This is a genomic window from Streptomyces sp. NPDC036815 (assembly GCF_055609205.1).
The window spans coordinates 1-46757 of sequence record NZ_JBVJPW010000017.1; the positions used below are offsets into that span (position 1 = coordinate 1).

Annotated in this window: 36 protein-coding genes and 1 pseudogene; 22 read left to right on the top strand and 15 right to left on the bottom strand. The window is 71.0% G+C overall.

Features of this window, described 5'->3' with window-relative positions; all coding sequences use genetic code 11:
* Positions 1-539: 539 nt before the first annotated feature.
* The 6 genes from ngcE to ACZ69I_RS28280 all read left to right on the top strand — a co-directional run bounded on the left by ngcE (position 540) and on the right by ACZ69I_RS28280 (position 7342).
* On the top strand, positions 540-1973 hold the full coding sequence (ngcE, locus tag ACZ69I_RS28255; protein ID WP_470835413.1) for an N-acetylglucosamine/diacetylchitobiose ABC transporter substrate-binding protein: 1434 nt from the start codon (positions 540-542) through the stop codon (positions 1971-1973).
* A 193-nt stretch (positions 1974-2166) separates the two neighbouring features.
* Positions 2167-3132, top strand: a complete 966-nt coding sequence (locus tag ACZ69I_RS28260; protein ID WP_470835555.1) for a carbohydrate ABC transporter permease — start codon at positions 2167-2169, stop codon at positions 3130-3132.
* Between the two features lie 21 nt (positions 3133-3153).
* Entirely contained in the window at positions 3154-4050 is an 897-nt protein-coding gene (locus ACZ69I_RS28265) for a carbohydrate ABC transporter permease (protein ID WP_467680171.1), read from the top strand.
* A 149-nt stretch (positions 4051-4199) separates the two neighbouring features.
* The gene (locus ACZ69I_RS28270; RefSeq protein ID WP_470835414.1) at positions 4200-5462 is read left to right on the top strand and encodes an extracellular solute-binding protein; all 1263 of its coding nucleotides are present in this window, start codon (positions 4200-4202) and stop codon (positions 5460-5462) included.
* 51 nt (positions 5463-5513) lie between these two features.
* The gene (locus tag ACZ69I_RS28275; RefSeq protein ID WP_470835415.1) at positions 5514-6461 is read left to right on the top strand and encodes a carbohydrate ABC transporter permease; all 948 of its coding nucleotides are present in this window, start codon (positions 5514-5516) and stop codon (positions 6459-6461) included.
* On the top strand, positions 6461-7342 hold the full coding sequence (locus ACZ69I_RS28280) for a carbohydrate ABC transporter permease (RefSeq protein WP_467680177.1): 882 nt from the start codon (positions 6461-6463) through the stop codon (positions 7340-7342). The genes ACZ69I_RS28275 and ACZ69I_RS28280 overlap by 1 nt, the downstream gene beginning before the upstream one ends.
* A 72-nt stretch (positions 7343-7414) precedes the next feature.
* Here the strand turns inward: ACZ69I_RS28280 and ACZ69I_RS28285 are convergent, their stop codons facing one another.
* The 7 genes from ACZ69I_RS28285 to ACZ69I_RS28315 form a co-directional block, all read right to left on the bottom strand.
* On the bottom strand, positions 7415-7717 hold the full coding sequence (locus tag ACZ69I_RS28285; RefSeq protein ID WP_467680179.1) for a putative quinol monooxygenase: 303 nt from the start codon (positions 7715-7717) through the stop codon (positions 7415-7417).
* A gap of 72 nt (positions 7718-7789) precedes the next feature.
* Positions 7790-9088 (bottom strand): homoserine dehydrogenase, encoded by a 1299-nt coding sequence (locus ACZ69I_RS28290; protein WP_470835416.1) that lies wholly within the window; start codon positions 9086-9088, stop codon positions 7790-7792.
* Entirely contained in the window at positions 9085-9615 is a 531-nt protein-coding gene (locus tag ACZ69I_RS28295) for a flavin reductase family protein (protein WP_467680183.1), read from the bottom strand. Before ACZ69I_RS28295 ends, ACZ69I_RS28290 begins: the two co-directional genes overlap by 4 nt.
* Complete coding sequence (locus ACZ69I_RS28300; protein WP_470835419.1) at positions 9608-10408, bottom strand: transporter substrate-binding domain-containing protein; 801 nt, start codon at positions 10406-10408, stop codon at positions 9608-9610. The genes ACZ69I_RS28295 and ACZ69I_RS28300 overlap by 8 nt, the downstream gene beginning before the upstream one ends.
* Positions 10398-10943, bottom strand: coding sequence for a gamma carbonic anhydrase family protein (locus ACZ69I_RS28305; protein WP_467680189.1), 546 nt, complete (start codon positions 10941-10943; stop codon positions 10398-10400). Before ACZ69I_RS28305 ends, ACZ69I_RS28300 begins: the two co-directional genes overlap by 11 nt.
* Positions 10944-10946: 3 nt before the next feature.
* The gene (locus ACZ69I_RS28310) at positions 10947-12107 is read right to left on the bottom strand and encodes a MupA/Atu3671 family FMN-dependent luciferase-like monooxygenase (protein WP_470835420.1); all 1161 of its coding nucleotides are present in this window, start codon (positions 12105-12107) and stop codon (positions 10947-10949) included.
* Entirely contained in the window at positions 12100-15093 is a 2994-nt protein-coding gene (locus ACZ69I_RS28315; protein WP_470835421.1) for a beta-ketoacyl synthase N-terminal-like domain-containing protein, read from the bottom strand. Before ACZ69I_RS28315 ends, ACZ69I_RS28310 begins: the two co-directional genes overlap by 8 nt.
* On the opposite strand from ACZ69I_RS28315, the gene ACZ69I_RS28320 reads away from it, so the two are divergent.
* Complete coding sequence (locus tag ACZ69I_RS28320; protein ID WP_467680196.1) at positions 15065-15271, top strand: hypothetical protein; 207 nt, start codon at positions 15065-15067, stop codon at positions 15269-15271. The two genes, ACZ69I_RS28315 and ACZ69I_RS28320, sit on opposite strands and share 29 nt — an antisense overlap.
* Here ACZ69I_RS28320 and ACZ69I_RS28325 read toward each other — a convergent pair.
* Together ACZ69I_RS28325 and ACZ69I_RS28330 are read right to left on the bottom strand one after the other, a co-directional pair.
* A pseudogene (locus ACZ69I_RS28325) lies at positions 15270-17171 on the bottom strand (non-ribosomal peptide synthetase); the annotation flags it as partial. The gene ACZ69I_RS28320 and the pseudogene ACZ69I_RS28325 overlap by 2 nt on opposite strands.
* Positions 17172-17206: 35 nt before the next feature.
* The gene (locus tag ACZ69I_RS28330) at positions 17207-17338 is read right to left on the bottom strand and encodes a hypothetical protein (protein ID WP_470835422.1); all 132 of its coding nucleotides are present in this window, start codon (positions 17336-17338) and stop codon (positions 17207-17209) included.
* Between the two features lie 226 nt (positions 17339-17564).
* On the opposite strand from ACZ69I_RS28330, the gene ACZ69I_RS28335 reads away from it, so the two are divergent.
* From ACZ69I_RS28335 to ACZ69I_RS28375, 9 genes are all read left to right on the top strand, one after another.
* A complete protein-coding gene (locus tag ACZ69I_RS28335) occupies positions 17565-18290 on the top strand; it encodes an MmyB family transcriptional regulator (protein WP_470835424.1) in 726 nt (241 codons plus the stop codon).
* 46 nt (positions 18291-18336) lie between these two features.
* Positions 18337-19305, top strand: coding sequence for a DMT family transporter (locus tag ACZ69I_RS28340; protein WP_467680462.1), 969 nt, complete (start codon positions 18337-18339; stop codon positions 19303-19305).
* Positions 19306-19454: 149 nt separating this feature from the next.
* A complete protein-coding gene (locus tag ACZ69I_RS28345) occupies positions 19455-20654 on the top strand; it encodes an ROK family transcriptional regulator (protein ID WP_470835425.1) in 1200 nt (399 codons plus the stop codon).
* A 122-nt stretch (positions 20655-20776) separates the two neighbouring features.
* On the top strand, positions 20777-21874 hold the full coding sequence (locus ACZ69I_RS28350; protein WP_467680202.1) for a substrate-binding domain-containing protein: 1098 nt from the start codon (positions 20777-20779) through the stop codon (positions 21872-21874).
* Between the two features lie 238 nt (positions 21875-22112).
* A complete protein-coding gene (locus ACZ69I_RS28355; protein ID WP_467680464.1) occupies positions 22113-22913 on the top strand; it encodes an ATP-binding cassette domain-containing protein in 801 nt (266 codons plus the stop codon).
* A complete protein-coding gene (locus ACZ69I_RS28360; RefSeq protein ID WP_470835428.1) occupies positions 22910-24232 on the top strand; it encodes a sugar ABC transporter permease in 1323 nt (440 codons plus the stop codon). Before ACZ69I_RS28355 ends, ACZ69I_RS28360 begins: the two co-directional genes overlap by 4 nt.
* Before the next feature lie 226 nt (positions 24233-24458).
* The gene (gene dxs, locus ACZ69I_RS28365; RefSeq protein ID WP_467680207.1) at positions 24459-26390 is read left to right on the top strand and encodes a 1-deoxy-D-xylulose-5-phosphate synthase; all 1932 of its coding nucleotides are present in this window, start codon (positions 24459-24461) and stop codon (positions 26388-26390) included.
* Between the two features lie 114 nt (positions 26391-26504).
* Positions 26505-28031, top strand: a complete 1527-nt coding sequence (locus ACZ69I_RS28370; protein WP_470835430.1) for an amino acid permease — start codon at positions 26505-26507, stop codon at positions 28029-28031.
* 84 nt (positions 28032-28115) lie between these two features.
* Positions 28116-29651, top strand: coding sequence for a glycosyltransferase family 39 protein (locus ACZ69I_RS28375; protein ID WP_470835431.1), 1536 nt, complete (start codon positions 28116-28118; stop codon positions 29649-29651).
* On the opposite strand, the gene ACZ69I_RS28380 is transcribed toward ACZ69I_RS28375, so the two are convergent.
* Positions 29611-30624: a hypothetical protein gene (locus tag ACZ69I_RS28380; protein WP_470835433.1), complete on the bottom strand. Its 1014-nt coding sequence runs from the start codon at positions 30622-30624 to the stop codon at positions 29611-29613. The genes ACZ69I_RS28375 and ACZ69I_RS28380 overlap by 41 nt on opposite strands.
* 23 nt (positions 30625-30647) lie before the next feature.
* Between ACZ69I_RS28380 and ACZ69I_RS28385 the strand changes: the two genes are divergently transcribed.
* The 5 genes from ACZ69I_RS28385 to ACZ69I_RS28405 all read left to right on the top strand — a co-directional run bounded on the left by ACZ69I_RS28385 (position 30648) and on the right by ACZ69I_RS28405 (position 37547).
* Positions 30648-31853, top strand: a complete 1206-nt coding sequence (locus tag ACZ69I_RS28385) for a CapA family protein (protein WP_470835434.1) — start codon at positions 30648-30650, stop codon at positions 31851-31853.
* A gap of 264 nt (positions 31854-32117) precedes the next feature.
* Complete coding sequence (locus tag ACZ69I_RS28390; protein WP_467680216.1) at positions 32118-34355, top strand: cache domain-containing protein; 2238 nt, start codon at positions 32118-32120, stop codon at positions 34353-34355.
* 6 nt (positions 34356-34361) lie between these two features.
* Positions 34362-35981: a poly-gamma-glutamate synthase PgsB gene (gene pgsB / locus ACZ69I_RS28395; protein ID WP_470835437.1), complete on the top strand. Its 1620-nt coding sequence runs from the start codon at positions 34362-34364 to the stop codon at positions 35979-35981.
* Positions 35978-36460 (top strand): poly-gamma-glutamate biosynthesis protein PgsC/CapC, encoded by a 483-nt coding sequence (locus ACZ69I_RS28400; RefSeq protein WP_055564848.1) that lies wholly within the window; start codon positions 35978-35980, stop codon positions 36458-36460. The genes pgsB and ACZ69I_RS28400 overlap by 4 nt, the downstream gene beginning before the upstream one ends.
* 16 nt (positions 36461-36476) lie before the next feature.
* Positions 36477-37547 carry a C40 family peptidase gene (locus tag ACZ69I_RS28405; protein WP_467680221.1) on the top strand — a complete coding sequence of 357 codons (1071 nt, stop codon included), beginning with the start codon at positions 36477-36479 and terminating at the stop codon, positions 37545-37547.
* 191 nt (positions 37548-37738) lie between these two features.
* Here ACZ69I_RS28405 and ACZ69I_RS28410 read toward each other — a convergent pair whose 3' ends face one another.
* Entirely contained in the window at positions 37739-38110 is a 372-nt protein-coding gene (locus tag ACZ69I_RS28410) for an NTP pyrophosphohydrolase (RefSeq protein ID WP_467680223.1), read from the bottom strand.
* Positions 38111-38177: 67 nt separating this feature from the next.
* Between ACZ69I_RS28410 and ACZ69I_RS28415 the strand changes: the two genes are divergently transcribed.
* Positions 38178-39260, top strand: a complete 1083-nt coding sequence (locus ACZ69I_RS28415) for a hypothetical protein (protein WP_470835439.1) — start codon at positions 38178-38180, stop codon at positions 39258-39260.
* Positions 39261-39350: 90 nt separating this feature from the next.
* Here ACZ69I_RS28415 and ACZ69I_RS28420 read toward each other — a convergent pair whose 3' ends face one another.
* From ACZ69I_RS28420 to ACZ69I_RS28435, 4 genes are all read right to left on the bottom strand, one after another.
* Positions 39351-41483: a 3-hydroxyacyl-CoA dehydrogenase NAD-binding domain-containing protein gene (locus ACZ69I_RS28420; RefSeq protein ID WP_467680227.1), complete on the bottom strand. Its 2133-nt coding sequence runs from the start codon at positions 41481-41483 to the stop codon at positions 39351-39353.
* Positions 41480-42706, bottom strand: a complete 1227-nt coding sequence (locus ACZ69I_RS28425; protein WP_467680229.1) for a thiolase family protein — start codon at positions 42704-42706, stop codon at positions 41480-41482. The genes ACZ69I_RS28420 and ACZ69I_RS28425 overlap by 4 nt, the downstream gene beginning before the upstream one ends.
* Before the next feature lie 1671 nt (positions 42707-44377).
* A complete protein-coding gene (locus ACZ69I_RS28430; protein ID WP_467680231.1) occupies positions 44378-45655 on the bottom strand; it encodes an HRDC domain-containing protein in 1278 nt (425 codons plus the stop codon).
* A 78-nt stretch (positions 45656-45733) separates the two neighbouring features.
* Positions 45734-46396, bottom strand: a complete 663-nt coding sequence (locus ACZ69I_RS28435) for a response regulator transcription factor (RefSeq protein WP_030687574.1) — start codon at positions 46394-46396, stop codon at positions 45734-45736.
* Between the last annotated feature and the right edge of the window lie 361 nt (positions 46397-46757).

The window sequence follows — 46757 nt, forward strand, 5'->3', positions numbered from 1 at the left end:
GGAGCCGGTCCACTTCCCCCAACCTCACTCCGGGAAGCTGCCCACGAACAGCCGAGATCACTCAACGTAACGAAGCACTACTAGGGCCTTTCGTTTGGATCAGGCCGGGCCCGCGGTACGCCTGCGGCGCGGGACCTGCTCCCGGCGACCGAGACCCACCCCGGCCACTCGGGTGACCCGAGGGAAAGTCCATGGAAACCGGCGCGAAAGTCCACGGGTTCCGGCGGTGATGTGCGAGAGGTTCGGACGGGGATCATCACCGGTCCCGACCGGCGGTCGTCGCAGGTCTCAACTCGGAAAAGGTCGCAGACCAAAGTCGTATTCGATCTTGCCCACCCGGCCGCGAGTGGACTATACCTGTCCGCGTCTGCCCGGCCGTCCAACCCGGCCGCAGGCCCGGGGGTATGAGGGCGGGGCGTCGAACGTCAACTGCCCTTTCCCGTCCGAGAACCCGGCGCACGACCCCAGCTTCACACCGCCGCGGTGCCGGGGAGGGTCCGGTTCACCGCCTGAGTCCTGGAGAAGGCGAGGACTTGAGCATGGGATCCACCAGCGTCAACCGTCGTGACGTCATGAAGAGGGCGGCAGCCGCCGGTCTGCTCGCGGTGCCGGCCGTCGGGGCACTGAGCTCCTGCGCCAGTGGCGGCGGGGACGAGAACAAGGCCGAAAAGGGCGAGAAGACCAAGAAGAACCCGCTCGGCGTGAAGGAGGACGCCGGGCTCACCGTCTACATCTTCAACGGCGGGTACGGCGACAAGTACGCCCAGTTCGTCACGGACATGTACGCCAAGAAGTACCCCGAGGCCGATCCGGAACAGAAGCCGACGGAGAAGATCGCCACCCAGGTCCAGCCGAAGATCGTCCGTGGCAAGCCCACGGCGGACGTCGTCAACAACTCCGGCGCCGACCAGATCAACCCCGGCAAGCTGGTGCACAACAAGCAGGTCGCCGACCTCAGCGAGGTCCTCGACGCGCCCTCGTGGGACGACCCGAAGGTCACCGTCCGCGAGACCCTCGTGCCGATCGTCGAGCAGATGGGCCGCTTCGGCGGCAACGAGTGCTACCAGCTCAACATCGCGCTGACGGTGTACGGCAACTGGTACTCCAAGAAGCTCCTCCAGGAGGGCCTGGACGCCGAGTACCCCAAGACCTGGGACGAGATGCTCGCGGTCTGCAAGAAGGCCAAGGCCAAGGGCATCCACGGCTGGAGCTACCCGGGCGGCCACCCCCGCTACATGTTCTTCAGCATGTACGCCATGTTCGCCCAGCGCGGCGGGCGCGAGGTGACCACGGCCATGGACTACCTGGAGCCGGACGCCTGGAAGCACGACGCGGTCAAGGACGTCTTCGAGGCCTGGGAGGAACTGGTCGCCAAGAAGTACGTGCTGACCGGCTTCGACGGCACCGAGGCCCACACGGAGATGCAGACCGCGTGGACCAAGGAGGGCAAGTGCCTCTTCGTGCCCAACGGCTCCTGGGTGGAGAACGAGGCCAAGGACACCACGCCGAAGGACTTCGAGATGACCGTGGGGGCGACCCCCTCGCTCGACTCCGGCGACAAGATGCCGTTCGGCACGCTCTACGCCCCCGCCGGTGAGCCCTTCATCGTCCCCGCCAAGGCCAAGAACGTGCAGGGCGGCATGGAGTGGATGCGGATGATGTACAGCAAGGAGGCCGCGCTCAACCTGTTCAAGGAGATCGGCTCGATGCCCGTCGTCAAGGGCGCCATCGACGGTCTGAAGCTGCCCCCGGGCGCGGCGAGCGCCCAGGCGGCGATCAAGGCGGCCGGCGAGAACGTCGTCATCCCCCAGTTCATGGACTGGTACAACGAGCTGTTCCGCGAGGACTTCAACAACATGATCCACAAGTTCATGCAGGGCCAGATCGGCGCCCGGCAGGCGATGGACACCATGCAGAAGGCCTCGGACCGGATCAAGAACGACCCCGACATCACGAAGATCAAGAAGGCCTGACCCTCCGGGTCCCCTTGATCCTCCTGCGGGTCCGGGGCCTTCGCGGCCCCGGGCCCGGGCACGCGACCGAGCACGTAGGCATGTGAAAGAGCGGGCGGGGCTGAGCAGCGTGAAGACCGACACCCGGGTGGAGAAGACCCCACCTCCGAAGAAGCAGGCGGGCGCGAGGCCCGCACCGGCCGCACCGGGCCGGATGTTGTTCGTCCTGGCGGTGCTCCTGCCGCCCCGCTTCACCCCCGAACGGGTGCGCTACGACCGGCGCTACCGCACGCTCGACAAGTACCGCTTCATCGTGGGCTTCCTCGCCGTACCGCTCGCGTTCTACGCGCTGTTCGTCGTCTCGCCCTTCCTCCAGGCGATCTACTACTCGTTCACCGACTGGTCCGGCGGCCCGGTCGCGCACTTCGTCGGATTCGACAACTACCGCAAGATGTGGAACGACGAGCGCTTCTGGGACTCCGTCCAGGTGAGCGCCCTCCTGCTGCTCATCGCGCCCGTGCTCACCCTGGTCCTCGGCATGTTCTTCGCCTACATGATCACCTCGGGCGGCCGGCACCGCAGGGGACAGGCCATCGCGGGCGTCGCGGGCTCCTCGTTCTACAAGGTCGTCTACTTCTTCCCGCAGGTGCTCTCCGTCGCCATCATCGCCGTGGTGTGGGGCCGCGTCTTCAACACCAACAGCGGCCTGATCAACGGCGGCCTCGACAAGGTCGGCGTCGACGGGCCCGCCTGGCTCGGCGGCGACGAGACCCTCGGCATCGTCTCGCTGCTCACCGTGATCAGCTGGAGTTTCATCGGCTTCTACGTCGTGCTCTTCTCCGCCGCCATGGGCGCGATCCCCAAGGACATCTACGAGGCCGCCCTCCTCGACGGCGCGGGCCGCGCCCGCACCTTCTTCAACGTCACGCTCCCGCTGATCCGGGACACGGTGCGCACCGGCTGGATCTACATGGGCATCCAGGCCCTGGACACCTTCGCCATCTGCCTGGTCATGGTGCCGCCGCACGTCCTGAAGGTGACCCCGGTCTTCCTCTACGAACGGTTCCGGGACGGCCAGTACGGCTACGCCACCGCCATCGGCGTCGTCCTTCTCCTCCTCAGCATGGCGTTCTCCCTCATCGTCATGCGGGTCGGGAACCGCGACCGGATCGAATACTGAGACCGCGGGAGCCACTGCATCATGACCACGATCAAGACCTCCGCGCCCCGCTCCGAGACCACCTCCGCGGTCCGCCGCGAGAGGGAGGCGGGCGGCGCCACCCTCAACGTCTTCTCGCACGCCTTCCTCGTCCTGTGGGTCGTCCTCGCCGCCGGACCGCTGGTCTGGGTGGCGCTCACCGCGTTCCGCCCCTCGGCCGAGATCCTCAGCGACCCGATGGGCTGGCCGGCCTCCTTCCACTGGGAGAACTTCAGCAACGCCTGGAGCAAGGCGAGCATCGGCCGGTACACCCTCAACTCGCTGATCATCCTCGCGGGTTCGCTGACCGGCACCATGCTGCTCGGCTCGATGGCGGCCTACGTCATCGCCCGCTTCACCTTCCCCGGCAACCGCTTCGTCTTCATGCTGTTCGCGGGCGGCATGATGTTCCCGGTCATCCTCGCCCTGGTGCCGCTCTTCGCGGTCATGGAGAACTTCGGCCTCCTCGACACCCGGCCCGGCCTGATGATCGCGTACATCGCGTACTCCCTGCCCTTCACCACCTTCTTCCTGACCTCCTTCTTCCGCACGCTGCCGACCGGCGTGCAGGAGGCGGCCATGGTCGACGGGGCCTCGCACACCCGCACCTTCTTCCAGATCATGCTGCCGATGGCCAAGCCCGGCCTGGTCAGCATCGGCATCTTCAACTTCCTCGGCCAGTGGAACCAGTACCTGCTGCCCCTGCTGCTCAACAACGAGGACGAGAAGAGCTACGTGCTGCCGCAGGGCCTCGCCTCGCTGGCCGTCTCGCAGGGCTACCGGGGCGACTGGGGTGCGCTCTTCGCGGGCCTGACGATCGCCATGCTCCCCGTGCTCGTCGTCTACGCGGTCTTCCAGCGACAGGTACAGGCCGGACTGACCGCCGGTGCCATCAAGTGACCTGGTGGAGCGGGTGATTTCAGCTTGGCCACGAAAGTGGTCTAGGCCTGTCAAGGCCAATCGGGCCGTGAGTAGTCTCTGCGCCACGGCGCCGCGGGGGGCGACCGGACGCGCTCAAGTCGACACCGATGTCGAAGGGTTGAACCATCATGAGGAATCGAATAATCGCCACCGGTGCGGCAACGGTCGCCATGGCCCTTGGCCTCACCGCCTGCAGCGGTGACAGCGACAGCGGCGACAGCAAGACGATCAAGCTCGTCGCCGCCGACTACGGCGACAAGGCCTCCAACGCCTCCAAGGTGTACTGGGCCGAGGTCAAGAAGGAATTCGAGAAGGCCAACAAGGGCTACGAGGTCGACGTCCAGGTCATCAACTGGAACGAGATCGACAAGTCCGTCAAGAACATGATCCAGGCGGGCAACGAGCCCGACCTGCTGCAGACCGGCGGCTACGCCGACAAGGTCGCCGACGACCTGCTCTACAAGGCGGACGAGGTGATGTCCGCCAAGACGCGCGAGAACCTCATCCCCACGTTCGCCAAGGCGGGCGAGGTCGACGGCACCCAGTACGGCATTCCGTGGGTCTCATCGAGCCGCGTGATGTTCTACAACAAGTCCGTCTTCAAGAAGGCCGGCATCAAGTCGCCGCCCAAGACGTGGGACGAACTCGCCGCCGCGGCAAAGAAGATCAAGGCCAAGAAGGCCGCCGACACCCCCTACGCGCTGCCGCTCGGCCCCGAGGAGACCCAGGGCGAGTCGCTGATGTGGGAGCTCGGCAACGGCGGCGGCTACACCGACGCGGACGGCAAGTACACCCTCGACAGCGCGAAGAACGTCGAGACCTTCGACTGGCTCAAGACCAACCTGGTCAAGCCCGGTCTGACGTACGCCAACCCCGCCTCCACGGACCGCAAGACGGCCTTCGCGGACTTCGCGGCCGGCAAGGTCGGCATGCTCAACGGCCACCCGAGCCTCATCCAGATGGCCAAGGAGGGCAAGGTCGACTACGGCATCGCCCCCATCCCGGGCAAGGCGGGCCCGCTGCAGAGCACCCTCGGCGTGGCCGACTGGATGATGGCGTTCAAGGACGGCGGCGCCGAGAAGGAGGGCGTGAAGAAGTTCCTGGACTTCACGTACTCCAAGAAGGTGCTGGCGTTCGACGAGATGTACAACCTCATGCCGGTCACCCAGGACGCCCTCAAGACCATGCAGGGCAACGGCAAGCACAAGGACCTCGAACCGTTCTTCGCGGTGCTTCCGAACGCCAAGTTCTACCCGCTGGGCGACACCTCCTGGGACGTCGTCTCCGCCGAGATGAAGAAGACCGGCGGCAAGGCCGTCGCCGACGACCCGAAGCAGGTCCTCGGCGACCTGCAGAAGAAGGCGGAGTCGGCCGCCGCCGAGGCCAAGTAGCGGCCCCGCACGGCCCGTTCACCCGCTCCGCCCCGTCCGCAAGGAGTCCTCGTGTCCCTGAAGGCCCCTCCGTCCCCGGCCGCGTCCGGCCGGGGACGGGGCGGGCGCGCACCCAGGCCGGTGAGCCGCCGCAGCGGTCTGGCCCGGCTTGGCCCGCTGCCCTGGATAGCGCCCGTCATCCTGCTGATCCTCGCCGTGGTCGTCTGGCCCGTCGTCGAGCTGATCCGCACCTCGTTCCTCAACATCTCCATCGCCGGCAAGGTGCGCGGCAGCGCCGGGACCGACAAGTTCAAGAAGCTCTTCGAGGAGAGCGACTTCGGGGCCGTCCTGCTCTGGACGGCGGTGTGGACCGTCGTCGTCGTCACCGTGACGATGCTGCTCTCGCTGGCCCTCGCCCAGCTGTTCAACCAGAAGTTCCCCGGCCGCACCCTCACCCGCTGGGCGCTCATCGCCCCCTGGGCGGCCTCCGTCCTGATGACCGCCATCGGGTTCAAGTGGATGCTCAACCAGACCGCGGGCGTGCTCAACACGCTGATGCTCGACCTCGGCCTGATCGACGACTCCAAGGACTGGCTGGGCAAGCCGGAGACCGCCTGGCCGTGGATGATGGCCGTCGCCGTCTTCGTCTCCCTGCCCTTCACCACGTACACGCTCCTGGCCGGTCTGCAGACCATCCCGCAGGAGGTCTACGAGGCCTCACGGATCGACGGCGCCGGGACCTGGCAGACCTACCGCCACATCACGCTCCCGATGCTGCGGCCCGCCTTCCTCGTCGGCGTCGTCATCAACCTCATCAACGTCTTCAACTCCTTCCCGATCATCTGGGCCATGACCCAGGGCGGTCCGGGCTACGACACCTCCACGTCGATGGTGTTCATGTACAAGCTGAAGGAGACCGACATCGGTGAGTCCGCGGCCATGTCGGTCGTCAACTTCCTGATGGTCGTGGTGCTCGTGCTGATCTTCCTGAAGGTCAGCCGGTGGAACGAGGAGGACTGATGGCCACCGCGACGGCGACCCGCCCCGCGCCCCGGAAGGACGGCGGGCCGAAGAAGGCCCGGCGCGCGTTCCGGCCCCGCACCCTGGTCATCACGGCCTGCGCCTGGCTCCTCGCGGCCGTCTTCCTCGCGCCGTACCTGGAGATGGTCGTCACCGCGCTCCGCCCCAAGGAGGAGCTGCGGGACCGCACGTACCTGCCCACCGACCTGGAGTGGGCGAACTTCGTCGACGTCTGGAAGGAGTCGGAGCTCGGCCAGAACCTCCAGGTGACGCTGATGGTGGCGGGCGGCGCGACGCTGCTGGTCCTGCTGGTGTCGCTGCCCGCCGCGTACTACACGGCCCGCATGCGCTACCGCGGCCGCAAGCTCTTCCTGCTCCTCGTCCTGGTCACCCAGATGTTCCAGCCCACCGCCCTGCTGGTCGGTCTCTACCGCGAGTTCCACCAGCTGGACATGCTCAACTCGGTCTGGACCCTGATCCTCACCAACGCGGCGTTCAACCTCGCCTTCGCGGTGTGGATCCTGACGGCCTACATCAGCTCGATCCCGCCGGAGCTGGAGGAGGCCGCCATGGTGGACGGCACCAGCCGCTTCGGGGCCATGATCAAGGTGACGCTGCCGCTCGCCCTGCCGGGCGTCGTCACGGCCGTGATCTTCACCTTCATCACGTCCTGGAACGAGTTCGTGATGGGCCTGACCCTGACCACCGAACCGGAGAAGCAGCCGCTGACGGTGGGCATCAACAACTTCATCGGCAACTACACGGTGCAGTGGAACTACCTCTTCGCCGCGTCCGTGGTCGCGATCATCCCGGTGATCGTGCTGTTCGCGTTCATCGAGAGGCACGTGGTGTCGGGGCTCACGGCGGGCTCCGTCAAGTAGCGCCGACACGACGCGGAACGGCCATCCGGAGCGATCCGGATGGCCGTTCGGCCGTACGGGGCGGGGCGGCGGTCAGGCCAGGGGCTCGGCGTCCAGGCGGACGACCACGGCGGGGCCCGCGCGGAACGCGGGGCTCGCCGCGTCGGCCTCGACCATGTGCGGGGTGGCGTCGTGCGCGTCGAGCGCCTCCTGCGAGGCCCACCGCTCGATCAGGACGAAGCGGTCGGGGTCGCCGCTCACCTGGTGCAGGTCGTACTGGAGGCAGCCGTCCTCGGCGCGCACGAGCGGCGCGAGGCGCTCGAAGGCGGCGATCTGGTCCTTGCCGCGGCCCGGGAGCGTGGTGATCTGGATGACGAGCTTGATCTGCTGGGACATGGGTGGAACTCCGTTCGGTGTGGTGATCGGCGCGGTCGTGCGCCCGGTGCTGTTCCGCGGGGCGGGGAGCGGTCACTCGTGGATGCGCAACACCCGGCCCACACCGCGGACGCGGCTCAGCCCCCGCAGCTCGTCGAGGGCGCCGTCCAGCGCGTGTTCGGGCGCGGGGAAGGTGAGGAAGACGATGCGCGCCCGTGCCCGCGAACCGTGCTGGTCCACCGTGCGGATCGACACGCCGTGCCGGGCGAACACCCCCGTCACCTCGGACAGGACGCCCGGCGCCTCCTCGACGTCGGCGCGGACGTAGTACGAGTGCACCAGGTCCCGCGCCGGACGCAGCCGCGCCGGAGGGCCGACGGGGATGCGGCGGTGCGTGCCGCGCAGCAGCTGGTCGGCGGCGCCCGTGACGTCGCCGAGGATCGCGGACGCGGACGGGCGGGGGCCCGCCCCGTGCCCGTAGAACATGAGCTCACCGGCGGCGGAGGTGGTCAGGAACACCGCGTTGAAGCTGTCGCGGACGCTGGCCAGCGGATGGTCGCGGCCGATCAGGGCGGGGAAGACCTGGGCGCCGATCGCGTGGCCGTCGGGGAAGCGCTCGGCCACGGCGAGGAGCTTGATGTCGTATCCGAAGCGGGCCGCGAGTGCGAAGTCCTCGCGGTCGAGGCCGACGATGCCCTCCCGGCCGACGTCGTCCGCCACGACCGACCGGTTGAAGGCCAGCGAGGCGAGGATGGCGAGCTTGGCGGCCGCGTCGGCGCCGTCGACGTCGGCACTCGCGTCGGGCTCGGCGTACCCGAGCTCCCGGGCCTCGGCCAGCGCCTCGTCGAAGCCCAGGCCGTCGGCGGTCATCCGGGTCAGCACGAAGTTGCTGGTGCCGTTGACGATGCCGATCACCCGCGTGACGTCCTCGGCGAGCAGGGACTCCCGCAGGGGGCGCAGGACGGGCACGGCCGCCACCGCGGCGGCCTCGAAGAAGAGGTCGACCCCGGCGCGGTCGGCCGCCGCGAACAGCTCGGGGCCCGCCTTCGCGACGAGCTCCTTGTTGGCGGTCACGACCGGCTTGCCCGCTTCGAGCGCGGTCATGACGAGCTCACCGGCCGCCGCCGTGCCACCGATCAGCTCGACCACGAGATCGACGTCATCGGCCTTGACCACGTCGTACGCGTCGCCGGTGAACAACTCCGCGTCCAGTGCGGCCGGACGGGGCTTGCGCGGGTCGCGCACCGCTATCCGTACGAGCTCCAGGGAGATCCCCGTGACGTCCTCGACCGCGGCCCGCCGGTCGACGAGCAGGCGGGCGAAGCCGGCCCCGACGGTGCCGCACCCGAGCAGCCCGACCCTGATCCGGTCCGGCGCGCTCCCGGCCGTCACGCCGGGATTCCCGGTGCCGGACCGCGGTGCGGGCGGTGGGTGCCGAAGTTGCGCCGGTGGTAGACCAGCGGGGCCCTGGTCACCGCGGCCTCCGCGGCGTCGACGCGGCCGAGGACGATGACGTGGTCCCCGCCGTCCACGAAGTCGGCCGCGGTCGACGCCAGCCACGCGGCCGCCCGGGAGATGCGCGGGAGTCCCTGCTCGGTGGTCCAGGACGTGCCGTAGAACTTGTCGATCCCGCCCTTGGACGCGAACGACATCGCCAGGTCGTCCTGGTCCGCGCCGAGGACGTTGAGCCCGAAACGGCCGGTCTCGCGGATCACTTCGAGCGTGCGCGACCTCCTGTCCAGGCTGACCAGGACCATCGCGGGCGCGACCGAGAGGGAGGAGAAGGCGCTGACGGTCGCGCCGCACGGCGGGCCGTCGCCGGGCAGCGCCGTCACGATCGAGACGGGCGTGGCCACGCAGGCCATGACATCCTTGAAGGCGTCCTGCAGGGTGGGGGAGACGGTCTCGGTGCTATTCATCGAAGGTGCCTGTTCCGATCAGCAGGGCGGTCTCAGCTTCCATTCCCAGGCCGAACCCCAGCCCGGGGAGTTCGTCGGCGAACCACGACGTGAGGAGCGCGGGGAACGCGTCGGACGCGAGGACGACCGTCAGGGCGTCGTCGACGGCGCGGACGAACTCCGGGTCGTCCTTGCGCATCATGAATCCGTAGGACTCCGCGCCGAGCCGCACGTCGAGCAGCCCGACGCCGGCGGGCGCCCCGGGGCCGCGCAGCAGCGCCCGCAGGATCACCTCGTCCGCCACCATCGCGTCGACGCGGGGGTCGTCGGCGAAGGTGTGCAGGGCCGCCCCGATGGACGGCACCCCGACGAAGGTGTGGGCGAACCCCGGGCCGGTCCCGGCCGTCAGCGCCGCCTGGCTCGTCGAACCCTGGATGCCGACCACGCGCAGGGCGCCCCCGGCCGGGTCCGCGCCGGGTTTCACGGCGATGCGGTGCGAGGTCCGGAAGACGGGCCGGCTGAACGCGCAGCGCCGCAGCCGCGACGGGGTGATCGTCGTCGAGCCGCACTCGATGTCGATGCGCCCGTCGGCGAGCAGCTCCTCCCGCGTGGCGGACGTGACCTCGACCGCTTCGAGCGGCGGCGCCGCCCCCGTACCGGCGAAGACCCGGGCGAGGACGAGCCGGGCCAGGTCGACGGAGTAGCCGACGGGTTCGAAGGGCGCGGCCGGGGCGTAGGAGAACGGCGGGGTGTTCCGCTGGAAGCCGACGCGCAGGGGCGCGCCGCCGCGTGCGCCGGTGACGCTAGCCGACACGGGCGGCCACCTCCACGGCGGGGCCGAGACCCGTGCGGTACCGCGCGGCGAGCTCCCGGTATTCGGCGGCGGTCTCGTCGAGCACGGCCACGTCGCTGTCGCTCAGCGTCATCAGGACGGTGGCGGGGGTGCCCGCGATGAGGCTCCGGGGCGGGTAGACGGGGCCCGCGCTGAGCACCACGCCCGCCGAGATCCGCGAACTCGCCCCGACCGACACGCCGTTCAGCAGCACCGAGCCGATGCCGACGACCGATCCGGCGCCGACCGAGCAGCCGTGCAGCACCGCGCTGTGGGCGACCGTCACGTCGGGCCCGACGGTCAGGGGTTGGCCGGGGTCGGAGTGGAGCATCGCGTGGTCCTGCACGTTCGACCCGCGGCCGATCCGGACGCTCCCCTTGTCCCCGCGCACGGTCACGCCCGGCCACAGGCTGACGCCCTCCTCGATCTCGACGTCCCCGATCACGACGACGTTCTCGAACGCGTAGACGCTGGGGTGGATGCGGGGCGAGACCCCCTGGAAGCTGTACGTCTTCACAGCTCAGGCTCCCTTCCGGAGAAGCGGCGAGAGGCGGGCGAGGCTCGCGAGGACCTCGTCCCTGGAGAGTCCGAAGTCGACGAGGCAGGCGACCTCGTCCACACCCATCTCCCGGAAGCCCTCCAGGGTGGCGCGGGCCTGTTTCACGTCGCCGATGAGGGAGCTCGACGAGACGTAACGCTGGAACACCATCTCCAGGAAGTCGTCCCGGTCCTCGTCGAGGTTCCGCAGCGTCGCGGACTTGTCGCGCGACTCGCTCTGTCCCGACGTCGCGTGCTGCGTGACGAAGGAGCTCAGGTACGCGGTCATGGCGGGCCTGACCGTTCGCACGGCCTCGTCCATGTCGTCGCCCACGTAGGTGTGCAGCATCAGCGACACGACGCCGAGGTCCGGGTCGAGTCCCGCACCGGCCCGCGCCTCGCGGTAGATGTCGATGCGCTTCTTGAGCTCGGCGGGGCCGAAGTTGATGAGCGCGGACAGGACGTTGAAGCCGTTCTCGCCCGCGAACCGCCAGGCCCCCTCGCTCTTGGACGAGGTCAGCCAGACGGGGAGCTCCGGCTGCACGGGCCGCGGGAAGGTCAGGATGTCGTGGCTCTCGCCGAGGGCGTCGGTGCGCTCGACGGCGGTCCCGCGCCACAGGTCCTGCAACTGCTCCCGCGACCGGTTGAGCACCTGCGCCCTGTCCTCGAACGCGTCGGGTGCGAGGACGAAGTCCCGGGCGTGCCAGCCGGGCGCCACCGCGAGGTCGACCCGCCCGCCCGACAGGTTGTCCACGAGCGCCCACTCCTCGGCCACGCGCAGGACGTCGTGCAGGGGCAGGTTCACGCTCCCGGCCCGGATCCGCACGTTCTCGGTGATCATCGCGAGGGCGGCGCCGAGGACGGACGGGTTGGGGTAGGCGCCGCCCGCGTCGGTGAAGTGCCGCTCGGGGGTCCAGACGGCGCCGAAACCGGCGCCGTCGACGTAGCGGGCGACGTCGAGCAGGAGCTCGTAGGGATCGCTCTCGCCGCTCAGCCCCGAGAAGAAGATGACGCCCAGGTCGGGCACGGACGACGCGTCGTCCCCGCCCCGCCCGGCGGGTTCGGGGGCGCTCGTGGCCCCCGACTTGAGCTTCGCCTTCAGGCTCGCCAGCTGTCCGGCGGCGAGGAAAGGACTGTCAGACATGGGCGGGCTCCTCGACCAGCAGTGCCTTGATCACGTTCGTGGTCCGCGCGACCGAGCTGTTCTCGTAGAAGTCCTTGACCGAGAAGTCCAGTTCGAACGTCTCGCGCAACTTGTTGATCAGCTGGATCGCCATGAGCGAGTTGCCGCCGAGCTCGAAGAACTCGCGGTCGTGGTCGGTCGCGGGCGCACCGACGAAGCTCTCGAAGATCCGCGCGACGATGCCGCGGATCTCGGCGGTCGCCCCGTCGAGGGCGTCGTCCGCGGCCGGGTCCTCGGCGCGGACATCGTCGGCGGCGGTGGCGGCGGGGCTCGCCTCCGGGGCCGGAGCCGGGCGGTTCCCGCTCCCCCCAGCCGTCTCCTGGTCCGTACCGAATCCGAGCGCGGGCTCCACCCAGTGGACCTGGCGCTCGAACGCGTACGTGGGCAGTGAGACCATCCGGGCGGCGACCGCGTACTCCTCGATGGGCACCTCCGGGTCGGCGGCCCAGCCGAGGGCGACGGCGTCCGCGAACGACTCCTCCTCGCGCTCCAACTCGCCGAGCGTCTGGGCGAGGTCGGGGGCCGGGCCACCGTCGGACGCGAGGTTGGCCCGCACCAGGTTGCTCATCGACCCGCCCGCGCCGATCTCGACGAACCGGCTCACGCCCGACTCCCGCAGCGTCCGCAGGGACTCGGCGAAGCTGACCGTGCGCAGCAGGTGATCCGCCCAGTAGTGCGGGCTGCGGGCCTCGTACTCGGTGAGGACGCGGCCGGTGATGTTCGAGACCAGCGGAATGCGCGGCGCGTGGAAGGTGAACGACCGCAGGAACGCGCGGAACCCGTCCGCGGCCTCCCGCATGAGCGGCGAGTGGAAGGCGTGGGACGTCGCCAGACGCTGGTGACGCACGCCCGCGTCGGCGGCCCGTGCGGCCGCCGCATCGATCGCCTCGTGGGTCCCGGACAGCACGGACTGCGTGGGGGAGTTGATCGCCGCGACCACCAGCGACCCGCCCTCCAGCAGGTCCGCGAACGCGTCGAGGCCCTCCACCGCGAGCATCGCCCCTGGCGGGCACTCGCCCATGAGCTTCGCCCGGGTCGCGACGAGCGCGGCGGCCGACGGCAGGTCGAAGACGCCCGCGACGGTCGCGGCGACGACCTCCCCGAGGCTGTGCCCGAAGAGGTGGCTCGGCCGGACGCCGGAGTCGATGAGCGCCGTCGCCAGGGCGTACTCGACGGCGAACAGGAGCGGCTGCGCCACGGAGGTGTCGATGCCCTCCACGTCGGCGTCGGGCCCGAGGTGGCTGCGCAGGTCGAAGTCCGTGTGCCGGTTCACCGCATCGACCGCCTCGTCGAGCCTGCGGGCGAAGCGCTCGTTCTTCCCGGCGAGCAGGGACCCCATCGCCCGGCGCTGCGTGCCCTGGCCGGCGAAGACGAACGCGAGGTCGTCCGCGCCTGCCTCGGCGCCCCGGTGGTAGCGCCCGGCCCGCAGCCGGGCGATGGCCTCGGCCCGGTCGGCGGCGGCCAGCGACGCCCGGTAGGGGTGCCGCGTCCTGCCCTCGCGCAGCGTGTACGCGTACGCGGCGAGCGAGGCGTCCGGGTCCGCGGCGAGGCGCTCGGCCAGCGCGGCGGCCTGGCCCCGCAGGGCGTTCTCGGACCGCGCCGAGAAGGTGAGGACGCTGGGGCCCGCGTCGGGGGCGGGCGCGGGCTCGGCGGCGGGCCGCTCGAAGCTCCTGAGGATGACGTGACCGTTCGTGCCGCCCATGCCGAAGGCGCTCACACCGGCCCAGAGGTCGGTGTCGCGGTCGAGCGGCAGTCCCTCGGTGGTCACGAAGTACCGTGAACCGTCCAGGTCGAGCGCCGGGTTGAGCTCGCCCACGTTCACCGTCGGCGGCACGTACCTGTGCTTGAGCACCAGGGCCGCCTTGATCAGGCCGATGATGCCCGCCGCGATGTTGAGGTGCCCGAAGTTGCCCTTGAGCGAGCCGATGCCGCAGGGGCCGCCGTCGTGGCCGTACGCCTGCTTGATCGCCTCCATCTCGATGGGGTCGCCGAGCGCGGTCCCGGTGCCGTGCGCCTCGATGTACGCGATGTCGGCCGGTTTGGCGCCCGAGATCTGCAGGGCGTCGCTCAACACCGCGACCTGGCCGCCGACGCTCGGGGCGGTGAAACTCACCTTCTCCGCACCGTCGTTGTTCACCGCCGACGCGGCGATCACGGCGTGCACCTCGTCGCCGTCGGCCAGCGCGTCGCGCAGCCGCTTCAGCAGGACGAGCCCGAGTCCGTTGGTGAACACCGTGCCGTTGGCACCGGCGTCGAACGGCCGGCAGACCCCGTCCGGCGACAGCACGCCGCCGACCTGGTACCGGTAGCCGGACTGCTGCGGAAGTCGTACGTGCACCGCCCCGGCGACGGCCGCGTCGCACTCGTTCAGGAGCAGGCTCTGCACGGCGGAGTGGACCGCCACCAGACCGGTCGAGCACGCGGTCTGCACATTGACGCTGGGGCCGCGCAGGTTCAGCTTGTACGAGGTGCGCGTCGCGAGGAAGTCCTTGTCGTTGCCGTGCCGGACGACCATCTCGCCGAGCGACTCGACCAGGTCGGGACGGCGCAGGGCACCGAAGAGGTAGGTGCTCATGCCCGAACCGGCGAAGACGCCGATCCGCTGCTCGGTGCGGTGCGGGTCGATGTTGGCGCGTTCGAGGAGCGAGACGGACGACTCCAGCATGAGCCGCTGCTGGACGTCGAGGATGTCCGCCTCGCGGGGGGAGTATCCGAAGTACGCGGAGTCGAACTCGGCGACACCCTCCAGGACTCCGGCCCGCTTCACGTAGTCCGGGCGGGAGCGCTGCGCCGCGGGCACTCCGGCCGCCGCGACCTCCTCGTCCGTGAGGTCCCTGATGGCGCTCTCGCCGTCCACCAGCTTCTGCCAGAACTCGTCGACATCGCCGGCCTGCGGCAGCCGGCACTCCATCGCGACGATGGCGATCAGCTCGTCTTCACTTTCCATGGTCATCCTTGGTCGGTCCGGTGCGAAGTCCGGGACGGAGCGGGTTGCCGGCGCAGGCGGGCGCGCCTGGTCGACAGGACGTGGCCGCGCGTGGCGCGGCCGCGGCCCGTGGCGGCGCCGGGCACGGGGTCGTGCGCCTCCTCGGCCAGCGATTCCAGGTACCGCCGCTGGGCGTTGAACGAGGTGTGCTCGAAGAGGCGGACGAGCGGGAAGCGGACACCGAACGCGCGCTGCATCTCGGCGTGGAGCACGACGATGGTCAGCGAGGTGCCGCCGACGTCGAAGAAGTTCGACTCGCGGTCGGTCAGCGTCCCCGCGCCGCCGCCGGTCACGCCGAGCCAGACGCGCTCCAGCCGGTCGGCCACCGAGCCGCCCTTCGGAGCGGCCCCCGCGGCGTCCGCGGCGCGCCGGGCCCGCTCCTCGAGGTGGCCGCGGGCGACCTCGGCCAGCGCCTTGCGGTCGGCCTTCCCGTTGGGGAGCTTGGGCAGTTCGGGGAGGAAGACGAAGGCGGACGGGAGCATGGCGCTCATCAGCCGCTCGCCCAGGTGGTCGCGGAGCGGGCGTTCGGCGCTCGGGTCGCCCTCCACGACCGCGACGACGACCTTGGTGAAGCGGTCGTCCTGCGCGCAGACGAAGGCGTCGCGGACGCTCGGGTGCGACTGGATCGCGGAGCGGACCTCCTGCAGTTCGATCCGGACGCCCGCGATCTTGATCTGGTCGTCCGCCCGGCCGAGGACCTCCAGGACGCCGTCGGCGTTCCGGCGCCCGAGGTCGCCCGTCGGATAGGCGAGGACGGGCTCCCCGCCGATCCGGAGCTCGACGAACGGCGAGACCATCCGGCCCTCGACCAGGTAGCCGTGGGAGGGGTGGTCGGCCGCGATGTGGACCTCGCCGGTGGTGCCGTCGGGGCACGGCTGCCGGTTCTCGTCCAGGACATGGCTGCGCGAGTGGGGGAGGTTCGGGCCCACGGGCTGGATGCCGGGAGGCGCGTCCTTCGGGACACGGTGGAAGTGCTGGGCGAGCGTCGTCTCGGTGGGTCCGTAGAGGTTCACCACCTGGCAGTTCGGGAAGAGGCCCCGCCAGCTGTCGGCGAGCGCGCCGTCCAGCGGCTCGCCCGCGAAGAAGGAGAGGCGGACGGCGGGTGCGGGCTCGCTCCGTCCGGCGGCCGACAGCCACACCCGGCCGAGCGAGGGGACCAGGTGGAAGGCCGTGACCTCGTGGTCGCGCAGGAAGCGCAGGACACCCTCCGCGTCCAGGTGCCGGTCGTCCGGGACGCACAGGGTGGCGCCCGAGATCAGGGGGGTGAGGGCGTCGCGGAACCAGACGTCGAACGACAGGTTGGTGAGGTGGGCGAAGCGGTCGTGCGCTCCGACGCCGAATTCTTCGGACTGCCACTGGAGGAACAGGGACAGCCCGGTGTGGCTGCCGACGATCGCCTTGGGCTTCCCGGTGGATCCCGAGGTGAAGGCGATGTAGGCGTAGTCCTCGTTCTCCAGGGGCGCCGCCCGGACGTCGTCGCCGGTGGTGCCGGGCCCGGGGCGCACGGCGATCCGGTGGCCGTGCGCGCAGTCGATCGTCGCCCGGGCCGGGCCCGCGTTCAGCATCGTCTCGCGCCGCACGTCGGGCAGCGCCTCGTCGACGAGCATGACGATGGCCCCGGACAGCCAGACTCCGAAGACGGCCACGACGGCCGGTGCGCCGCGCCTGCCGAGAACGCCGACGACGTCGCCCCTGCCGATGCCCCGCTCCCGCAGGTCGTCCGCCACCTCCCGGGCGCGGGAGAGCAGTTCGGAGTAGGAAATCGAATCGGCAGAGGAGGTGATCGCGGGCGCGTCGGCGAATTTCTCGCACGCCCGCCTCAATAGGGTGTGGACCGCCTGCACGGATGACTCTCCATGGGTGGGGGTTTCGGACGCGGACCGTGAGGTCGACGGGCGCGGACGGCGCCTTCTCCTCAGCGGTCGCGGAAACGGGAACGAAAGCGGAGTTCGGCTGTTCCGTCGGTCCGCCGGGAGAAGTACAAGGTTCAACTCACCGGCGGTGGGCGCTTTTTCGGTCGCGGAGTTTCTCCGTGACATCTGGCGACGATGCTTCCAGTGCAAATCGATCACCGTCAAGCGGCAAATATCTGCCGCCCGGCGAATTGCGAGAAACGGCAACCGGCACAAATTTGCCGGTTGTTGGGTGCGCCGGGCGGCCACTTCAGCTCGACCGCGAAACCCCAGGCGGGGGTGCCGGAGATCACACTGCGTGCTCCTTGGGCGACGGTAGTATGCGGGCTGAGCCGTGATGATCTTGATCTGGCGGGGGCCGTTTTGCTTTACGCGCCCAGGTATGACGCAACTGAGAGGTAATTCCAGGTGGTGCACCACACCGCGAGGCTCCCGGACTTGTTGCGTGCGTGGCGGGCCACGGCCGGAAAGAAATTACAGCGCGGTAAACCGCTGCCCCAGAAGGAAGTCGCCCGGCGCATGGACGTGAGTGAGCGCTGGTACCGCAATCTGGAGAGCGATACGGGGGTGCCGCTCACCCCTGACGCGCTGATGCGGCTCTCCGACGCGCTGGCGCTCGGCCCCGACGAACGCCTGGCCCTGTACGGGAGCGTGCACGCCGACCCGGCCGCCCCGGGCCTCGAGCGCGATGCCGAGACCCTGGAGGCGCTCGTCCAACTGCTCGCCACCCAGGAGGAGTTCCCCGCCTACCTCGTCGACCAGGCGTGGAACATCCTCGACTACACGGGGACCATGGCGACCTGGTTCCCCTGGGTCAGGGAGCCCGGCGCCAATCTCCTGCGCTGGGTCCTCACCTGCGCCGAGGCGCGCGAACAGCTCACCGACTGGCCCGGCCACGCCGCCGTCTACCTCGCCCAGCTACGGTTCGCCCTGGTGACGGGCCGCGGCGGGAACCAACTCGGCGCGCTGCTCGACGAAGTGCTCGACGACCACGAGTGCCGCAGGCTGTGGAGCCAGGACCTCAACGTCATCGCCTACCGGCAGGGGCACCGCTTCACCCTGCGCCTCCCGCACCTGAACGCGGGGGAGACCACGGTCACGTCGCAGGTGCTGCTGCCCGCCTACCGGCAGGAGATCCGGTACGTACTGCTGCTGCCCGTGTCCGGCACGGGCATGACACCGTGCACGCCGGAGCAGCCGTCGGGCACCTCGGCCCGGCACCAGGCCCAGGCACGGGCCCAATGACTTCCAGGAGGACGCGATCGTGAGCCGGCAGGTGGCAACAACAGAGGTGGACGGCGAAGCCAGGGCCAAGAAGAGAGCCGAGGGCCTGGTGCTCGCCGCGGCCTCGGTCACGGTGGCGCTGTGGGCGTCGTCGTTCATCGCGATCCGCAGCTCCGGCGAGCACTTCGGACCGGGCGCGCTCGCCTTCGGCCGGCTCGCGGTGGCCTCCCTCGTGCTCGGCGCCATCCTCCTCGTGCGACGCGAGGGGTTCCCGCCGCGCGAGGCCTGGCTCGGCATCGCCGCATCGGGGCTCCTGTGGTTCGGCGCGTACATGGTCGCGTTGAACTGGGGCGAGCGGGAGGTGGACGCGGGCACGGCCTCCATGATCGTCAACATCGGACCGATCCTGATGGCGCTCCTCGGCGGCTGGCTGCTCAAGGAGGGCTTCCCGCCCAAGCTGATGGCGGGCATGGCGGTGTCGTTCGCCGGGGCCGTGGTGGTCGGGCTCGCCACCTCGGGCGGCGGCGGATCCTCGCTCCTCGGCGTGCTCCTGTGCCTGCTCGCCGCGGTGGTCTACGCGGTGGGCGTGGTGCTGCAGAAGCCGACGCTGAAGCACGCCACGCCCTTGCAGGTGACGACGTTCGGCGCGCTCGTCGGGGCGCTGGCGTGTCTGCCGTTCGTCGGCCAGTTCGTCTCGGAGGTGGGCCGGGCCCCGGCGTCGGCCACGCTTCAAGTGGTGTACCTGGGCGTCTTCCCGACCGCTCTCGCCTTCAGCACCTGGGCGTACGCGATCTCCCGGACGACCGCGGGAAAGATGGGCGCCACGACGTACGCGGTTCCGGTGCTCGTCATCCTCATGTCGTGGCTGTTCCTCGGTGAGGTACCCGCCCGGCTCGCGCTCCTCGGCGGCCTGCTCTGCCTGTCCGGCGTCGCGGTGTCGCGCATGCGCGGGAAGGCGCGGGAGCAGGTCCCGGCGGCCGCGCCGGAGGGGCCCGCCACCACGGAGTCCAGGGCCTCGACGGAGTCCGCCCGGTAGGCGTCCCGATTTCCGTCAACGACTTGACTACAGCATCTCCTTCAGCAGAGTTTGGAGTTCACAACTTGTACATGGCCCGGTAGCGGTTTCCGAGGCCGGTGTCACGGGGGCCCACGGGCCGCCCGAAAGAGGGCAAAGGGTGAGAGTCAATGGAGACTCCGGGGTCGCAGTCGTCTCTGCACCGGGCCAATCTCGAGCGGGTCGTACGCGCCGTGCGCCTCGCCGGATCGCTCACGCAGGCGGAGATCGCGAGGACGACGGGCCTGTCGGCCGCGACGGTCTCCAACATCGTCCGGGAGTTGAAGGACGGCGGCACGGTCGAGGTCACGCCCACCTCGGCGGGTGGCAGGCGGGCCCGCAGCGTCTCGCTCAGCGGTGACGCGGGCATCGTCATCGGCGTCGATTTCGGCCACACCCACCTGCGCGTGGCGATCGGCAACCTCGCTCACCAGGTGCTCGCGGAGGAGTCCGAGCCGCTCGACGTGGACGCGTCCGCCGCGCAGGGCTTCGACCGGGCCGAGCAGCTGGTCAGCCGGTTGATCGCGGCCACCGGAGTGGACCGTACGAAGATCGCCGGAGTGGGGCTCGGCGTGCCCGGCCCCATCGACGTGGAGTCCGGCACCCTCGGCTCGACGTCGATCCTGCCGGGCTGGACCGGCACCAAGCCCGCCGAGGAGCTGGGCGGCCGCCTCGGTGTCCCCGTGCACGTCGACAACGACGCCAACCTCGGCGCGCTCGGTGAGCTGGTCTGGGGCAGCGGCCGGGGCGTCAAGGACCTCGCGTACATCAAGGTCGCCAGCGGCGTCGGCGCGGGGCTCGTGATCAGCGGGCGGATCTACCGGGGCCCCGGCGGCACCGCGGGGGAGATCGGGCACATCACGCTCGACGAGTCGGGTCCGGTCTGCCGCTGCGGCAACCGCGGCTGCCTGGAGACCTTCGCCGCCGCCCGTTACGTCCTGCCGCTCCTGCAGTCCAGCCACGGCACCGACCTGACCATGGAGCGCGTGGTCGGCCTCGCGCGCGACGGCGACCCGGGCTGCCGACGGGTGATCGCCGACGTCGGACGGCACATCGGCAGCGGCGTCGCGAACCTCTGCAACCTCCTCAACCCCTCCCGTGTCGTCCTCGGCGGCGACCTCGCGGAGGCGGGCGAGCTGGTGCTTGGGCCCATCAGGGAGTCGGTCGGGCGGTATGCCATCCCGAGCGCCGCGCGCATGCTGTCCGTCCTGCCCGGCGCGCTCGGCGGACGGGCCGAGGTGCTCGGCGCGCTGGCCCTCGCGCTGAGCGAGATGGGCGATTCAACCCTTTTGGACGGAACGCTGCCTGCGAGCACACCTGCCTTCACTTAGATAACGCATGGCACCGTTGTCATCTCGTTAAGGATTTACTCCTTGACGCTGGTGTGGCGGCCGAGTTGACTTCGAGCCACCTCGGCCGCAACGACGCGGCCTCGTCAGGGAGGCACCCCACCATGAACGCAATGACGCGTCGCGTCGTCATAGGCACGGCCGCGGTTTCGATGGCACTGGCCATGACCGCGTGCGGCAAGGCCGGCGACGACGACGACAAGGGCAGCGGCGGCGACAACAAGACCATCGGTCTGCTGCTCCCCGAGAACAAGACCACGCGCTACGAGACCTTCGACCGCCCCATCATGGAGGCGAAGATCAAGGAACTCTGCTCGGACTGCAAGGTCAAGTACAACAACGCCGCACAGGACATCGAGACCCAGAAGAAGCAGTTCGACGCCCTCGTCACCCAGGGCATCAAGGTCATCATCCTGGACGCGGTCGACTACAAGTCGACCAAGTCGTGGGTGAAGCAGGCCGACAAGCAGGGCGTGAAGGTCGTCGCGTACGACCGCCTCGCCGAGGGCCCCCTCTCCGCGTACGTCAGCTACGACAACGAGAAGATCGGCCGCCTGCAGGGCGGAGCCATGGTCAAGGCCCTCGGCTCGAAGGCCAAGGACGCCAACGTCGTCATGATCAACGGCTCGCCGACCGACCCGAACGCGCCGTTCTTCAAGAAGGGCGCCCACTCGGTGCTCGACAAGAAGGTCAAGAAGATCGCGTACGAGCAGGACATCCCGGACTGGTCGCCGGACGAGGCGAGCCGCAAGATGTCCTCCGCGATCGACAAGCTCGGCAAGGACGGCATCCAGGGCGTCTACGCCGCCAACGACGGCATGGCGGGCGCCGCGATCAACGCCCTCAAGGGCCGCGGCATCAAGGTCCCGGTCGGCGGCCAGGACGCCGAACTCGCGGGCGTGCAGCGCCTGTTGACCGGCACCCAGGACTACACGATCTACAAGCAGATCCGGCCGGAGGCGGAGACCACCGCCGAGATCGCGGTGCGCCTGCTGCAGGGCAAGGACATCGACGCGATCACCGACCGCAAGGTCGACTCGCTCAGCGGCGACTTCAAGGGCATCCCCGCCAAGCTGTACGACGCGCAGGCGATCACCAAGGACGAGGTCGCCGACACGATCGTCAAGGACAAGGTCTACAAGGTCAGCGAGATCTGCACGGCCCAGTACAAGAAGGCCTGCGACGCCGCGGGTATCAAGTAACTCCCGTTTGCGGTAAGCCCGTTCGTACGAGATGAGCCCCGGGGGCGCGAGAGAGCGCTCCCGGGAGCCCGTACGGCACGGGCTCCGGTACCGGTCCGGTGCCCCGCCCCATCATCCGCCCCGCAAACGGGGGGCGGGCACCGGACTCGCTCGCGGAGCACCGCTCTCCCCGGTGAGCGTCGCTCGTGCGGCACTGTCCTTCTGCACCACCATCCCCGCCGGTCAGGCGGCGAAGGAGATGATTCACGTGTCCGCTACGCCCGTGCTGGCGTTGCGCGGGGTCTCCAAGCGGTTCGGCGCCGTCCAGGCGCTCACGGACGTAGACCTCGAAATCCACACCGGTGAGGTGGTCGCCCTCGTCGGCGACAACGGCGCCGGCAAGTCCACCCTCGTCAAGACGATCTCGGGCGTCCACCCGATCGACGACGGAACCATCGAGTGGGAGGGCAGGCCGGTCCGCATCGGACGCCCGCACGACGCCCAGAACCTCGGCGTCGCCACCGTCTACCAGGACCTCGCCCTCTGCGACAACCTCGACGTCGTCGCCAACCTGTTCCTCGGCAGCGAGCTGAAGACGGCGAGCGTCCTCGACGAGATCAAGATGGAGAAGCGGGCCAAGCAGCTCCTGGACACCCTCTCCATCCGCATCCCCAGCGTCCGCATCCCGGTCGCCGCCCTCTCCGGCGGTCAGCGCCAGGTCGTCGCCATCGCCCGCGCGCTGGTCGGCGACCCCAAGGTCGTCATCCTCGACGAGCCCACCGCGGCCCTCGGCGTCGAGCAGACCGCGCAGGTCCTCGACCTGGTGGAGCGGCTGCGCGAGCGCGGCCACGGCGTGATCCTCATCAGCCACAACATGGCCGACGTGAAGGCCGTCGCCGACCGCGTCGCGGTGCTGCGGCTCGGCCGCAACAACGGCACGTTCACCGTCGCGGACACCACCAACGAAGAGGTCATCGCCGCCATCACCGGCGCCACGGACAACGCCGTGACCCGCCGCAAGGCGCGCTCGGCCCCGGTCACGAAGGAGGACGCGAAGTGAGCGACCTCGCCAAGAACACCAAGCCCGCCGCCGACCCGGTCGACGCGCAGGGCACCGCGCCCGACCCGGCGGCCACGTCGGCCGCGCCGATCCCCGCCGTCGACCCGCGCCTGCTCGTCCGCGAGGAGGGCCTGGCCGGCTACTGGACCGAGTTCAAGCGCAAGATGCGCGGCGGTGAGCTCGGCTCGCTGCCCGTCGTCGTCGGCCTGATCCTCATCGCGATCATCTTCCAGCTGAAGAACGACCACTTCCTGGACGCGAGCAGCCTCGCGAACATCGCGGTCTTCACCTCCGGCCTCGGCATCATGGCCGTCGGCATCGTCTTCGTGCTGCTGCTCGGCGAGATCGACCTGTCGGTCGGCTCGGTGGCGGGCATGGGCGCGGCCGTCTGGGCCGTGCTGAGCGTTACCCACGAGATGAACGACTGGCTCTCGGTGCTCGTCGCCGTCCTGACCGGCCTGGTCATCGGCGCCCTGCACGGCTTCTTCTTCGCCAAGATCGGCGTGCCCGCCTTCGTGGTCACCCTGGCCGGGTTCCTCGGCTGGAGCGGTGTGCAGATCTGGCTGATGGGCGGCGAGGGCAGCATCAACACGCCCGAGGGCAGCGTCGTCGAGGACCTCACCGGGCACTTCTTCGCCGAGAAGGGCGCGGCCTACGGCCTCGCGGCCGTGGCGATCATCGCGTACGCGGCCTCCCTGCTGCTCGACAGCCGCCGCCGCAGGGGCGCGGGCCTGCCGTCCCGCCCGGTCAGCGAGATCGTGCTGCGCACGGTCGTCGTCGCCGTCCTCGCGGGCGGCGCCGCCTACGAGCTGAACGAGCCGGTCGGCGCCCGCGGCCTGCCGCTCGCCCTGGTGCTCTTCCTCGCCGTCCTGGTGATCGCGGACTTCGTGGCGCGCCGCACCACCTTCGGCCGCCAGGTCTTCGCGGTCGGCGGCAACGCGGAGGCCGCGCGGCGCGCGGGCATCAACGTGGACCGCGTCCGGATCATCGTCTTCGGCATCTCCGGCATGCTCGCCGCCTTCGGCGGCCTCTTCATCGCGAGCCTCTCGGGCGGCGCCACGAAGAGCCTGGGCGGCGGCAACACGCTGATGATGGTGATCGCCGCGGCGGTCATCGGCGGCACGAGCCTCTTCGGCGGGCGCGGCAAGGTGTGGTCCGCGCTGCTCGGCATGCTGGTCATCCAGTCGATCCAGCAGGGCCTCAACATGCTCGGCATGGCGAGTGAGATTCAGTTCATGATCACGGGGGCGGTGCTGCTCGCCGCGGTGGTCATCGACTCTGTTTCCCGGCGTACCCAGAAATCGGCCGGTCGCGCGTAGCGTTCCCCTGAACGGATCGTGGGGCGGTTCCCCGGTTCCTTCGTCCGCGGGAGGTCTCCGGCTGAGCGCGCAGTTCCCCGCGCCCCTTATCAGGGGCGCGGGGTTCCGCTGTTCGTGTGACCGGGAAAACGGCTCCCGGACGCGTGCGGCGGTAGCGGAACATTAGACTCGACAGACCCGGCAACGCTCGAACAGCACATCTCAGCTCTACTGCAAGGAGGCACGGGTGCCGCTGCTGACCCGCATCACGGGACCGCGCGATCTGGACCGTCTCAGCCCCGAGGAGCTGAACCAGCTGGCGGGAGAGATCCGAGGCTTCCTCGTCGAAGCAGTCTCCAAGACCGGCGGCCACCTCGGCCCCAACCTGGGCGTGGTAGAGCTCACCATCGCCCTGCACCGTGTCTTCGAGTCCCCCCAGGACAAGATCCTCTTCGACACCGGCCACCAGAGCTACGTGCACAAGCTGCTCACCGGCCGCCAGGACTTCGAGAAGCTGCGCACCAAGGGCGGCATCTCCGGCTACCCCTCGCGCGCCGAGTCCGACCACGACGTGATCGAGAACAGCCACGCGTCCACGGTCCTCGGCTGGGCCGACGGCCTCGCCAAGGCGAACGAGGTGCGCGCCAAGGACGACCACGTCGTGGCCGTCATCGGCGACGGCGCGCTGACCGGCGGCATGGCCTGGGAGGCGCTGAACAACATCGCCGCCGCCAAGGACCGCCCCCTGGTGATCGTCGTCAACGACAACGAGCGCTCCTACGCGCCCACGATCGGTGGCCTCGCCAACCATCTGGCGACCCTGCGCACCACCGACGGCTACGAGCGCTTCCTGGCCCGTGGGAAGGACTTCCTGGAGCGCACGCCGGTCGTCGGCAGGCCGCTCTACGAGACCCTGCACGGCGCCAAGAAGGGCCTGAAGGACTTCATCGCCCCGCAGGGCATGTTCGAGGACCTCGGCCTGAAGTACGTCGGCCCCATCGACGGCCACGACATCGAGGCCCTGGAGTCCGCCCTGCAGCGCGCCAAGCGCTTCGGCGGCCCGGTGATCGTGCACTGCCTCACCGAGAAGGGCCGCGGCTACAAGCCCGCCGAGGAGGACGAGGCCGACCACTTCCACGGCATCGGCCCGATCCACCCCGACACGGGCCTGCCCATCGCCGCGGGCGGCATGGACTGGACGTCCGTCTTCGGCGAGGAGATGGTCAAGCTCGGCCACGAGCGCGAGGACATCGTCGCCATCACGGCGGCCATGCTCCAGCCGGTCGGCCTGGAGAAGTTCTCCAAGGCGTTCCCCGACCGCGTCTACGACGTGGGCATCGCCGAGCAGCACGCGGCCGTCTCCGCGGCGGGCCTGGCCACCGGCGGCCTGCACCCGGTCTTCGCGGTCTACGCGACGTTCCTCAACCGCGCCTTCGACCAGCTCCTGATGGACGTGGCCCTGCACAAGTGCGGCGTCACCTTCGTCCTGGACCGCGCGGGCGTCACCGGCACGGACGGCGCCTCGCACAACGGCATGTGGGACATGTCGATCCTGCAGTGCGTGCCGACCCTGCGCATCGCCGCCCCGCGCGACGCCGACCAGGTCCGCCTCCAGCTGCGCGAGGCCGTCGCGGTCGACGACGCCCCGACCGTGGTGCGCTACTCCAAGGGCGCGGTCGGCCCGGCGGTCAAGGCCGTCGGCAAGGTCGGCGCCATGGACGTGCTGCGCAAGGCCGCCACCGGCAAGCCGGACGTGCTCCTCGTCTCCGTCGGCGCGCTCGCGCCGATGTGCCTGGAGATCGCCGACCTCCTGGACAAGCAGGGCATCACCACCACCGTCGTCGACCCGCGCTGGGTCAAGCCGGTCGACGAGGCGATGGCCCCGCTCGCCGAGAAGCACCGCGTCGTCGTCACCGTCGAGGACAACTCCCGTGCGGGCGGCGTCGGTTCGGCCATCGCCCAGGCCCTGCGCGACGCGGGCGTCGACGTCCCGCTGCGCGACTTCGGCATCCCGCCGCGCTTCCTCGACCACGCCTCCCGCAAGGAGATCCTGGCCGAGATCGGCCTGACGGCCCCGGACATCGCCCGGCAGGTCACGGGCCTGGTGGCCAAGCTGGACGGCAGGTTCGAGCGGACCGCCGCCGCGGCCGTGGACTCCGTGGAGCCCGCGCGGGACTGACGTCAACACGCACCGCCGACGGGCCGGTTTCAGCACCCTGTACGGGTGGTGGGACCGGCCCATTCGCGTGAATAGGCCCGCGCCGGAGCTTTCGGGGTACTCGCCCTCTCGATCATGTCGGGGACGACAAGCGTGGGAGGTACGCCCGTGAGCAGCAGTCTCTTCAGGACGAAGAGCGTCGAGCAGTCCATCCAGGACACCGAGGAACCGGAGCACGCGCTCAAGAAGTCGCTGTCCGCCCTCGACCTCACGGTCTTCGGCGTCGGTGTCATCATCGGCACCGGCATCTTCGTGCTGACCGGAAAGATCGCCAAGGAGACGGCGGGGCCCTCGGTGGCCCTCGCCTTCGTCGTCGCGGGACTCGTCTGCGCCCTCGCGGCGCTCTGCTACGCCGAGTTCGCCTCGACGGTGCCGGTCGCCGGGTCCGCGTACACCTTCTCGTACGCCTCACTCGGTGAGTTCCCGGCCTGGATCATCGGCTGGGACCTGATCCTGGAGCTCGCACTCGGCTGCGCGGTGGTCGCGGTCGGCTGGTCGGGCTACCTCCGCTCGCTCCTGGACACCGCGGGCATGCACCTGCCACAGGCGCTGAGCGGCACGCACGAGGGGAAGTTCGGCTTCGACCTGCTGGCCTGCCTGCTCGTGCTGGTCCTGACCGCCATCCTCGTCGCCGGGATGAAGCTGTCCTCGCGGGTCACCAACGTCATCGTCGCCGTCAAGGTCACCGTGGTCATCCTGGTCATCATCGTGGGCGCCTTCCTCATCACCGGCGCCAACTACGACCCGTTCGTCCCGCCGACCGAGCACCCGGACGGCGGGGGCGGCATCACCGCGCCGCTGGTCCAGCTGATCTTCGGCTTCACCCCGTCGAACTTCGGCGTGATGGGCATCTTCACCGCCGCGGCCGTCGTCTTCTTCGCGTTCATCGGCTTCGACATCGTCGCGACCGCCGCCGAGGAGACCCACAACCCGCAGCGCGACGTGCCCCGCGGCATCCTCGGCTCGCTCCTCATCTGCACGATCCTGTACGTCGCCGTCTCCGTGGTCGTCACCGGCATGCAGAAGTACACCGAGCTCTCCACGGACGCCCCGCTCGCGGACGCCTTCAAGGCCGTCGGGCACCCCTTCTGGGCGGGCGTGATCAGCTTCGGCGCGGCCGTCGGCCTCACCTCCGTCTGCATGATCCTGCTGCTCGGCCAGACCCGGGTGTTCTTCGCGATGAGCCGCGACGGGCTGCTGCCCCAGACCTTCTCCAAGGTCCACCCCACGTTCGGCACGCCGTACCGCTCGACCATCCTGCTCGGCGCGATCGTGGCGGTCGTCGCGGGCTTCACCTCCATCGACGAACTGGCCGAACTGGTCAACATCGGCACGCTGTTCGCCTTCGTCGTGGTCGCCCTCGGCGTCATCCTGCTCCGCAAACAGCGCCCCGACCTGCCGCGCGCCTTCCGCACCCCGCTGGTCCCGTTCGTGCCGGTCCTGTCGGTGCTCGCCTCGCTCTGGCTGATGCTGAACCTGCCGGCGGAGACCTGGCTGCGGTTCGGCGTCTGGATGGTGCTCGGCGTCGTCATCTACTTCGTGTACGGGCGTTCGCACAGCCGCCTGCACCTCCGCGCCGCGCGCACCGGCGACCCACAGTAGTCGCCCGCTGTTCGGCAGGCATTCCACTCCGGCCCCGTATGTCCCGATCCGTCGGGGGATGCGGGGCCGGATAGCGTGCACCGTATGCTCGCCCCGCCGTCCCCACCACTACGCTCCGTACCCGCCCCCCGGGTGCCGGGCCCGCGCGAGGAGCGCGCCTGCGAAGGGGGCGCCGGGGAGCCGTACTGGTCCCGCCTGCTCCCGCTGCTCGCCGCCCTGGCGTGCGTGACCCGGCTGCCCTCCTTCCGGGTACCGCTGTGGAGCCCGGACGAGGGCTATCTCGCCGTCCAGGCGCGGATGTTGACCCACGGCGGCGAGCTCTACGAGACGGTCGTCGACCGCAAACCGCCCCTCGTGCCCTGGCTGTACGCGGGCAGCTTCGCGCTGTTCGGCGACGACTCGCTGCTCCCGGTGAAGATCCTCGCGGTGGCCGCGCAGCTCCTGACGGCGGTGCTCCTGGTCTCGCTGGCCCGGCGCCGCTGGGGCGACGGCGCGGGCCGCCCGGCGGGCGTCCTGTACCTGCTGATCTCCATCGGCCTGAACCCGGAGGACGCCCAGGCGGCCGCCTTCGAGGTCTTCATGCTGCCGTGCACGGCGGCCGCCATGTGGTGTGCGGACCGCCGCCGGTGGGGCGCCGCGGGCGCCGCGGTGGCCTGCGCCTTCCTCGCCAAGCAGACCGGCGGCGCGGTGCTGCTCCCGGTCGCCTGGCTGCTGTGGCGGGCCGGCGCGCCCCGGCGGGACGCGTGGCGGCTGACGGCCGGCCTCGGCGCCCCCGTCCTGGCCGCCGCGCTCCTGACGACACCCTCGGGCTTCCTGTTCTGGACGGTGACGGGCTCGGGCGCGTACGCCTCCTTCACCGGCTCCGAACTCCACGTCCTCGTACGCGGGTTGGTGAACGCGGCGGTCCTCGCGACGGCCTGCGCGGGCCTCGTCCCGCCCGTCGTGCGCGTGCTGCGCATCGCCCGCACCGGGGCGGCCGACCTGTGGCTCTGGCTCGCCGCGTCGGCGGCCGCGGTCCTGCTCGGCTTCCACTTCTTCGGCCACTACTACCTGCAACTCACTCCGCCCCTGGCCCTGTTGGCGGCGGCGGCGCTGCAGATCCTGCCGCGCGAGCGGACGGTGCGGGCGGTCGTCGTCTCCGGCTGCGCGTGCACGGTCTTCCTGGCCTGGGGGCTCCTCGCGCCGCGCCCCGAACTCGCGCACGCCGCCCGCCTGGCCCAGACGGTCAGGGCGCACACCGGTCCGGGGGACCGGGTGCTGTTCTGGGGGATGCACCCGGAGGCGTACTGGCTGGCGGGCCGCGCCCCCGCGAGCCGCTACCTCACGGCCGGTTTCCTCACCAACTACAGCGGCGGCAGGAACGGCCCCCAGGTGGGCGAGAAGTACGCGGTCGAGGGCGCCTGGCCGGTCTTCCGCGAGGAGCTGGGACGCCACCCCCCGGCGCTCGTGGTCGACGACTCCCGGGGCAAGCCGTACGCCCCGGCCCGGGTGCCGTCGCTGCGACGGATCCTCGCGGTCGGGTACGAGGCGGTGGCGCGGGTGGAGGGGGCGGTGGTGTACGCGCGGCTGCCGGCCGGGATCACGAGCGGTCCCGGCCCTCCCGCTGCCAGCCGCGCGTGACCTTCGCCAGCTCCCCGACCACGGCCCGCGCGTGCGCGCCGTCCTCGCGGATCCTGGGCCCGAACTCGACGTGCAGGAACGGCACGTCGTGCGCCGAGGCGGCCCGCCCCTGCACGTTGGAGCGGCCCGCGAGGGGGCACGACCTGGTCCAGGCCCGGCAGACGTCCCAGCCCTGGTCCCGCAGGGCGTCGGCGAGGGCCCGGCCCTCGGTGCGGGCCTCCCTGCCCCGGCCCGTGGAGGCGACGACGTCGTGGTCCGGCGCCGTGTCCTCGGCCATGCCGTGCAGTTGGAGGCCGGGCAGCCCGCGCCGGACCAGTTCGTCGCAGACGGCGTGGAACACGGTGTCCCTGCGGTGGGCGACGTCCGCCGCGTCCCCGCGCCCGGCGTCGCGGTGCGCGCCCGCGAGGACCAGCACGCCGCCGGGGGAGCGGCGCATCAGCTCCGCGCCGAGCCGTTCGGTGTCGCGGTCCGCCACCGGGTGCGGGATCTGCACGGACCAGCGGGCGGGGGAGTCGAGGTCGACGTAGACACGGCCCCAGCCGCGTGGCGCCGCGCCGTCCTCGGAGCGGTCGGCGATCTCCGCGTACCGCCGCCCGGCGGCCTTGTCGGTGACCGTGCGCACCGCGAGGTCCACGTCGGCCAGGCGCCGTTCGGCCTGCGGGCGCCGGTGGTCGAGGAGCAGCGCGACGCCCGCGGCGACCGTGCGCCGGTCGGTGGGCGAAGGGCGGCGGTATCCGCTGTCCTCATTGAATCCGGCGGTGTACGCGGAGATCAGATCGGTCAGGGTCTCGCCGCTCCCGTCGGTCCGCCCGTCGGGCGCCGCGGTCGAGCGATCCCCGTCCGACCTGGGCTTTTCACCGTCCTGCGAGGAGCTCCCGCCGCACTGCGCGAGAGTGAGGACGGCTGCGGTGACGAGGCCGAGGACCCCGGCCTTCCTCGTGATCGGTGTCGACCGGGTGCGGGAGCGCTTCATGATTGTATAAAGATAGCCCTGTGATGACACGTCCCTTCCGCAGGCATCTCGTGACCTGTGCAGCCTCCTCGCTCCTGCTGCTGGCCGGCACCGCCTGCGGTCCTTTCGGCAGCGACGACAAGCCCGCCGCCGACGGCGGCCCCTCGTTCACCGTCGCCGCCGCGGGCGACATCCTCATCCACCCGCAGCTGACCGAGCAGGCGCGCAAGGACGGCAAGGTCACGGGCAAGGGGGTCAAGGGCCTGGACTTCGGGCCGATGATGGCGGGCGTCCGGCCGGTCATCAGCAAGGCCGATCTGGGCATCTGCCACTTCGAGCCGGTGGTCGGCAAGCCCGGCGGCCCCTTCCAGAGCTACCCCGACTTCCTGGTGCCGCCGCAGATCGCCACGGCGATCAAGGGCGTCGGCTACGACCAGTGCTCGTCCGCGTCCAACCACACGCTCGACCACGGCCCCGCCGGGGTCACCCGCACCCTGAACACCCTCGACAAGGCGGGGCTGCGGCACACCGGTTCGGCGCGCAGCGCGGCCGAGGCGGCCAAGCCGCTCATCACCGAGGTGAAGGGCGTGAAGGTCGCGCAGATCGCCTTCGCCTTCGGGTTCAACGGCCGCGAGGTCCCCAAGGACAAGCCGTGGATCGTGAACCAGAACGACTTCGGCGCGATCGCCGCCGCCGAGAAGAAGGCGCGCGCCGCGGGCGCCGAGGTCGTCATCCTCAGCATCCACTGGGGGCGTGAGAACCAGCCCAACGCCAGCGGTCCGCAGCTGAAGCTCGCCCGCAAGATCGCGCAGGAGACCGGGATCAACCTGGTCATCGGCCACCACGCGCACGTCGTGCAGCCGATGGAGAAGGTCGACGGCACCTGGATCGCGTACGGCCTCGGCAACCAGATCGCCCGGCACGACGTGCCCAGCGGACTGACCGAGGAGGGGGTCATCGGCTGGTTCGAGTTCGTCAAGCGGGGCGGGAAGTGGGACGTCGACGCCAAGTACGTGCCCACGTTCACGGAGATCCCGCCGGACCCGGACGAGACCGGCGCCCTGCCCAAGGGCGCGGTCAAGGACCACCGGCTCGTGGACGTCGCCGCCGCCCTGCGGGACGACAAGAACCTCAGCGAGCAGCAGCGTTCCCGCTACCGGCTCGCCTTCGAGCGCACCCAGGGCACGCTCCTGAACCGCGGGGCGAGCAAGGACGGACTCGAACCGCTGGAGGAGCTCCCCGGCGACTGACGCGGGGTGGGGCGGGACGGGACGGTCGGCGGGGACCGGCGTGAACACGCGGGCGTCGCCGACCGGAGTTCGGCTCAAACTCGCGTCCGACGCGATCTAGCTCACATTTTATTCGCTTCGTACATCCCTCTCCCGGGTACGCACGTCTGACCTCTCCGGAACGCATCACCGTGCGTTCCCGCACCCCGCGTCACTCCAGGAGAGGAGCCCCCCTTGGCCGCTTCGCGTTCGAAGCGGCGGCACAAGGTCCGCCGAAGGACCGACATGTCCCTGCTGGGAGGCATACGTCCCCCCATCGCCGTGCTGTCGGTCCTGCTCCTCGCCCTCGCGGGCATCACCGCCCTCACCCTCGGCAGGGCCGGCCAGGAGGCCGTCCCCAAAGCCGTCAAGTCGTCCCAGCAGCACTTCGCCGAGGACGGCGCCATCGCGCTGCGCGCCTCCATCGACGAGTCCGTCACCGACCTGACGCGGACCGCCGAGCTGTTCAGCGCGGGCGAGCCCGTGCCCGCCGACGCCGTCCTGGACAAGACGGGCAGCGTCTACCAGAAGTGGATGGGCACGGCGATCGTCGAGATCGCCTCGGGCAAGCTCCTCGCCGCCCGCGGCGAGAACCTCCCGCTGACCGCCATCGACCGCGGCGAGCTCGCCGGCAAGGACGGCCTGGCCCCGCGCATGGTGCGCCTGGAGAACGGCGAGACCCGCCTCCTCTCCTTCGCCCTGCTCACCTGGAAGGGGCAGCCCCAGCAACTGCTCGTCGCCTCCAGCAGCCTGCGCTTCCCCGGCATCAGCCTCGGCAAGTTCCGCTCCATCGCCGTCGTCGACCAGGACGGTCACCTCCTGAGCACCGACGGCATCCCCGAGCCCGAGCAGGTCCTCACCGACCTGCAGCGCGAAGAGGTCGCCCAGTCCAACAAGCAGCTCAAGTCGTTCGCGGCGAGCGCCGCGAAGAAGGCACGCACCCACCCGCTGATGTCCAAGGAGCCCGGCTCCGGCGGCTTCCTCGGCGTCAGCGGCCACCTCACCGGCGAGCGCTACCTCGGTGAGCGCGCCGTCGCCGGCTACGCGACCCTCGCCGCCCCCGAGGCAGGCGAGTCGACCGTGGCCACCCGGCTCGGCCTCACCGTCGTCGCGATGGTCCCGGTCGCCGAGGACCCGACGGCCAAGAGCGACTCGGCCTTCGGCCTGATCGCCGCGGGCGCCCTGCTGCTCATCGGCGGGCTCACCGTCTTCCTGCTCCTGCGGACCGTGCAGCGGCCGCTGATCCGGCTCTTCCTGGAGGGCCGCCGCCTCACCCGCGGCGACGTCGACCGGCCGGTCTCCGTGCCGCGCTACGGCGAGGCCGCCCGCATCGGCGCCGCCCTCGAAGCGCTGCGCCGCCAGCTCACCGGCGAACCCGCCACCCGCCAGGACAAGCCCGCCCGCCGCCGCAGGTTCGGCTCCCGCACCCTGATCGCCGTCTGCGCGGTGCTGCTGCTCGCCTGGTCCGCACCGCTCCTGCTGCTGCTCAACCGGGCCGGCGACACCGTCGTCGTACCGCAGCAGATGGTCAACGACCAGCGCGAGCGCACCGACACCCTCACCGACCGGGTCCGCCGCGCCCTCAACGAGGGCCACGCCGACCTCACCTCGGTCGCCACCCTCATGGGCGACCGCACCGAGTCGTCGGACATGGCCAAGGTGCTCCAGAGCACCATGAACCAGCACGGCCGCTACCAGTCCCTGTACGTCCTCGACGCGGGCGGGAAGGTGCTCGCCAAGGCGGGCGACGACCCCCGCAGCCCCTCCGGCAAGGGCCCCTCCGGGAAGCCCCTGCGGGTCGTCGACGAGGGCGGCAAGGAGCCGGTGATCATCGGCACGGCCGAGGTGCCGGGCCGCGGGGGAGCCGCCGTCGTCGGCGAGTTCCGCATCGACTTCCTCAACTCGCTGCTCAAGCGCCCCGGCCTCGGCAAGGTCCGCGTCGTCGACGACGAGCGCAAGGTGATCGGCGCCAACACCGGCTACTTCGAGTTCGAGGACCTGCCGGGCCGCCGCCTCAACGCACTCGCCGAGGGCACCGGTCAGAAGGTCGGCCTCAGCCCCCGCCCCAGCGGCGTCCTCTACCGCGACGGCGACGACATCCAGATCGCGGCCGCGGCCCCGTTCGTCGGCGGCGGCGCGGCCGGAACGCTCGGCTGGACCGTGGTCAGCTGGCAGCCCGCCTCCGGCCTCGCCATCCCCGAGTACAGCTACCAGAACCGCACGGTCCTTGCGGGCCTGCTCGGCATCACCGCGGCCGCGGCCTGCCTCGGCTGGCTGCACATCGTCGTCGTACGGCCGCTGCGCCACCTCGCGGACCAGGCGGAGGCCCTCGCCGACGGGGACCGCAGGACCGTCCTCTACCCGCGCCACCACGACGAGGTCGGCGCCGTCACCCGCAGCCTCGAACTCATCAGGCAACAGCTGCCGACGGGCACGCAGCGCAAGCGGGACGGCGTCACGGCCGGCCTCGCCGGAAGGAACTGAACCCCCGTGCTCTTCCTCTACACCGTTCTCGTGGTGTGCTGCGCCATCCTGCTCGCGGCCGGCGTCGTCGAACAGCGGCGGCACTTCGCCAGCCTGGAGCACATCCCCACCCGGGTCCTGGTCAACGGCATCCGCGGCAAGTCCTCCATCACCCGCCTGTGCGCGGGCGCGCTGCGCGGCGGCGGGCTGACCACGGTCGCCAAGACCACCGGCACCGCCGCCCGGTTCATCCACCCCGACGCCACCGAGGAGCCGGTCTACCGCAAGTTCGGCATCGCCAACGTCGTCGAGCAGATCGGCATCGTGCGGCGCGCCGCCGCCTACGACCCGGACGCCCTGGTCATCGAGTGCATGGCGGTCATGCCGGCCCTCCAGGAGATCAACCAGTCCAAGCTGATCCGCTCCACCATCGGCGTGCTCTGCAACGTCCGCGAGGACCACCTCGCCGAGATGGGCCCCACCCTCGACGACGTCGCCCGCTCGCTCTCCCGGTCCATGCCGGAGGGCGGCATCTGCGTCACCGCCGAGCAGGACCGCTTCGACATCCTCAAGGAGGAAGCCGACGCGCGGAACTGCGAGCTCATCTACGCCGACCCGGAGACGGTCACCGACGACGAGCTGCGCGGCTTCAGCTGGTTCACCTTCAAGGAGAACGTGGCGATCGCGCTCAAGGTCGCCGAGCTCGTCGGCGTCGGCCGCGAGGTCGCCCTCCAGGGCATGTACGACGCGCCGCCGGACCCCGGTGTCCTCTCCGTCGAGCGGTACGCCACCGAGGACGGCAAGAAGCTCCGCTTCGCCAACGTCTTCGCGGCCAACGACCCCGAGTCGACGCTGATGAACATCAACCAGCTCCTCGACCTCGGCGCCATCCACCGCCCGCTGCACGTCGTCATCAACTGCCGCCCCGACCGCGTCGAGCGCAACGGCCAGATGGGCGAGATCATCCCCGACCTCCGGCCGGAGAAGGTCTTCGTCATCGGCCACCCGGCCAAGTCCGCCATCGACGCGATCCCCGCCGACTGGCGCTCGCGCGCCGTCGACCTCGGCGGCGACCGGCGCGACCCCGAGGAGTTCATGCGCGAGATGCTCGCGCAGCTCGGCGCCGACTCCTCGCTCGTCGCGATCGGCAACATCCACGGCCAGGGCGAGCTGCTCCTGGAGCACCTCGCCGAACTGCCGGCCGACGAGAGCGAGGAGCAGGCCCCCGAGGAGCCCGCGCCGTTCTACGAGCCGCACGTGGACCCGTACCAGCACTACCCGGAGGCGTACGAGACGCGGTACGCGCCGGTCCACACCCAGCCGATCCCCGTCGTCCAGCAGCTTCCGCCGGGCGTCCACGTCCCCGTACAGCGCACTCCGGACCAGCCGTACGAGCCCTACGCGCCGCAAGAGCACCACCAGCAGCAGTACGAGCACCAGCAGTACGAGCAGCACCAGCACCAGCAACACCAGCAGTACCAGCAGTACGAGCAGCACCAGCAGTACGTGTCCCAGGAGGGCTACGCGCCCCCGGAACCGCGTCCCCAGCCCCCCGCGCCCCGCGGCCTGTTCGAGCCGCGCGTGCCGCCCGTACCGCCCGCCGCAGACGACAACCAGCAGTGGCACAGCCCAGGAGAGCCCCGTTGATTCCCTCCGTCCTCACCCCCGAGATCGCCGCGGTCGGCATCGCGCTCGGGCTGCTCTTCTCCCTGGTCTGCTACCTGACGACCAACCTCTCGCCCGGCGGCATGATCACGCCGGGCTGGCTCGCGCTGACCCTCGTCGAGGACCTGCAGCGCGCCGCCATGGTGGTGGGCGTCACCGTCCTCACCTACGTCTGCACGCTCCTCATGCAGCGCTTCGTGATCCTCTACGGCAAGCGCCTGTTCGCCGCGGTCGTGCTGACCGGCGTGGTGCTCCAGGCCACCGTGATGATCGTGCTCTCCCTCGAGTTCCCGCTCATGTACAGCAACCAGACCCTCGGCTTCATCGTGCCGGGTCTGATCGCCTACCAGCTGGTCCGCCAGCCCAAGGGCCCCACCCTGCTCGCCACGGGCTCGGTGACGCTCATGGCCTACGTCGTCCTCACCGCCGGGATCCTCCTCGGCTTCATGCCGTCCGCCTGATTCCCAGGAGTCATTCATGCCGCCCAAGAAGAAGCGTCCCGTCGTGCACGCGGCGACCGTGCTCGCCCTGCTGGCGGGCAGCGCCTACCTGACCGTGGAACTGCGCAAGGACGAAGAGGCCAAGGCGCCGAAGGTGCAGGCCGTCACCGACACCCCCGGGCTGCACAGCAGCACCGGCCAGGAGGGCGGGAAGCTGAAGTGGGAGCGGCTCAAGGGTCCCGAGCGCTCCGTCCTGCGCACCGAGAGCGGCAAGGTCCTCGCCACGTTCACGGACGGCGCCCGCACCGCGACGCTGACCGGGCCCAGCCGCACCTTCACCGAGCCCGCCAACACCAAGTCCCGCGTCGTGACCAACGACTGGGTGCGGCTGATGCCGGAGATCTGGCGCGAGGGCGCGGAGAAGGAGAAGTGGTTCAAGGACTGGTACAAGGAGTTCTCCGGCAGCGAGGAGGACGACATCTTCGCGATGGCCTTCCAGTACGTGGAGGGCGCCCCGGTCAAGAAGGACGACGAGGGCATCGCGTACGCGGGTGACGCCAACTTCGGCCCGCTGAACCCCGACGGCAGCTCGGGCAACGACCTGCGCCTGGAGCAGTCCGACTTCTTCGACTACCTCGGCATCCCGTACACCTTCCGCAACGGCACCACCGAGCAGCCGGAGAAGATGCGGGCCCGCTCCATGGACTGCTCCGGATTCGTCCGGACCGTCTTCGGCTACCGCGCCCGCTACCCCCTGATGGCCAACGACCAGGCCGGCGACGGCCTGCCCCGCACCGCCAACGGCATGGCGCGCGGCAAGGCCGGCACGGACGTCATCGAGCTCAAGGGAGTCTCCGCCGCCGACCGCCCCAAGTCCATCGACGTGGTGCAACCCGGCGACCTGGTCTTCTTCAAGCTCGACGCCCGCACCAAGCAGCGCCTCGACCACGTCGGCATCTTCCTCGGCCACGACGCGGACGGCCACAAGATCTTCATCTCCAGCCGCGAAGAGGTCAACGGCCCGACGATCGGCGACAAGGGCGGCACGTCACGCCTCGACGGCAACGGCTACTACGCCTCGACGCTGCGCAGCGCGAAGCGCCTGTGACGGTACGCGCCCCTCAGAGCCTGTCTTTGAACCCCCGCCTGTGCCCCGACGTCCGGCACGCACGCTCGGCGCACGGAGTCCAAGGACAGGTGGCTCCGCCACATGACCTCGGACTCCGCACACCGATCGCACGCACCGGACGCCGCTGCACCCGCGCTCCGCGCGGACGACGGGGGTTCAAAGACAGGCTCTCAACGGGCGCGTACCGCCCTCGGGCCCACGCACTCGGCCCCCACCTCGCCCACCCTGCGGCGCAGTTCGCGGTCGGCCGTGACCACCACGCACGGCCGGCCCGCCGCCCCGGCGGCCAGCTCCACGATGCGGTCGTCACCGACGGCGGGTGCGGAGTCGACCGCCACGCCGGGCACCGACTCGACGCCCCGCGCGGCCCCCTCCACGACGAGGACGAGCTCCACCGGCCCCGGCAGCCCGGGCAGACCTTCTTCGGCATACGGGACGAGCGCGTCCCGCAGCCGTTCCGCGGCCCCGCGGCGGTCCTTCCACCATCCGTCGGGCACGGATCCGACGACGTTCGCGGCATCGACGACGACCAGAGTTCTCATCCGGCAAACGTAAACTAATAGGCAAAACACTGTGCGTCCGTGATCGTGGAAGGGGTGGCGCCGGGTCATGCCGTCGAGGTCCACCAGCACCGGTGCCCCGGACACCGCACGCTGGCTGCTGCGCGGCCGGGACGGCCGGCTCACCGCATACGCCCGCGCCGAGGGAGGGCTCCTGCGCTGGACGGAGACCGCGCCCGGCGGGCCGGACTGGAGCGGCCCCGACTTCTTCGAGGCGCCCGGCCTGACCTACCTCACCCTCGCCCAGGGCGGCGACGGGTACGTGCACTTCCTGGGCCGCAGGGAGCGGCGGGACGTCCCGGGGGAGGAGCCCGGCAAGACCGTCGTCGACATCGTGCACTCCATCCAGTACCAGTCGGGCCGCCCGCTCATGGACTGGCGCTCGGTCGGCAACCCGCACACCAAGCGCCTCGACCGCGCCCCGTCCCTCGGCGCGCCCGCCGCGGCGGTGGACGCCGCGGGCACCGTCCACGTCTTCGTGCGGGACGCGGTGGGCAGCGTCCGGATGCGCCGCGAGGGCAAGGGCGGCAAGTGGGAGGGGTGGCAGGACTTCAAGGTCCGCGACACCCTGGACGGGATCGCGGCGCTCGCCACGTCGACGGGGCGCGTGGAGGTCCTCGCGCCGGGCGGCAAGGCCACCCTGCGCTGGGCCCAGGAGAAGCAGGGCGGCGAACTGCTGCGCGCCGACGACGTCCCGCCCGCCCCCGTCCCCGGCTCCGGCACCCTCCTGGAGACCGCCCCCGACCGCCTCACGTACTACGCGGCCGACGCCCTCGGCGACGGCGTCCTCGCCCACCGCCCGCAGAGCGGCCCGGCCGCGGTGCCCCTCGGCGGAGCCCCCGGCCCCGGCCCCACGGCGGCCGTCCGGACCACCGTCGACGGCCACGACTGCACGGTCGTCGCGCACCGCACGCGAAGCGGCCGCCCGGGGCTCGCCGGGTTCCCGACGGAGGACGAGGGGGCGGGCCTGTGGTGGGCCGAGACCGGCGAACCGTGCCTGGGCGCCCCGTCGTTGGCGATCGACGCGCGCGGCCGGGTGGTCATGGCGGCGATCGGCCTCGACGGCACGCTGCGCCTGGCCCGCCAGAAGGCGGAGCCGGGCCTCGCGCTGGAGGCCTGGTCCCGCGTGTGACGGAACGACGGTGGACGGAACGACGGTGGGCCGTACGGGACAACTCCCGTACGGCCCACCGCTGTTGCTGTGCGTGTGTCGCTGTGCGTGTTACGCCGGGACGCTCGCCACGCCCTGCGCGAGGAACCGCTTGCCGGTCACCCGCTCGCTGACGCCCTCACGGTCCAGGTACGGCGTGATGCCGCCCAGGTGGAAGGGCCAGCCCGCACCGGTGATCAGGCAGAGGTCGATGTCCTGCGCCTCGGCGACGACACCCTCGTCGAGCATGAGCCCGATCTCCTGCGCCACCGCGTCGAGCACGCGGTCGCGGACCTGCTCCTCGGTCAGGACGGAGTCGCCCTGCTTCAGGAGCGCGGCGACCTCGGGGTCCAGCTCCGGCTTCCCGCTGTCGTACACGTAGAAGCCGCGCTTGCCCGCCTTGACGACGGCCGCGAGGTTCGGCGAGACGGTGAAGCGCTCCGGGAAGGCGCGGTTCAGGGTCTCGGAGACGTGCAGGCCGATGGCCGGGCCGACCAGTTCGAGGAGGACCAGCGGCGACATCGGCAGACCGAGCGGCTCGATGGCCTTCTCGGCGACGGCGACCGGGGTGCCCTCGTCGATGACGTTCTGGATCTCGCCCATGAAGCGGGTGAGGATGCGGTTCACGACGAACGCCGGGGCGTCCTTGACCAGGACCGCGGTCTTCTTCAGCTTCTTGGCGACACCGAAGGCCGTGGCCAGCGAGGCGTCGTCGGTCTGCTCGCCGCGCACGATCTCCAGGAGCGGCAGGATCGCGACCGGGTTGAAGAAGTGGAAGCCGACGACCCGCTCGGGGTGCTTCAGCTTCGACGCCATCTCGGAGACGGACAGCGACGAGGTGTTGGTGGCGAGGATGGCGTGCGCCGGAGCGACCGCCTCGACCTCCGCGAACACCTGCTGCTTGACGCCGATCTCCTCGAAGACGGCCTCGATGATGAAGTCGGCGTCGGAGAAGCCCTCGGCCTTGTCCAGGACACCGGAGACGAGCGCCTTCAGGCGGTTCGCCTTGTCCTGGTTGACCCGGCCCTTGAGGAGCAGCTTGTCGATCTCCTCCTGGACGTAGCGGACGCCCTTGTCGACGCGCTCCTGGTCGATGTCGGTCAGGACGACCGGCACCTCGAGGCGGCGCAGGAAGAGCAGGGCGAGCTGCGAGGCCATCAGACCGGCGCCGACGACGCCGACCTTGGTGACCGGGCGCGCCAGGTTCTTGTCCGGGGCGCCCGCGGGGCGCTTGGCGCGCTTCTGCACGAGGTTGAACGAGTAGATGCCCGCGCGCAGTTCACCGCCCATCATGAGGTCGGCGAGCGCGACGTCCTCGGAGTCGAAGCCCCGCTGCAGGTCGCCGTCCTTGGCGGCCTCGATGATCTCCAGGGCGCGGTAGGCGGCCGGAGCGGCGCCGTGCACCTTGGAGTCGGCGATGGCACGGCCGCGCGCGACGGCGGCGTCCCAGCCCTCGCCGCGGTCGACCTCGGCGCGGACGACCTCGACCGAGCCGTTGAGGACGGAGGCCGTCCAGATCAGCGACTGCTCGAGGAAGTCGGCGCCCTCGAACAGCGCGTCGGCGATGCCGAGCTCGAAGACCTGCTTGCCCTTGAGCTGACGGTTCTGGTTCAGCGAGTTCTCGATGATGACCGAGACGGCCTTGTCGGCGCCGATCAGGTTCGGGAGCAGCGCGCAGCCGCCCCAGCCCGGGACCAGGCCGAGGAAGACCTCGGGCAGCGAGAACGCGGGCAGCGCCTTGGAGACGGTGCGGTAGGAGCAGTGCAGCCCGACCTCGACGCCACCGCCCATCGCGGCGCCGTTGTAGTACGCGAAGGTCGGCACGGCGAGGCCGGAAAGCCGCTTGAAGACTTCGTGCCCGCCCTTGCCGACGGCGAGCGCGTCCTCGTGCCTCTTCAGCAGCTCGACGCCCTTGAGGTCGGCGCCGACGGCGAAGATGAACGGCTTGCCGGTGATCCCGACGCCGACGATGGAGCCCTCGGAGGCCTCCTTCTCGACCTGGTCGATCGCGGCGTCGAGGTTCGCCAGCGAACCGGGGCCGAAGGTGGTCGGCTTGGTGTGGTCGAAGCCGTTGTCCAGGGTGATGAGGGCGAAGCGGCCCGCGCCCCGGGGGAGGTCGAGGTGGCGTACGTGCGCCTGCGTGACGACCTCGTCGGGGAACAGCTCGGCCGCACCCTTCAGGAGCTCAGCGGTGGTGGTGCTCACTTGTCGCCTCCGGCGTCCTTGTGGTTCGGGTTCTCCCAGATGACCGTGGCGCCCATGCCGAAGCCGACGCACATGGTCGTGAGGCCGTAGCGGACCTCGGGCTGCTCCTCGAACTGCCGCGCCAGCTGCGTCATCAGGCGTACGCCGGACGAGGCGAGCGGGTGGCCGAAGGCGATGGCGCCGCCGTACTGGTTGACGCGCGCGTCGTCGTCGGCGATGCCGTAGTGCTCCAGGAAGGCGAGGACCTGCACGGCGAAGGCCTCGTTGACCTCGAAGAGGCCGATGTCGGAGATGTCAAGACCCGACTTGGCGAGCGCCTTCTCCGTCGCCGGGATCGGGCCGTAGCCCATGACCTCCGGCTCGACGCCCGCGAAGGCGTAGGAGACCAGGCGCATCTTGACGGGCAGCCCGTTCTCGCGGGCGAACTCCTCGGAGGCGATGAGCGAGGCGGTGGCGCCGTCGTTGAGACCGGCGGCGTTGCCCGCGGTGACGCGGCCGTGCGTGCGGAAGGGGGTCTTGAGGCCCGCGAGGTTCTCCAGGGTCGTCCCCGGGCGCATCGGCTCGTCGGCGGTGGCGAGGCCCCAGCCGGTCTCCCCGGCCTCCTCGTTGGTGCGCCGTACGGAGATCGGCACGAGGTCGGCCTGGATCTTGCCGTCGGCGTACGCCTTGGCGGCCTTCTCCTGCGAGCGCACCGCGTACTCGTCGGCGCGCCGCTTGGTGATGCTCGGGTAGCGGTCGTGGAGGTTCTCCGCCGTCATGCCCATGAACAGCGCGGACTCGTCCACGAGCTTCTCGCTCACGAACCGCGGGTTGGGGTCGACACCCTCACCCATGGGGTGGCGGCCCATGTGCTCGACGCCGCCGGCGACGGCGATGTCGTACGCACCGAAGGCGACGCTGCCCGCAACCGAGGTCACGGCGGTCAGGGCGCCGGCGCACATGCGGTCGATGGAGTAGCCGGGCACGGACTGCGGGAGCCCGGCGAGGATGCCGGCGGTGCGGCCGATCGTCAGACCCTGGTCGCCGATCTGCGTGGTCGCGGCGATGGCGACCTCGTCGATCTTGGCGGGGTCGAGGTCCGGGTTGCGGCGAAGGAGCTCCCGGATGGCCTTCACGACGAGGTCATCGGCACGGGTCTCGTGGTAGATGCCCTTCGGGCCCGCCTTGCCGAACGGGGTGCGGACGCCATCCACGAAGACGACGTCCCTGACGGTACGAGGCACGTTGGCTCTCCTCCAGGGTGCGGTGCGCCTGGCGGCGCGCTTCCGAGTCCACCCTACTTGCCGGTAACTACGCGGCCAAGGGCTCCCTCCGGGAGGCGAAGGTCACACTTGGGACGCCCCTCGGTGGGTCGGGGGCGCGCTCCTCCTGTGTGTGCTTGGGGTTGTCCGGGTGGGGGGTGGTCGGGGGGCCTTCGGTGTGTGGGGGTGCGGGCTTTCGAGGGGCCTTTGGTGTGTGGGGGTGCGGCTGTCGAGGGGCCTTTGGTGTGTTGGGGTGCGGGCTGTCGAGGGGGCCGTCGTGTCTTTGGGTGGGTGTTACCTGGGGGCCCTCCAATCCCTGGGGGCGTGCTCCCCGCGGGGACCTCGCGCCTTTCGGGTGCGCCCCCGCCCATTCGCGAGCACCCCTCCCTCCAGGCGCCGCCGACCAGCGCCCTAGGGGCCCTGGCCTGGCCCGACCTCGGCACGGGCGCCGATGGGTCCCCCGCACCGACAGGTCCGGTAGGAGCCCGCCCGCTGCGCGGCGGTCCGTGCCCGCCCACCCACCCGTTCACCCCGCACCGACAGCTGCTGTAGGGACTTCCGCTGCGCCGCGGTCGCCTGCCCGCCCGTTCATCCCGCACCCATGGGACCCGTAGGGGTCCCTCCCGCTCTGCGGTGGCCGCCTCCGGCTCGCCCGGCGCCGATAGTCCCTGTGGGCCTTACTTGCTGCGCGGTGGTCGCGCACCCACCCACCCACCCGCCCGCTCCGCGGCGGCCCTCTCCCACCCGCCCACCCGTTCACCCCGTACCGGCAGGTCTCGTAGGGCTCCGCCCGCTGTGCGGCGGGCCCTTACCGCCCTCCCGCCCATTCACCGGTACCCCGCAGGTCGCGCAGGAGCCCAGCCTGCTTCGCGGCGGTCCACGCCGCATCGAGGGCGACTGCCCGCCACCCACCCGGCACCGGCGGCGCCTGAAGGGGGCTCCGCCAGCCGCGCGGTGTCGTCCGCCAGCCAACCCGCCCGTACACTCCGCGCCCACAGTTCCCGTAGGGGCCTCGCCCCTCACCCCGCACCCGCACCCGCAAGGCCGCCCCCCGCCCCCGCAGCAGCCCCCAAACAAGCCCACCCACCCACCTCGCTCACCCTGCGGTGCGGGGCAAACGGGTGGGTGGGTGGGTGGGAAAGATCCGCCGCGAAGCGGCGGGGCAGTGGGTGGGACCGAGGCGGCTCGGGGTGGGCCTGAGCTCAGCGGTCCAGGGCCTGGGGGCCGAGGCCCCCAGGCCCCAGGGGTGGGGCTCAGAGGTCCTAGGTCTGGCGTTCACGCCGAGGGGGACGAGATCTGGGGGCCGGGTCCGCCTGAGCGCAGCGGCCCAGGCGCTGGGGTCCGGCGCGGGTTCGAGCTCAGAGGCTCAAGGCCTGCGACTCACGCCCACGGGGCCCGCAGATCTGGGGGCCGGGCCGGCGCCCAGGCGCTGGGGTCCGGCGCGGGTCCGAGCCCAGAGGCCACGGCCGGGGCATCGAGGCTCAGGTCCCAGACCGATACGCGGCGCCCGGACTCGAAGCCCCAGACCGGTGAGCGGTGACCGGGGCCCGGTGAGAGGGGCCCGGTGTCCGGGGCCGGAGCCCCACGTCCCGAGAGCGGGCGCGCGGGGCGACCCCGGGGCTCAAGCCCCGCGCCCACCCCAACCCCGCCCACTCAGGAAAGCGCCCCCACCAAAACCGGCGCCACCTGCGAGATCTGCCACGGCCGCGCCCCGTACGCCGCAAGCGCGGCGGACACCGAGTCCTGGTCCACCTGAGCCGGAGGCTCCCAGCAGACGCGGCGGACCGTGTCCGGAGTGATCAGGTTCTCCTGCGGCATGTTCAGCTGCTCCGCCACCGCGGAGACCGCCGCCCGCGCCGCGGAGAGCCGCGCCGCGGCGGCGGGGTCGCGGTCGGCCCAGGAACGGGGCGGGGGCGGGCCCGTCACGGTCTGGCCGGGCTGCGGCAGCTCCGCGTCGGGGAGCGCCTTCGCCCGGTCGACCGCCGCCTGCCACTGCTCCAGCTGGCGCCGTCCCATGCGGTGCCCGAAGCCCGTGAGGCCCGCGAGCGCGTGCACATTGGGCGGCAGCGCGAGCGCGGCCTCGACGATCGCTCCGTCGCTGAGCACCTTGCCCGGCGAGACGTCCCTGCGCTGCGCGATCCGGTCGCGGGCGGTCCACAGCTCCCGTACGACCGCCATCTGCCGGCGCCTGCGCACCTTGTGCATGCCGGACGTCCGGCGCCAGGGGTCCTTGCGGGGCGGGGCCGGCGGCGCGGAGGCGATGGCGTCGAACTCCTCGCGGGCCCACTCCAGCTTCCCCTGCCGGTCGAGCTCCTTCTCCAGGGCGTCGCGCAGGTCGACGAGCAGCTCGACGTCGAGCGCGGCGTACCGCAGCCAGGGCTCGGGCAGCGGCCGGGTCGACCAGTCGACCGCGGAGTGGCCCTTCTCCAGTACGTATCCGAGCACGCTCTCGACCATCGCGCCGAGTCCCACCCGGGGGAACCCGGCGAGCCGGCCCGCGAGCTCCGTGTCGAAGATCCGCGACGGAATCATGCCTATCTCCCGCAGGCACGGCAGATCCTGGGTGGCCGCGTGCAGGACCCACTCGGTGTCGCCGATGGCCGCGTCGAGGCCGGAGAGGTCGGGACAGGCGACGGGGTCGACGAGCGCCGTGCCGGCGCCCTCGCGGCGGAGCTGGACGAGATAGGCGCGCTGGCCGTACCGGTAGCCGGAGGCGCGCTCGGCGTCGACGGCGACGGGGCCCGTGCCCGCGGCGAACGCGGCGACCGTCGCGGCGAGGCCCTCCTCGTCGGCGATCACCGGCGGGATGCCGTCACGCGGCTCGAGCAGGGGGATCGGCAACCCTTCCGAAGAGAGGCCGTCGTCGTCCGGAGGGGCGCCTCCGGTGGTTCGCAGTGAACTGTCTGCTGCGGTCTCTTGGGCGTCGGTCACCTGTCAAGGGTATCTGTGTATGGACAGCGCCCGTCGACGGAACGTTCCGTCGACGGGCGCGATAGGGGTGTAAATGAGTCAGTGGATGATTCCGGTTCGCAGTGCGACCGCCACCATCCCGGCTCTGTCACCCGTGCCGAGCTTGCGCGCGATCCGGGCGAGGTGGCTCTTCACGGTCAGGGCGGACAGGCCCATCGAGACGCCGATGGCCTTGTTGGACTGGCCCTCCGCGACCAGGCGCAGCACCTCGACCTCACGGCCCGACAGTTCGCGGTAGCCGCCGGGGTGGCTCGGGGCGCCCGGAGGGCGGCGGTGCATGCGGGCGGCGGCCGAGCCGATGGGGGCGGCGCCGGGACGGGTGGGGAGTCCGACGTTCGTACGGGTGCCGGTGACGACGTAGCCCTTGACGCCGCCCGCGAGGGCGTTGCGCACGGCGCCGATGTCGTCGGCGGCGGAGAGGGCGAGGCCGTTGGGCCAGCCCGCGGCACGGGTTTCGGAGAGGAGCGTCAGGCCGGAGCCGTCGGGGAGGTGGACGTCTGCGACGCAGATGTCCCGGGGGTTGCCGATGCGGGGACGAGCCTCCGCGATCGACGAGGCCTCGATGACGTCGCGTACACCGAGCGCCCACAGGTGGCGGGTGACGGTGGAACGGACGCGGGGGTCGGCCACGACGACCATGGCGGTCGGCTTGTTCGGGCGGTAGGCGACCAGGCTTGCGGGCTGCTCGAGGAGAACGGACACCAGGCCTCCTGGGTGGGGGACGGGAGGGACCGGCTCGGGGAGGAAGCCGGGACGAACCGTGCTTTCAAGGTCACAAACCTCTTCGGCACCAAACGCATCCGCCTTTAGGGAATGATCACGATTTGGTGAGAGAGAATTGGGGCAATTCGGACATGCGCTCGATCATCCGAAGATCAAACCGAACACGCCCTCTTCCGGGTGACCCCCCACGGCCCCACCCCGCGGCACGCGGTCGCGGGGGTGACGGGGCAGCGACCGTTCCGGCCCGGGAGCCCGGCCCGGCCCCCACGGGGCCACTCGGCCGCCCGCTCAACGGCCGCACGGCGACCGGCCGAGCACCCACCACGGGTCACGCTCCACC

Bases quoted from the DNA above. Each gene is read 5' to 3' on its own strand.
- ACZ69I_RS28390 (WP_467680216.1), top strand. From the start codon at position 32,118: ATGTCCCTGCTGGGAGGCATACGTCCCCCCATCGCCGTGCTGTCGGTC.
- ACZ69I_RS28320 (WP_467680196.1), top strand. From the start codon at position 15,065: ATGGCGATCAGCTCGTCTTCACTTTCCATGGTCATCCTTGGTCGGTCC.
- ACZ69I_RS28410 (WP_467680223.1), bottom strand. From the start codon at position 38,110: ATGAGAACTCTGGTCGTCGTCGATGCCGCGAACGTCGTCGGATCCGTG.
- ACZ69I_RS28335 (WP_470835424.1), top strand. From the start codon at position 17,565: ATGGACGTGAGTGAGCGCTGGTACCGCAATCTGGAGAGCGATACGGGG.
- ACZ69I_RS28415 (WP_470835439.1), top strand. From the start codon at position 38,178: ATGCCGTCGAGGTCCACCAGCACCGGTGCCCCGGACACCGCACGCTGG.
- ACZ69I_RS28370 (WP_470835430.1), top strand. From the start codon at position 26,505: ATGTCGGGGACGACAAGCGTGGGAGGTACGCCCGTGAGCAGCAGTCTC.
- ACZ69I_RS28265 (WP_467680171.1), top strand. From the start codon at position 3,154: ATGACCACGATCAAGACCTCCGCGCCCCGCTCCGAGACCACCTCCGCG.
- ngcE (WP_470835413.1), top strand. From the start codon at position 540: ATGGGATCCACCAGCGTCAACCGTCGTGACGTCATGAAGAGGGCGGCA.
- ACZ69I_RS28350 (WP_467680202.1), top strand. From the start codon at position 20,777: ATGAACGCAATGACGCGTCGCGTCGTCATAGGCACGGCCGCGGTTTCG.
- ACZ69I_RS28355 (WP_467680464.1), top strand. From the start codon at position 22,113: ATGATTCACGTGTCCGCTACGCCCGTGCTGGCGTTGCGCGGGGTCTCC.
- ACZ69I_RS28280 (WP_467680177.1), top strand. From the start codon at position 6,461: ATGGCCACCGCGACGGCGACCCGCCCCGCGCCCCGGAAGGACGGCGGG.
- ACZ69I_RS28285 (WP_467680179.1), bottom strand. From the start codon at position 7,717: ATGTCCCAGCAGATCAAGCTCGTCATCCAGATCACCACGCTCCCGGGC.
- ACZ69I_RS28405 (WP_467680221.1), top strand. From the start codon at position 36,477: ATGCCGCCCAAGAAGAAGCGTCCCGTCGTGCACGCGGCGACCGTGCTC.
- ACZ69I_RS28385 (WP_470835434.1), top strand. From the start codon at position 30,648: ATGACACGTCCCTTCCGCAGGCATCTCGTGACCTGTGCAGCCTCCTCG.
- ACZ69I_RS28380 (WP_470835433.1), bottom strand. From the start codon at position 30,624: ATGAAGCGCTCCCGCACCCGGTCGACACCGATCACGAGGAAGGCCGGG.
- ACZ69I_RS28310 (WP_470835420.1), bottom strand. From the start codon at position 12,107: ATGTCTGACAGTCCTTTCCTCGCCGCCGGACAGCTGGCGAGCCTGAAG.
- ACZ69I_RS28295 (WP_467680183.1), bottom strand. From the start codon at position 9,615: ATGAATAGCACCGAGACCGTCTCCCCCACCCTGCAGGACGCCTTCAAG.
- ACZ69I_RS28345 (WP_470835425.1), top strand. From the start codon at position 19,455: ATGGAGACTCCGGGGTCGCAGTCGTCTCTGCACCGGGCCAATCTCGAG.
- ACZ69I_RS28315 (WP_470835421.1), bottom strand. From the start codon at position 15,093: ATGGAAAGTGAAGACGAGCTGATCGCCATCGTCGCGATGGAGTGCCGG.
- ACZ69I_RS28270 (WP_470835414.1), top strand. From the start codon at position 4,200: ATGAGGAATCGAATAATCGCCACCGGTGCGGCAACGGTCGCCATGGCC.
- ACZ69I_RS28375 (WP_470835431.1), top strand. From the start codon at position 28,116: ATGCTCGCCCCGCCGTCCCCACCACTACGCTCCGTACCCGCCCCCCGG.
- ACZ69I_RS28260 (WP_470835555.1), top strand. From the start codon at position 2,167: ATGTTGTTCGTCCTGGCGGTGCTCCTGCCGCCCCGCTTCACCCCCGAA.